The organism is Brevundimonas sp. NPDC007368, assembly GCF_042869015.1.
Lineage (GTDB): Bacteria > Pseudomonadota > Alphaproteobacteria > Caulobacterales > Caulobacteraceae > Brevundimonas.
The window spans coordinates 111549-163064 of sequence record NZ_JBIAFA010000007.1 but is presented as its reverse complement, the minus strand read 5'-3'; the positions used below and the strand labels follow the sequence as shown (position 1 = coordinate 163064).

At 67.7% G+C, this 51516-nt stretch carries 40 protein-coding genes and 1 tRNA gene (1 of these 41 cut by a window edge); 20 read left to right on the top strand and 21 right to left on the bottom strand.

Features of this window, described 5'->3' with window-relative positions; genetic code table 11:
• The first annotated feature begins 18 nt into the window (after positions 1-18).
• Positions 19-95, top strand: a tRNA-Met gene (locus ACFYLW_RS15745).
• Here the strand turns inward: ACFYLW_RS15745 and ACFYLW_RS15740 are convergent.
• The 3 genes from ACFYLW_RS15740 to ACFYLW_RS15730 form a co-directional block, all read right to left on the bottom strand.
• The gene (locus ACFYLW_RS15740) at positions 74-517 is read right to left on the bottom strand and encodes a hypothetical protein (protein ID WP_312063542.1); all 444 of its coding nucleotides are present in this window, start codon (positions 515-517) and stop codon (positions 74-76) included. The two genes, ACFYLW_RS15745 and ACFYLW_RS15740, sit on opposite strands and share 22 nt — an antisense overlap.
• A gap of 595 nt (positions 518-1112) precedes the next feature.
• A complete protein-coding gene (locus ACFYLW_RS15735; RefSeq protein WP_390183218.1) occupies positions 1113-1976 on the bottom strand; it encodes an ABC transporter ATP-binding protein in 864 nt (287 codons plus the stop codon).
• A 2-nt stretch (positions 1977-1978) separates the two neighbouring features.
• Positions 1979-2359 carry a GntR family transcriptional regulator gene (locus ACFYLW_RS15730; RefSeq protein WP_312063538.1) on the bottom strand — a complete coding sequence of 127 codons (381 nt, stop codon included), beginning with the start codon at positions 2357-2359 and terminating at the stop codon, positions 1979-1981.
• A 639-nt stretch (positions 2360-2998) separates the two neighbouring features.
• Between ACFYLW_RS15730 and ACFYLW_RS15725 the strand changes: the two genes are divergently transcribed.
• The 4 genes from ACFYLW_RS15725 (at position 2999) to ACFYLW_RS15710 (ending at position 10083) form a co-directional block, all read left to right on the top strand.
• On the top strand, positions 2999-4222 hold the full coding sequence (locus ACFYLW_RS15725) for a hypothetical protein (protein ID WP_312063536.1): 1224 nt from the start codon (positions 2999-3001) through the stop codon (positions 4220-4222).
• Between the two features lie 101 nt (positions 4223-4323).
• Entirely contained in the window at positions 4324-7377 is a 3054-nt protein-coding gene (locus tag ACFYLW_RS15720; protein WP_312063534.1) for a TonB-dependent receptor, read from the top strand.
• A gap of 110 nt (positions 7378-7487) precedes the next feature.
• Positions 7488-9122 (top strand): alkaline phosphatase D family protein, encoded by a 1635-nt coding sequence (locus ACFYLW_RS15715; protein WP_312063532.1) that lies wholly within the window; start codon positions 7488-7490, stop codon positions 9120-9122.
• Between the two features lie 349 nt (positions 9123-9471).
• Entirely contained in the window at positions 9472-10083 is a 612-nt protein-coding gene (locus ACFYLW_RS15710; protein WP_312063530.1) for a GntR family transcriptional regulator, read from the top strand.
• Here ACFYLW_RS15710 and ACFYLW_RS15705 read toward each other — a convergent pair.
• The 7 genes from ACFYLW_RS15705 to ACFYLW_RS15675 form a co-directional block, all read right to left on the bottom strand.
• Positions 10080-10823, bottom strand: a complete 744-nt coding sequence (locus tag ACFYLW_RS15705; protein ID WP_312063528.1) for a methyltransferase domain-containing protein — start codon at positions 10821-10823, stop codon at positions 10080-10082. The genes ACFYLW_RS15710 and ACFYLW_RS15705 overlap by 4 nt on opposite strands.
• A complete protein-coding gene (locus ACFYLW_RS15700) occupies positions 10820-11437 on the bottom strand; it encodes a pimeloyl-ACP methyl esterase BioG family protein (RefSeq protein ID WP_312063526.1) in 618 nt (205 codons plus the stop codon). Before ACFYLW_RS15700 ends, ACFYLW_RS15705 begins: the two co-directional genes overlap by 4 nt.
• Complete coding sequence (gene bioA, locus ACFYLW_RS15695; protein WP_312063524.1) at positions 11434-12723, bottom strand: adenosylmethionine--8-amino-7-oxononanoate transaminase; 1290 nt, start codon at positions 12721-12723, stop codon at positions 11434-11436. The genes ACFYLW_RS15700 and bioA overlap by 4 nt, the downstream gene beginning before the upstream one ends.
• Positions 12723-13343, bottom strand: coding sequence for a dethiobiotin synthase (gene bioD / locus ACFYLW_RS15690; protein WP_312063522.1), 621 nt, complete (start codon positions 13341-13343; stop codon positions 12723-12725). The genes bioA and bioD overlap by 1 nt, the downstream gene beginning before the upstream one ends.
• The gene (locus ACFYLW_RS15685; protein ID WP_312063520.1) at positions 13340-14476 is read right to left on the bottom strand and encodes an 8-amino-7-oxononanoate synthase; all 1137 of its coding nucleotides are present in this window, start codon (positions 14474-14476) and stop codon (positions 13340-13342) included. The genes bioD and ACFYLW_RS15685 overlap by 4 nt, the downstream gene beginning before the upstream one ends.
• Positions 14473-15468: a biotin synthase BioB gene (bioB, locus tag ACFYLW_RS15680; protein ID WP_312063518.1), complete on the bottom strand. Its 996-nt coding sequence runs from the start codon at positions 15466-15468 to the stop codon at positions 14473-14475. Before bioB ends, ACFYLW_RS15685 begins: the two co-directional genes overlap by 4 nt.
• 219 nt (positions 15469-15687) lie before the next feature.
• On the bottom strand, positions 15688-17289 hold the full coding sequence (locus tag ACFYLW_RS15675; RefSeq protein WP_312063516.1) for a M20/M25/M40 family metallo-hydrolase: 1602 nt from the start codon (positions 17287-17289) through the stop codon (positions 15688-15690).
• Positions 17290-17435: 146 nt separating this feature from the next.
• Between ACFYLW_RS15675 and ACFYLW_RS15670 the strand changes: the two genes are divergently transcribed.
• Positions 17436-18911 (top strand): cobyric acid synthase, encoded by a 1476-nt coding sequence (locus ACFYLW_RS15670; RefSeq protein WP_312063514.1) that lies wholly within the window; start codon positions 17436-17438, stop codon positions 18909-18911.
• Positions 18912-18917: 6 nt separating this feature from the next.
• On the opposite strand, the gene ACFYLW_RS15665 is transcribed toward ACFYLW_RS15670, so the two are convergent.
• The 3 genes from ACFYLW_RS15665 to ACFYLW_RS15655 form a co-directional block, all read right to left on the bottom strand.
• A complete protein-coding gene (locus tag ACFYLW_RS15665) occupies positions 18918-19316 on the bottom strand; it encodes an OsmC family protein (protein ID WP_312063512.1) in 399 nt (132 codons plus the stop codon).
• 14 nt (positions 19317-19330) lie between these two features.
• Positions 19331-20227 carry a pirin family protein gene (locus ACFYLW_RS15660; protein WP_312063511.1) on the bottom strand — a complete coding sequence of 299 codons (897 nt, stop codon included), beginning with the start codon at positions 20225-20227 and terminating at the stop codon, positions 19331-19333.
• Positions 20228-20290: 63 nt separating this feature from the next.
• Positions 20291-21163, bottom strand: coding sequence for a pirin family protein (locus ACFYLW_RS15655; protein ID WP_312063509.1), 873 nt, complete (start codon positions 21161-21163; stop codon positions 20291-20293).
• A gap of 115 nt (positions 21164-21278) precedes the next feature.
• On the opposite strand from ACFYLW_RS15655, the gene ACFYLW_RS15650 reads away from it, so the two are divergent.
• Positions 21279-22241, top strand: coding sequence for a LysR substrate-binding domain-containing protein (locus ACFYLW_RS15650; protein WP_312063508.1), 963 nt, complete (start codon positions 21279-21281; stop codon positions 22239-22241).
• The gene (locus ACFYLW_RS15645) at positions 22241-22789 is read left to right on the top strand and encodes an NADPH-dependent FMN reductase (RefSeq protein ID WP_312063507.1); all 549 of its coding nucleotides are present in this window, start codon (positions 22241-22243) and stop codon (positions 22787-22789) included. The genes ACFYLW_RS15650 and ACFYLW_RS15645 overlap by 1 nt, the downstream gene beginning before the upstream one ends.
• Positions 22790-22857: 68 nt before the next feature.
• On the opposite strand, the gene ACFYLW_RS15640 is transcribed toward ACFYLW_RS15645, so the two are convergent.
• Positions 22858-25716 (bottom strand): TonB-dependent receptor, encoded by a 2859-nt coding sequence (locus ACFYLW_RS15640; protein ID WP_312063505.1) that lies wholly within the window; start codon positions 25714-25716, stop codon positions 22858-22860.
• Positions 25717-26062: 346 nt separating this feature from the next.
• Here ACFYLW_RS15640 and uxaC point away from each other — a divergent pair, with 346 nt between their 5' ends.
• The 3 genes from uxaC to ACFYLW_RS15625 are packed head-to-tail and all read left to right on the top strand — an operon-like array spanning position 26063 to position 30447.
• Positions 26063-27478 (top strand): glucuronate isomerase, encoded by a 1416-nt coding sequence (gene uxaC / locus ACFYLW_RS15635; protein ID WP_312063503.1) that lies wholly within the window; start codon positions 26063-26065, stop codon positions 27476-27478.
• The gene (locus ACFYLW_RS15630; protein ID WP_312063501.1) at positions 27475-28944 is read left to right on the top strand and encodes a mannitol dehydrogenase family protein; all 1470 of its coding nucleotides are present in this window, start codon (positions 27475-27477) and stop codon (positions 28942-28944) included. The genes uxaC and ACFYLW_RS15630 overlap by 4 nt, the downstream gene beginning before the upstream one ends.
• 3 nt (positions 28945-28947) lie before the next feature.
• Positions 28948-30447, top strand: coding sequence for an altronate dehydratase family protein (locus ACFYLW_RS15625; protein ID WP_312063500.1), 1500 nt, complete (start codon positions 28948-28950; stop codon positions 30445-30447).
• Between the two features lie 18 nt (positions 30448-30465).
• Here the strand turns inward: ACFYLW_RS15625 and ACFYLW_RS15620 are convergent, their stop codons facing one another.
• The 4 genes from ACFYLW_RS15620 to kduI all read right to left on the bottom strand — a co-directional run bounded on the left by ACFYLW_RS15620 (position 30466) and on the right by kduI (position 34928).
• A complete protein-coding gene (locus ACFYLW_RS15620) occupies positions 30466-32115 on the bottom strand; it encodes a pectate lyase (RefSeq protein ID WP_312063498.1) in 1650 nt (549 codons plus the stop codon).
• A gap of 128 nt (positions 32116-32243) precedes the next feature.
• Entirely contained in the window at positions 32244-33290 is a 1047-nt protein-coding gene (locus ACFYLW_RS15615; RefSeq protein WP_312063496.1) for a sugar kinase, read from the bottom strand.
• Between the two features lie 21 nt (positions 33291-33311).
• Complete coding sequence (gene kduD, locus ACFYLW_RS15610) at positions 33312-34070, bottom strand: 2-dehydro-3-deoxy-D-gluconate 5-dehydrogenase KduD (RefSeq protein WP_312063494.1); 759 nt, start codon at positions 34068-34070, stop codon at positions 33312-33314.
• A 12-nt stretch (positions 34071-34082) separates the two neighbouring features.
• The gene (kduI, locus tag ACFYLW_RS15605) at positions 34083-34928 is read right to left on the bottom strand and encodes a 5-dehydro-4-deoxy-D-glucuronate isomerase (RefSeq protein WP_312063546.1); all 846 of its coding nucleotides are present in this window, start codon (positions 34926-34928) and stop codon (positions 34083-34085) included.
• A 177-nt stretch (positions 34929-35105) separates the two neighbouring features.
• Here kduI and ACFYLW_RS15600 point away from each other — a divergent pair, with 177 nt between their 5' ends.
• Positions 35106-35747 carry an RpiB/LacA/LacB family sugar-phosphate isomerase gene (locus ACFYLW_RS15600; protein ID WP_312063493.1) on the top strand — a complete coding sequence of 214 codons (642 nt, stop codon included), beginning with the start codon at positions 35106-35108 and terminating at the stop codon, positions 35745-35747.
• A 69-nt stretch (positions 35748-35816) separates the two neighbouring features.
• On the opposite strand, the gene ACFYLW_RS15595 is transcribed toward ACFYLW_RS15600, so the two are convergent.
• Entirely contained in the window at positions 35817-36866 is a 1050-nt protein-coding gene (locus ACFYLW_RS15595; protein ID WP_312063492.1) for a LacI family DNA-binding transcriptional regulator, read from the bottom strand.
• Positions 36867-37037: 171 nt separating this feature from the next.
• Between ACFYLW_RS15595 and ACFYLW_RS15590 the strand changes: the two genes are divergently transcribed.
• The 3 genes from ACFYLW_RS15590 to ACFYLW_RS15580 all read left to right on the top strand — a co-directional run bounded on the left by ACFYLW_RS15590 (position 37038) and on the right by ACFYLW_RS15580 (position 40309).
• Positions 37038-37865 carry a fumarylacetoacetate hydrolase family protein gene (locus ACFYLW_RS15590; RefSeq protein WP_312063491.1) on the top strand — a complete coding sequence of 276 codons (828 nt, stop codon included), beginning with the start codon at positions 37038-37040 and terminating at the stop codon, positions 37863-37865.
• Between the two features lie 141 nt (positions 37866-38006).
• Positions 38007-39257 (top strand): MFS transporter, encoded by a 1251-nt coding sequence (locus ACFYLW_RS15585; RefSeq protein WP_312063544.1) that lies wholly within the window; start codon positions 38007-38009, stop codon positions 39255-39257.
• Between the two features lie 71 nt (positions 39258-39328).
• Positions 39329-40309, top strand: a complete 981-nt coding sequence (locus tag ACFYLW_RS15580; protein WP_312063490.1) for an alpha/beta hydrolase — start codon at positions 39329-39331, stop codon at positions 40307-40309.
• Here the strand turns inward: ACFYLW_RS15580 and ACFYLW_RS15575 are convergent.
• Positions 40306-41856 carry a carboxylesterase/lipase family protein gene (locus ACFYLW_RS15575; RefSeq protein ID WP_390183217.1) on the bottom strand — a complete coding sequence of 517 codons (1551 nt, stop codon included), beginning with the start codon at positions 41854-41856 and terminating at the stop codon, positions 40306-40308. The genes ACFYLW_RS15580 and ACFYLW_RS15575 overlap by 4 nt on opposite strands.
• A 175-nt stretch (positions 41857-42031) precedes the next feature.
• Here ACFYLW_RS15575 and ACFYLW_RS15570 point away from each other — a divergent pair, with 175 nt between their 5' ends.
• The 5 genes from ACFYLW_RS15570 (at position 42032) to ACFYLW_RS15550 (ending at position 49282) form a co-directional block, all read left to right on the top strand.
• Positions 42032-42925, top strand: coding sequence for an ABC transporter ATP-binding protein (locus ACFYLW_RS15570; protein ID WP_312063488.1), 894 nt, complete (start codon positions 42032-42034; stop codon positions 42923-42925).
• A gap of 10 nt (positions 42926-42935) precedes the next feature.
• Positions 42936-46511: a M1 family aminopeptidase gene (locus tag ACFYLW_RS15565; protein ID WP_312063487.1), complete on the top strand. Its 3576-nt coding sequence runs from the start codon at positions 42936-42938 to the stop codon at positions 46509-46511.
• 135 nt (positions 46512-46646) lie between these two features.
• Positions 46647-47021 (top strand): BlaI/MecI/CopY family transcriptional regulator, encoded by a 375-nt coding sequence (locus tag ACFYLW_RS15560; protein WP_312063485.1) that lies wholly within the window; start codon positions 46647-46649, stop codon positions 47019-47021.
• The gene (locus ACFYLW_RS15555; protein ID WP_390183216.1) at positions 47018-48685 is read left to right on the top strand and encodes a M56 family metallopeptidase; all 1668 of its coding nucleotides are present in this window, start codon (positions 47018-47020) and stop codon (positions 48683-48685) included. Before ACFYLW_RS15560 ends, ACFYLW_RS15555 begins: the two co-directional genes overlap by 4 nt.
• A 99-nt stretch (positions 48686-48784) precedes the next feature.
• The gene (locus ACFYLW_RS15550) at positions 48785-49282 is read left to right on the top strand and encodes a hypothetical protein (protein WP_312065327.1); all 498 of its coding nucleotides are present in this window, start codon (positions 48785-48787) and stop codon (positions 49280-49282) included.
• Here the strand turns inward: ACFYLW_RS15550 and ACFYLW_RS15545 are convergent.
• Positions 49279-51516 carry the 3' portion of a CHASE2 domain-containing protein gene (locus ACFYLW_RS15545; protein ID WP_312065326.1) on the bottom strand. 36 nt of this gene lie beyond the right edge of the window, so the window shows 2238 of its 2274 coding nt (coding positions 37-2274); its start codon lies off the right edge, out of view; it ends in the stop codon at positions 49279-49281. The genes ACFYLW_RS15550 and ACFYLW_RS15545 overlap by 4 nt on opposite strands.

Below are 51516 nucleotides of genomic sequence, written 5' to 3'. Positions count from 1 at the left end.
CCTCACACACCGCCTTGCCGCGGGATGGAGCAGCCCGGTAGCTCGTCAGGCTCATAACCTGAAGGTCGCAGGTTCAAATCCTGCTCCCGCACCCAGTGATACCCCACAGGCGCCCCCTGTGGGGTTTTCTGCTTTCTGGGCCTGGACTCAGCGCCGACAGCGCCCCCAGGCTGCCGTGCACCTCCAGTTGGAACTTGCCCAGGCCTTCCTGCGGGATGAAGTCCATGCGCTCGATCAGTTTGCGCAATTCCGTCCGCACCTCCTCGCCGTCCTCTCCGTCGATCGCCTGGTGCAGGTTTTCCGCCAGCCGGCGGTAGGCCTCGGCGGCGCCGGGGTGCAGCTGGATCACCGACGGGGCGGCGTCGGCCGCCAGTCGGGCTTGGATCTCGCTCCGGCTGGTCTTCAGCGGGGCGCTGATCGTCTTCAGTTCTGCCGTCTCGATCGCGCCGTATAGGCACATGGCCTGCGCACGATTCAGTTTGCGCTCAATCTCCGTCAGTTCGCGTTCCAGCGGCACTCGTTCGAGGTGCCGTATGGAGTGTATCCTGAGAAGGGGGTGTCGATCGTGGGAGGTGGCTAGGTATCTCGGCATCGAAGTGGCTGACGCGCTGTAGATCTCGGAGCAGATAGACATCTAGGCTGGCTTGGACGGTCCGCCAGCAAGCGGACTGTCCCAATTTCTCGAAGGGGTGGTTTGCGGACGTTGCCTAGAACCCGTCGCAGTGCGACGGTCGTGGCATGTTTGAGGAAGCTCCCAAAGCACGCGCCGACATGACAAGCGGCACAGTCTACGCGGTGACCGGGGAAGGCGGCTGGACCTACTACGGCCAGGTTACGCCCGATAAGAGGATCGGCTTTTTTCGCTTTCGGAGCCGGGAGACTGCGGAAGTCGCAGAGGTGCTGGCTGCTCCGGCGATGACGGTAATAACCGTGGGTGTGCAGAGCATCACAGCCGCATTGCGCTCCGGGCTATGGAAAAAGCTGGGCCGCTTCGCCATTGCGCCCGCTGTTGCCGAACCTCGCCCATCTGTTCAATGGCCAGTCGGCACGCTCACGGTGACTGTTTGGACGGCCAAAGGCACTTGGGACACAAGGGTAGAAGACCCAGCTATTCAGGACATGGAGATCATGGCCGGTTGGGATGCCGAGCACCATGTGGCACCTCGCCTGACGGCGGATTTTGGCGAGGAAAAAGCGCCATGGCATGTCGGGGGGCCGATATGGCGGCAGCGACTGATTAAACAAGAAATGGCTTCCCGTTTTCCGGACCAGCCATGGCTCTTCACGGATTCCCGCAGGGCGTCGCGCGGCGTCTGGGCCGTCAGGCGGCCGTGCGACAGGACGCCGACCTGATCGACCAGGGCGTCCAGCTCATAGATCAGGTGGGTGGAGACCAGGATGGTGCAGTCGGTCTGGGACAGATGATCCGAGACCAGCTCCAGCACCGTGTCGCGCGCCGCCGGGTCCAGGCCGTCGGTGGGCTCGTCCAGAAGGAGCAGGGGCGGGCGGTGCGCCATGGCGGCCACGATCTGCGCGCGGCGCGCCTGGCCCTTGGACAGATGGCCGATCCGTCGCGAGACGTCGATGTCCAGGCGACGAGACAGGGCGGCGGCGTAATCGGCGTCCCAGGCGGGATAATAGACGGCCCGTTCGGCGAACCAGCGCTCGACGGTCATCCAGCTGGGTCCCATGCCGAAGCCTTCCGGCACATAGCCGACACGGGCGCGAACGCGCGCGCCGTTTCGATCCGCCGCCAGGCCCGTGACCTCGATCTGACCTCCGGTCGGTCGCTCCAGGTTCAGCAGGAGGCGCAGCAGGGTGGACTTCCCCGCCCCGTTCTCTCCGGCCAGCATATAGACGGCGCCTACGGGAACCCGCAGGTCGACAGCCTGCAAGGCGGTCGACCGTCCATAGATTTTGGACAGGGCGTGGGTCGCGACGGCGAGGCCGGCGTCTCCGTCGGCGGAAGAGGGCATGATCATTTGAGCGGGGCTTTCGAGGAGTCGGCCGAGCGGATCGCCTGGATGAACTGTTCCGCGTTCAGCCCCAGGCGCGCGGCTTCGACCAGCGACCGCTGGGCCAGTTCATGGGCCAGGGCAGTGCGGTCGTCGTCGATCTGGCGCGCGGAGCCGACGAAGGTGCCCTGTCCGCGCTGGACATAGGCCAGGCCCTCGCGCTCCAGCTCGCGATAGGCCTGGGCCACGGTGTTGGGATTGACCTTCAGGCTGACGGCCAGCTGGCGGACGGAGGGCAGGGGGTCGCCGCTAGCGAGCGCGCCTGAGGCCATGCCGCGCCGGACCTCGTCCATGATCTGGACGTAGATGGGGCGGCTGTCCGTGGGGTTGATGGAGAAGTGCAAGGAGCGATGTCCGATTGGTGTATCGGTGAACTAATACACCAATCGCGCGCCGTCAACGTCGCCGTATGCATGTGCGGAAAACAAAGTCGCGGTCACAGAGGAGAGCGGGTTGGGCCGAGAGGCTGATCTCCGCGCAGACTGCTACGCCATGAAGCGGATCGCAGGTGTGCGGTAACGGCCAAATCTTGCTCCCGCACCCAGCCCACACCCGGACGTGAGGCTCTGATCGACATTAAGCCCCATGGCCTCCAACCGTGGGGCTTTCTGCATTTCGCGCCTGCCGCAGCGCCAGCAACGCCGCCAGGTTCGGCGGCTGGTTCTGGATGACCCGCTCCGTCCGACGGGCGTTTGGTGGGGCGCCGGTGGTCGGGGTTGAGGTGCAGGTGAGGCTATCGCCCTGGAAGGCTGCGACCTCGTCGTGGAATTCACCGTGGCTCTGCGCGGACCGATCGCCTGGATCGGCGGCGAATGCCGGATCAAGGCTGGCTGTGTTGGGGGCGGGGGACAAAGATGGTCCGCTTCAATCGCTTCTTTATGGAAACTGTTGCCCAAGCTTGCTGCGATTGTAGCTTGAACGTGAGCAATTGATCATGAACTCGCCCTAGGTGCCGTCCCCGTCGCAAGGGGAGGCGGGCGCCGATGAAGTTCAGTATTTCGCCACGTGCAGCCGTGCCGCTGGCCATGGCGAGCGCGGCGCTTGTGGCGACGGCCTTGATCGCCGTTCCTCCTCATCCGGCTCAAGCTTCCATGGTGGAGCCTAGCGCTCGAGAGACTCTGGCTCGCTTGCCGCTGAGCCAGAACGGCGGGACGTGGAACTCTGGCCATGTTCAGGGTGTCGCCGTCGATGTCGACGGCGGCTTCATATATTATTCCTTCACCAACCTGTTGGCCAAATACGACCTTGAAGGGCGACTGGTCGGAACCTTGGTCGGATGGACAGGCCATCTGGGCGACCTGGCCTTCAATCCGGTCGACGGCAAGCTTTACGGCTCGCTGGAGTACAAGGCGGACCAGGCCTTTTATATCGCCGTCATCGATGTCGCGGGCCTGAATGAGGTCGGGGTCGAGGCCAGCCGCAGCGACCTGTTCAAAACGGTCCATCTGGCCGAGGTCGCCAGGGACTACGCTGCCGATATGGACGGCGATGGGCGCTTTGACGGTGACGTGGCCGCGACGCGCGATCATCGCTACGGCGCCTCGGGCATCGACGGGGTGGCGTTCGGCCCGCGCTTCGGGCGCAGGGGCGGCCCCTCCTTGTTGACCGTGGCCTATGGCGTCTACGGCGATGTGACGCGGACCGACAATGATCATCAGGTCCTGCTGCAGTACGACATCGCCGACTGGGGCCGTTACGCCCGTCCGCTGTCCGAGGCCGAGCCGCATCGTGCCGGCCCCGCCGCTGTTGACGGCAAGTATTTCGTCCGCACCGGCAATACGACCTATGGGGTGCAGACCCTCGCCTACGACGCCGAGGTCGGGCGCTGGTTCATGGGCGTCTATCAAGGCCGCAAGCCCGGCCTCCCCAACTATCTTCTGTTCGCCGTCGAGGCCGAGGCCCGGCCGACGCGGGGGGATCTGATCGGCGTGCCCGCGTCGTCCAGCGAAGGTTGGGAGCAGGGCCTGATCCTGCCTCTGGCTCAGGACGGTCTGGAAGACCCCGCCACAGGTCTGCGCGGCTGGCGCTGGAAGGCGGACGTCGGCCTGGAGCCCCTGGGGCGCGGTCTCTTCTATCTGGCGGTGAATTCGGGCGGGAAGGGGAGCCAGACCGCCGACCTGACCCTGATGCGCTGGACCGGCGATCCCCGGGCCCCTTTCGCGCCGGTCGACGCCGATGAACGCCTGAGACGAACCCCCACGCCCTGAGCCGCGCCTGACGGCTGCGCCCGCTCTCTCGGCGCGCCGCTCGCGGCGACCTGCATCCCCTCGCTTTTTCTCTTCCCTCCCAGTTGTTCGAGTAAACTCCCATGAAGGCCCGTTCTCGCCACCTCGCCAGCGTCAGCCCGCGAGCCCTCTTGCTGTATCCGCTGATGGCGGCCGCCTTTGCGTCCGTGACGCCTCAGGCGGCCGAGGCGCAAACGACCAGCCAGGCCGCGGCCCAGGCGCCCGCCGCCGCCGGCGCCCTGCGCGGCCGGGTGCTCGACACCGTCAGTGGCGAGTACCTGCGCAACGCCGAGGTTCGCGTCGAAGGCACGAGCATCGTCGCCTATTCCGAGGACGGCGGCGCCTTCCGTCTCAGCGGCGTGCCGACTGGCGAGGTCACGCTTGTGGTCCGCTACGCCGGCCTGCAGGAGGCGCGGGCCACGGCCAGCGTCATCGCAGGCCAGACGACGGTTCTCGACATCGAGCTGAAGGCGCCGCTCTACGCCGGCTCCGACGAGGCCTCTGCCGTGGAGGACATCGTGGTCACGGCCGCGCGCGGGGGCCAGGCCAAGGCGCTGATGGAGCGCCGCGTGGCGATGAACGCCAAGAACGTGGTCCCGGCCGACAACTTCGGCGCCCTGACCATGGGCGACGTGGGCGAGTTCATGAAGTCCATGCCGGGCCTGTCGATCGACTACACCGAGGTGGACGCCACGGCGGTTCGCATCGGCGGCCTGCCGCCCAAGTACTCCACCTTCACCATGGACGGGGCCAGGATGGCCACGGCCACCTCGAACAACAACTCGGGCCGTCAGAACTCGTTCGAGCAGATGTCGATCACCGGCATCGAGACCATAGAACTGAACCATACCTTGCTGGCCAGCATGGACGCGGACTCGCCGGGCGGCAGCATCAACCTGCGCAGTAAATACGCATTCCAGCTGCCCGGGCGGCAGCTGCGCTTCCAGGTGGGCGGGGTGGCGACCTCGGACTCGCCCCTGTCGCGCCACTACATGCCCGACGACAAGAAGCACGCCAGCCTCTATCCCTCGGCCCAGTTCTCCTACGCCGACGTCTTCATGGACGGCCGCCTGGGCGTGGCGGTCAGCGCCAGCCATAACGCCAACTATGTGCAGCAGGATCGCATCCAGACGGACTGGTCCTATCTGGCCGACGGCCGGGTGCTGCCCTATCAGGTCATGTGGCGTCCGGGCCCCAAGCTGACCAGCCGCACGGCCGCCAACCTGGCGCTGGACTACAAGGTCACCGAAGACCTGATCTTCTCGCTGCGCAGCAACTACTCGTTCTACGATGTCGAGTATTTCAACCAGTACACCTATCTGACCTTCGGCACGACGACCCGGTCCTACGCCGCGCCGGGTTCGACGGGCACGCATATCGTGGTCAATCCGGACGGTCGGAACACGCGCCTGCACACCGGCTATTCGCACCGCTACGCCGGGACGCCGACCTATCTGATCGCCCCCAAGCTGGAGTATAAGGGCGAGACGTGGGAAGCGGCGCTGCGCGCCAGCTATTCGTCGGCGGAGTTCAACTTCCGCGACACCAGCAAGGGCTTCTTCCAGCGAACCGACAACCACCTGACGGGGATTGGCTTCGAGATGGAGCGCGATTCCACGGACTCCAACGCCTGGTATCTGCGCCAGACGGCGGGTCGTTCGTGGAGCGATCCGATGAACTTCAATCGCGACATCGACATCGGCAACAACGTCCGCACGGCGGAATCGGACGCCGTCAACGACATGTATTCGCTGAATCTGGACGTGAAGAAGCGGCTCAGCATGGGCGACGTCTACTTCACCCTGATGGGCGGAATGGGCGCGCGCAGCAATGACTGGCGCACGGACGAGGGCTCCTACCAGCAGTTCCAGTACGTCGGCTCGACCGGCGACCTGACCCAGACCGCCCCCGAAGCCGTGGTGCCGTGGACCCAGAAATACCGCTTCGAGATGATCGGCTTTGATGCGGGCAACATGAACGCCCAAGGTTGGCGCGCCGACAGCCACTACGGCATGTACGACATCTACCGCGAACACCCTGAGTACTTCGTGGCGGACGAGGTCGGCAACCTGAAGCGCCGTCTCGACAACGACAAGCGGGTCAAGGAGGACATCACCTCCGCCTACGTTGAGGCCCAGGCCGACGCTGGCCGCGCGCGCTTCGACCTGGGGCTGCGCTATGAGAAGACAGAGACGGCGGCCCGCATCGCCGTCATTCGCCCGGCCAAGGAGGTCACGGACGCCGGCCTGTCGGTCAACACGGTCGAGGGGCTGCTGTACCAGTACAACAACGGGACCTATCAGGATCGCAAGGGCGAGTACGACGACTGGTTCTGGAGCGGCGGCGTCAAATACGACTTCACCGACAAGCTGGTGGGCCAGCTGTCCTTCAGCCAGGCGGTCCTGCGTCCCGACTACGGCAACCTGGGCGGGGTGGTGTCGGTCAACGACGACACCATGATCGTCACCGTGCCCAACCCCGAGCTGAAGCCGGAGCATTCGACGAAGTATTACGCCAGCCTGCAGTATTATCTGGCGCCGGCGGGCATCATCGGTCTGTCGGCCTACCAGCTCGACATGCAGGACATGCAGGTCACCGGCATGACGGTGAACCCTGAGGATGTCGGCTTCGATCCGGCTGAGTATGCGGGCTACACCTTCCGCAGCGCCCAGAACTTGCCGGGGACCAGCACCAACCGGGGCTATGTCGCGGAATACAGCCAGCAGCTGACCTTCCTGCCCGGCGCCTGGCGCGGCCTGGGCCTGCATGGCTCGGTGACCTATCTGGATCCGGACGGCGAGCGTCAGGGCACGCCGAAACAGGCCGCCAACTGGGGCGTGCGCTACAACATCGGCCGCTTCGACTTCCAGCTGAACGGCAACTGGCAGTCGAAATATCGCGTCAGCGGGCTGAACAACACGCCGACCACGGCCAACAACGGCGTCCTCTACCACTCGCCGCGCGAGCTGTGGAACGTCAGCGTGAACTACAAGATCAACGACCGCTTCGACCTGATGCTGGCGGGGCGCAACATCTTCAATTCGCCGGACGTCATCTACTCCAACGAGCGTGATCGGGTGCAGCAGTACACCGTCTACGGCTCGATGTGGAACATCGGCGTCAAGGGTGTCTTCTGATCCGCCTGAACCTCTGAAGGCCCGGCGGCTGCGTCGTCTCGCGACGGCGCGGCCGTACTGGGTCTAAGCGGGCGGCCCTGTCGCTCGATTGCATTTCCAAAGGATATGGCATGCCTCTGCTGCTTGATCGACGCCGGCTGGTGCTGGGCGGCGGCCTGGGCCTGGCGGCGCTGGGCCTGCCGGGCGGCGCGGCCCTGGCGAAGGCGCTTCTCGGCGCCTCTGGCTTCACCCACGGCGTGGCCAGCGGCGAGCCGGGCCCGGACTCCCTGCTGCTGTGGAGCCGCTACGTCCCGGCGAGTGGAGCCGACGAGGTCCGGCTGGATGTCGAGATCGCCCTGGACCGCGACTTCCGCCAGATCGCGGCGCGCGGCGTGGCGCGCACCGGCGCCTATCGCGACTGGACGGTGAAGATCACTCTGGATGGTCTGCAACCGGGCACGACCTACTGGTATCGCTTTATCGGTCCAGACGGGAGCCGGTCGCAGGCGGGGCGAGCGCGCACCCTGCCGGTCGGCCGGGCCGAGCGGTTCCGCATCGGGCTGTTCTCCTGCTCCAACCTGCCGATGGGCTGGTTCAACGCCTATGCCCATGCGGCGGCGCGCGAGGACGTCGACCTGTGGCTGCACGTCGGCGACTATGTTTATGAGTACGGCTTGGGCTCCTACGCCGTGGATGATCGCATAGCCGAGCGCGCGGTCCTGCCGGCCCACGATCATGAGATGGTCGCCCTGGCCGACTATCGCCTGCGCTTCGCCTGTTATCGCGCCGACCCTGACCTGCAGGCTGTACACGCGGCGGCGCCCATGGTCTGCGTCTGGGACGATCATGAAACGACCAACGACAGTTGGGAAGGCGGAGCCCAGAACCATCAGGCGGCGACCGAGGGCGACTGGAGCACGCGCCGCGCCGCCGCCGCTCAGGCCTATCTGGAATGGATGCCGATCTCGGAAGAGCCCTGGAAGGCCTATCCGATCGGCGATCTGGCCACCCTCTACCGCACGGAATCGCGGCTGATCGGCCGGACGCGCCAGGCCGACATCGGCGCCGCCTATCGCGAGGGGACCGACGCGGCCCTGACCGTCTTCCGCGACGGCGTCTGGCAGGACGCCTCGGCCTCCATGCTGGGCTCGACTCAGGAGGCCTGGCTGGCCCGCGAAATGCGGATCAACGCCCGCAAGACAGCCTGGCAGGTGGTGGGCATGGGCACGATCATGGGGCGCACCGTCATGCCCCAGGACGCCGTCAGCTGGCTGCGCTCGGACCTGAGCGAAGGCGCCGTCCGCTCCTTCACCAACGCGGCACGAGCGGGCCGGGTCGGCCTGCCCATGTGGATGGATCGCTGGGACGGCTATCCGGCGGCGCGCTCGCGCTTCCTCAAGGCGGCGCAGGATGCTGACGCGGATCTGGTCATGTTGGCGGGCGACAGCCACAACGCCTGGGCCTATTCCCTGTTCGAGGACGGCCGCCCCGCCGGGGTCGAGTTCGCCGGCCAGGCCGTGACCTCCAACGGCATCGAGCGCCAGCTGGGCGTGGCCCCGTCGGTCGCCGCCCGGTCCTTCGTCGCCGCCAATCCTGAGATGGCCTGGGCCCAGACCAGCGGGCGCGGCTACATGATGATCGACATCACGCCAGAGCGCGTCGGCGGCGAGTGGATATTCATGGAGACGATCAAGGCCCGCAGCACGGCTGTCGTGAGCACGCACCGGATGGCGGTCGAGAAGGGAAGAAGACGCTTCATCGCCTGACGGCATAGGCGAGGCTGTTTCTAAAGCCGAGCGTGGAGGACGGCGTGCTTGCGACGCCGTCCCCGCGCCTATCGCGAGGCGCCGATAGACTTGAGCGGTCTCCGCCCCGACGCTTCCGGAGGTGCGAAGGTTGCGCGACGCTTCAAAAGCGCCTGGGATGGCGGCGTCCGGCAGAACGCTGGGTTCGAAGATCGCTTTCGTCGTCTTCGGCGCTTCTATCTGGGAGCCAGGCCGACGTGGTTCAGGTGGCCCCGCAATCTCTTCAACGGCGCCTGCTTGGTCGAGGTCGCCAATGTCGTTGACGGTCTATGAGTGCAATTGTAGATAATTGCGCGACGTCGGAGGTTGTGTGGCCGTTTCCAAACCTGGTGTTTCCGCGGACGGCATCGCTGATGCACTGACGGTTCGGATCGTGCGCGGAGAGCTCGCGCCGGACGCCAAGCTCCGCCAGGAACACGTCGCAGACGAGTTCAAGGTCAGCCATGTCCCGGTGCGCGAGGCCTTCCTGCGTCTGGTTGCCAAGGGACTGGCGGTCAGCAAACCGAATGTCGGGGTTCGGGTCGCGTCACTGGATCAGGCGGCCCAGCGCGAGGTCAAGCTGATGCGCGCGGCGCTGGAACCGGTGGCGCTGATGCATTCAGTGCCTAACCTTACCCAGGACGAGATCGGGCGGCTGGAGGAACTGCGTCTGGCCTGCGACGCGGCGACCGACATCCATAGCTGGGAGGCGGCCAATCGCGCCTTCCACCTGGGGACCATGGCGGCCTGCGGCATGCCGCGCCTGCTGGAAGAGGTGGGCAATCTGCAACTGCACGGCTCGCGGCATATGCTGGTGCAGTACAGGGAGCGGTGGAAGCCGCGGCCCGATCCCGACCACCACGCCTTGATGGCGGCGATCCGCGCCCGCGACGTGCAGGGGGCGCTGGCCACGGCCGAGCGCCATCTGGGACGGGCGGTCTAGGCCTTTCGCGCGATCAGCCAGACGGGCTGATAGGTCAGTGGGACGCGGCCTGACTGGCCAAACCGCGCATCATATTCGTGGCAGAAGGCGTCGAGATCGCGGCGGGTCCAGGGACGGCTGGCGCGGCCGTTGACGCCGGTGTCGCGCAGGTGGCGCAGTACTTCGCGCGGCGTGGCGAAGCATAGGGATCGGGCGCGCGACCCTGACTCCTGCACGGTCCAGCCGGACGGCAGCAGGCTGGCCGTGGCGGCGGCCGACAGCAGCGACGGGGCGGCGGCCTGACTGCCGAGGGCCTGAAGCTCGGGGAAGTGGTCGGGGCCGAAGCCGGACAGGGCCAGCCAGCCGCCGGGCCGCACCGCCTCACACAGGCGCTGGATCAGCCCCTGCGGATCGGCGATCCACTGGATCATGGAGGCCGAGATGACCAGATCGAGGTCCGGGGGCAGAGCCAGGGTTTCGATGTCTCCAGGGCGGTAGTCGGCCTGCGGCGCGAAGGGCAGGGGCGGCGCCGCCAGATCATTCAGGTGCAGGGTCTCGATCGGCAGGCGCTGCAGCACAAGCCGGGTCAGCTGGCCGGTGCCGTAACCGGCTTCGAAAACGCGGGTGAGGCGGGTGTCGGCGGCGTGGCGCAGCAGACGGCGGATCAGGCCCCGGGCGATGGCCTTCTGCACCAGGGCGCTGTCGTCATAGGTGGCGAAGCCCCGGCGAAAGCTGCGCTGAACGCGGGCGGTGGCGCTCATGCCAGGAGGTCGCGCCAGTCGGCGAAGGCGGGGAACGGGTTGTGGCCGGCGTCGAGCCAGCAGACGCGGTCGCTTTGATCGCGCCATGCCGCTTCCAGATTCTCGGGCGGAAAGATGCGGTCATTGCGTCCCAGCCAGATGCGGTCAAAGCCGGGGTGGGGAGCGGGGCCGCGCGCGATGACAGCGTGCAGTTCGTCTCTCAGGGCGGGGATGTCGCTGGCTTCGGGCAGGGGAGCGCGGGCGCGGCGGGCGAACTGGCGCAGGCTGGTCTCGGTTAACTGGTCGGCGGTCTGGCGGGCCCGCTCGGGCGGGATGCCGAGGCGCTCGTCGACGGGGTGCAGGGAGCCGCACACGGCGATCATGCGATCGAAGTCGAGTTCTTTCGAGGCTAGGGCGTGGCCTGTCCCCCCGACGCCGAAGGAATAGGCGATCAGGCTGCGCCGGGCGTAGGGGCGCAGCGGCTCGGGGTCGAAATCAAGCCTCCGATAGTCGGTGAGCAGCAAAACGTCGGCCTCGCCGCCCAGATGGGAGAAGGGCGCGGCGCCGAGGGCCCAGCCGCCGAACACGACGATCAGCTCATCAGCGCCGTCGCGTTGCAGCCACTGAGCCTTCATGCGCGCCACCCGGCGATGTCCAGCATGGCGGTGGTGATGCGCGTCAGCTCGTCCGGTCGGACGACATAGGGCGGCATGGCGTAGAGCAGCCGACCGAAGGGGCGCAGGAAGACGCCCGAGGTTTTTGCGAAGGCGTGGACGCGGGCGGTGTCCAGCGGAGCCTTCATCTCGATCACCCCGATGGCACCGAGGATTCGGACGTCCTGCACGCCGTCGAGCCACCGGGCCGGAGCCAGTTCGGCGCGGAGTTGGGCCTCGATCCGGGCGACCGCGTCGCGCCAGCCGCCGTCCTGCAAAAGATCAAGACTGGCCCCGGCGGCGGCGCAGGCCAGGGGATTGGCCATGAAGGTGGGGCCGTGCATCAGCACGCCGGGCGATCCGGCCGAGATGGCCTCGGCGACTGTTTCATGGGCGACCGTGGCGGCGAAGGTGATGTGGCCGCCGGTCAGGGCCTTGCCGAGGCAGAGGATGTCGGGGGCGGCGTCGACGAAATCCATGGCGAACATCCGCCCGGTGCGACCAAAGCCGGTGGCGATTTCGTCGAAGATCAGCAGGACGCCGTGCGCGTCGCACAGGGCGCGCAGCCCGGTCAGATAGGCGGGGTGATAGAAGCGCATCCCGCCCGCGCCCTGAACCACGGGCTCGAGGATGAAGGCGGCGATCCGCTCGCCGTGCGCCTCAAACAACTGCGCTACCTCGGACAGGCCGTTTCGGCTCGGGTCCTCGTCCCATTCGGCGTCGAAGGGGATTGGCGGGGCGGCGACGAAGTGTTCGATCTGAAGCGCGCGGCCGTATTGGCCATGCATGCCGGTGTCGGGGTCGCACAGGCTCATCGCCTTCCAGGTGTCGCCGTGATAGCCGCCGCGCACGGTGGCGAAGGCGGTGCGGGCGGAAAAGCCGCGCGCCACCTGGGCTTGCAACGCCATCTTTAGCGCCACCTCGACCGCGACCGAGCCGCTGTCGGAATAGAAGATGCGGTTCAACCCGTCGGGCAACATCGCGACCAGCCGCCGCCCCAGATCGATGGCGGGATCATGGGTCAGGCCGCCGAACATGACGTGCGGCATGCGGTTGAGCTGGGCCGTCATGGCGGCGACGATCTGCGGATGGCGATGGCCGTGGGCCGCGCACCACCAGGAGGACATGGCGTCGATCATGCGCGTGCCGTCGGCCAGGGTCAGCCAGACGCCCTCGGCTTCGACCACGTAATGGACCGGGCCGGGTTCGCGCATCCCGGCGTAGGGGCGCCAGAGGTGGCGACGGTCGAAGGCGATGGCGTCGTCCATCACAGGGTCTCGCGAATGGCGGCGACGTCGATGGCCTCGAAGGCGGCGGTCAAGGCGTCAGGGGTCAGGTCAGCGAGGAAGGGCAGTCGCCCCAGATCGCGCGCCTGGCCCATCTCGGCGATCGTGCGGCGGCTGTCGGCCATCTCCTCGCCGACGAAGGCGACGCCCGCCACCGTGCAGCCCATGGAGCGCAGGGCGGTCAGCGACAGCAGGCTGTGGTTGATGGTGCCCAAGCTGGTGCGCGCCACCAGAATGACAGGGGCTTTCCATCCGGCGACGACGTCGAGGAAGAGGTGCTGACGCGTCAGCGGCACCATCAGTCCGCCGGCGCCCTCGATCACCAGCGGCCCCTTAACCGCTGGCAAGGTCAGGCGGGCGAGGTCGATCTCGATCCCTTCCGACTCCGCCGACAGGTGGGGCGAGGCGGGCATCTGCAGGCAGTAGGCCTCGGGCAGGACGGGTCGGCCCGACAGGTGGGTCACGGTCTCGCTGTCGGTGACTTCTTCCAGCCCGGACTGGACCGGCTTCCAGTAGGTGGCGCCCAGCGCGCGGGTCAGTCCGGCGCTGAAGACGGTCTTGCCGATGCCGGTGTCGGTGCCGGTGACGATGACAGTGCTCATAGGTAGGTGGATCCGACGTCTGACAGGGTTTCAAACAGGCCCGTGACGGCGGCCTGATCTGCGGCGCCGGTCAGCGAGATGCGCAGGCGCGCCGTGCCCTTGGGCACGGTCGGCGGGCGCACGGCGCGCACGTCGTAGCCGCGCGATTGCAGCGTCCGGGCCAGGGCGACGGCCTCGCCGTCCGCGCCGACATGGATCGGCAGGATCTGGCTTTCGAAGCCGTCCAGCCCGCACAGGCGCCGGGCCTCGGCGTGGGCGTGGGCGATCCGGGCCCAGGCGCGCTCGCGGAGGTCGGGCCGGTCGTGCAAGGCTCTCAGGCTGGCGCGCACCACGGCGGCGTTCAGCGGCGAGGGGGCGGTGGCGAAGATGAAGGGGCGGGCCTTGTTGACCAGGGTCTCGATCAGCACCGCGTCGCCGCAGATCAGGGCCCCGACCGCCCCCAGCCCCTTGCCGCAGGTGTGCAGGGTCAGCAGGTTCGGGTCGTGCGGCTGGCTCAACGCGCGGCCCGCGCCCATGGGACCGAACAGGCCGGTGGCGTGGGCCTCGTCCACCACCAGGACGGCGTCGTGGCAACGAGCCAGTTCTAAGAGCTGGTCCAGCGGCGCGAGGTCGCCTTCCATGGAATAGAGGCTCTCGACCGCCAGCCAGACCCGGCCGGTTCCGCCCTCCGCCCGCCAGGACTGGATCTCGGCCTCGGCGGCGGCGACGTCATTGTGGGCGAAGGGGCGCGCATCGGCCCGGCCCAGCCGCATCCCGTCATGGACGCTGGCGTGGATCAGGGCGTCGTAGAGGACCAGATCGCCCTGCATGGGCAGGGCCGAAAAGAGGGCGTGGTTGGCCTGAAAGCCGCCGCCGACGAAGAGGGCGGCCTCGACGCCGAAGAAGGCGGCCGCCTCTTCCTCCAGCGCCTCGTGCTCCGGGTGGTTGCCGCGCAGCAGCCGCGACCCGGCGGCTCCGACCGGCACGCCTCGGTTCAGGGCGTCGAGGGCGGCTTGCTTCAGCAGGTCGGACCCGGCCAGCCCCAGATAGTCGTTGGAGGCGAAGTCGAGCCCGACCGCCGGTGCCCGCGCCCGCAGCCGATCACGCGCGGCCAGGGCGTCCAGGCCGGCGCGATGGCGCGGGTGGGAGCTCACGCGGCCTGCTCTTGGACGGGCTCCTCAGCGGGCTTGAGGCAGGCCGGGGCGACCTCGAGGGTCTCGGCGCGCAGGTTCAGCTTGTTGAACAGCAGGGCGTCCTTGTCCTCGCCGGGGTTGTCGGCGGTCAGCAGGGTGTCGCCGACAAAGATGGAGTTGGCGCCGGCGAAGAAGCACAGGGCCTGCAGTTCGTCGCTCATCTCCGAGCGTCCGGCCGACAGGCGGACATAGGCGCGCGGCATCAGGATGCGAGCCGTGGCGATGGTGCGGACCATCTCGATCGGGTCCAGCGGGGCCATGTCGGCCATCGGCGTGCCCTTCATCGGCATCAGCATGTTGATCGGCACGGATTCCGGAGGCTCGTCCATCTCGGCCAGGGTGCGCAGCATGTCGATGCGGTCGTCGGCGGTCTCGCCCATGCCGACGATGCCGCCGGAACAGACGTTGATCCCCGCCGCGCGGACGCGGTCCAGCGTGTCGAGCCGGTCGGCGAAGGCGCGGCTGGTGATGACTTCGGAATAGTAGCGTTCCGAGGTGTCGATGTTGTGGTTGTAGTAGTCGAGGCCCGCCGCGCGCAGCTGGGCCGCCTGGTCGTCGCTGAGCATGCCCAGGGTCATGCAGGTCTCCAGTCCCATGGCCTTGACGCCCCGGACCATGGCCAGGACGCCAGGCATGTCGCGTTCCTTGGGTGAGCGCCAGGCGGCGCCCATGCAGTAGCGCGTCGCGCCCGCCGCCTTGGCCTTGCGCGCCTCGTTCAGAACCTTCTGGACCTCCATCATCTTGGAGGCTGACAGCGCGCTGTCGTAGCGCGCCGACTGCGAGCAGTAGGAGCAGTCCTCGGGGCAGCCCCCGGTCTTGATGGACAGCAGCTTGGAGCACTGGATCGTGCTCGGCTCGAAGTGGGCCCGATGCACCGTCTGAGCCCGATAGAGCAGTTCCATGAATGGCGCGTTGTAGATCGCGGCTGCGTCGGGTTTGGAATTATCTATCATTCTGAGTGCTCAAACTGCAATGCCAGCGAGAGCTGATCTAAATGATAGATATCATCCTGTAAAAGTGGATATTCGAGCCAATATTATATATTATTCTGAATTAGGGCGGGTCGATCAGTCTTGGCAGCGGTCGTCGTATTCGAAAGAGGCGGCACTAAACGAAAACACCCCCGCACGAGGTGTGCGGGGGTGTCCGACCGTTTCGCTTGTCAGTGCGCCTTAGTCAGCCGGGTACGCGAACGGGTCGGTCGGCGTCGGTTCGGTCGGCAGCGGCATGCGCGGCAGGGGGGCGTCGCGGTTGGCCGCATTCAGCAGGAAGCTGGCCAGGATGATCGCCGCCTGACGCAGGTCCTCGGGCTTCAGGTGGTCATAGCTGTCGATGCTGGTGTGGTGGACGCGGCTGGAATAGTCGAGCGGGTCCTGGATGAACTGATAACCGGGCACGCCCACGGTCTGCATATAGACGTGGTCGGTGCCGCCCGAGGGACGCAACGAGACGGTGGTGGCGCCCATGCTGGCGAACGGGGCCAGCCATTCCTGGAAGATGGGGGCGGCGGCGACATTGCCCTCGGCGTTGATGCCGCGGATCTTGCCCGAGCCGTTGTCCAGGTTGAAGTAGGCGACCAGGTCGCGATAGCCGGGGCGCGGCTCGACCGGCCAGCGGTTGCGCCAGGTGCGGTTGTTGGGCAGGGCGGCCAGGGCCGGGTCCGTCGCGGGCGCGCGCGTGGCCAGATAGCGGTCGACATAGGCCAGCGAACCGAGGATGCCCTGCTCTTCGCCGTTCCACAGGGCGAAGCGGATGGTGCGCTTGGGCTTGACCTTCATCTGAGACAGGATGCGGGCGGCCTCCATGACCACGGCGCTGCCGGCGGCGTTGTCCTGGGCACCGTCCGAGGCGACCCAGCTGTCCAGGTGGGCGCCGGCCATGACGTACTCGCCCGAGCGGTCCGTGCCGGGAATGTCGGCCAGGATGTTGTAGGCGTTGACGTCTTCGTCGTGGAACTGGACCTCGCTGAGCAGCGACAGCATCGGCGGCGTGTCGGTCAGGGCCAGACGGGCGAGACGGCGATAGTCCTCGGCGGCGATCTCCATGCCCGGCAGCTTGGGCGTAGCGCCGACCTGATAGGTGTAGCCGGTGCCGTGCAGCAGGCCGCCGTCGCGCTGGGACATCCGCACCCAGGCCAGAGCGCCTTCCTCGGCCAGGAAGGCGTCGAGGCGGGCGGTGAACTCGGCCGTCTTCAGCTGGCGTTCGACGGGGACGTGGGCGTGCTGCGGCTGGATATAGGTGTTGCGGTCGCGCAGTTCGGCGTCGGTCCAGCGACGGAAGGCCGGTTCGGTCGGCTCGGAGCCGGTGTCGGGGCGGGACAGCATGACGATCTTGCCCGACAGCTTGCCGCGCCACTTGTCGAAGTCCTCGACCTTGGTGATCGGGGCGACGATGACGCCCGCGCTGATGGTCCCGTTGGTCGAGGGGGTCCAGGCGACCGGAATGGCGCGCAGTTCAATGCCGCGCGGCGCCGTCATGCGGGCGCTGGAGCGGACGATGGACCAGCCACGGCCGAACTCGAACCCTTCGGCGCGGACGTTGGACAGGCCCCAGTCGCGGAACTGCTGCTGGCTCCACTGTTCGGCCTGACGCATCTGCGGCGAGTTGGTCATCCGTCCGCCGATCCGGTCGGTCAGATAGGCGGCGGTCTGCATGACCTCGCTGTGGTTCAGGCCCTGATCGATGATGCCGTTGATGGCGACGCGGTCGACCGACTGCGCCAGGGCCGGCGTGGCGATGCAAAGGGCCGACAGGCCGACGAGCAGACGTTTCATGTGTGGAAGCCCCCGAGAATCACTATGCCTGGGATTTGACGCCATGCGCGAGCGCTCTGCAAATCACGGCGACGTCTGCGGCGTCTTCGGTTGACCCTGACAAGGGCGCGGTCCTACTGGCGTCACTGGACTTGAGGAGAGGGCCGATGGCGGCGCTGATGATTCAGGGCTGCGGCTCGGATGTGGGCAAGTCGGTGCTGGTCGCGGGCCTGTGCCGCCTGTTCGCCAATCGCGGCCTGACCGTGCGGCCGTTCAAGCCGCAGAACATGTCCAACAACGCCGCCGTCACCGGCCCCGACGCTGAGGGGCGCGCGGGCGAGATCGGGCGGGCGCAGGCGCTTCAGGCCCTGGCCTGCCGCACGGCGCCGACCGTGGACATGAACCCCGTCCTGTTGAAGCCGCAGAGCGACACGGGCGCCCAACTGGTGGTGCGCGGTCGGGTCGAGGGCGTCTGGCAGGCGGCGGGCTATCAGGACCGCAAGGCCGCTCTGCTGGATGTGGTGCTCGACAGTTTCCACCGCCTTCAGGCGGAAGCCGATCTGGTCATTGTTGAGGGGGCGGGCAGTCCGGCGGAGACCAATCTGCGCGCCGGCGACATCGCCAACATGGGCTTCGCTTGCGTCGCAGATGTGCCGGTGGTGCTGGTCGGCGACATCGACCGGGGCCATGTCATCGCCGCCCTTGTCGGCGCCCACGCCGTGCTGAATGAGGGCGACCGGGGGATGATCCAGGGCTTTCTGATCAACAAGTTCCGGGGCGATCCATCCCTTTTCAATGAAGGGCGGGCCGAGATCGAACGCCGCACCGGCTGGGCCGATCTGGGCATGGCGCCCTGGCTGGCCGATGCCCGGTCCCTGCCGGCGGAAGACGCCGTGGTGCTGGATCGGACCGCCGGGCGCGGGGCAGGGCGGCGCGTCCGCATCGCCGTGCCCATGCTGTCGCGCATCGCTAATTTCGACGACTTCGATCCGTTGCGGCATGAGCCCGGCGTGGACTTCGGCTTCGTCCCGCCGGGCACGGCTCTGCCGGGCGACGCCGACCTGATCATCCTGCCGGGAACCAAGGCGACCCTGGCGGATCTGGCCTTCCTGCGCGCTCAGGGTTGGGACGTCGACATCGCCGCACATGTGCGGCGCGGCGGGCGGGTCCTGGGCGTCTGCGGCGGCTATCAGATGCTGGGTCGCACGATCAGCGACCCTGACGGCGTCGAGGGCGTGGCGGGCTCGGCGCCCGGCCTGGGTCTGCTCGATGTTGAGACGGTGCTGGCCGGTGAGAAGACTCTGCGCCAGACCACAGGGGCGCTGGCGGCCTCTGACGCGGCCTTCGCGGGCTATGAGATCCACATCGGCCAGACCGATGGTCCGGATACGAGCCGCCCCTTTGCCCGCATCGAGGGGCGTGGGCATGGCGCGATGTCCGCCGATGGGCGGATCGCCGGCCTCTATGTCCATGGCCTGTTCGATCAGGCCGAGGCGCGGGCGGCGATCCTGGCCGATCTAGGGGCTTCGTCGGACGGCGTGGACCAGACGCAGCGCGTCGACCGTGCCCTGGACCGGATCGCCGAGGTGCTGGGAGCGCACTTCGACATTCAGGCCCTCAGCCGGATCGCCGGCCTGACCTGAGCGGCTCTAGGCCGCCAAGGTGGTGTGGACCGGCACGCCGTTCTTGATCGCCAGGGTGACGGGCGTGCGCTCGGCCACCTCGGCCAGACGGGCGCGCTGGGCGTCGTCCAGAGGCCCTTCGGGCGTCAGCGCGCGTTCGATGCGCGGCGGGGTTTCGCCGCCCCGGTATTCCAACTGGACGTCCAGGCCCTCCAGCGGCCAGCCCTTCTTCTCGGCGTACATGGTCAGGGTGATGGCGGTGCAGGCCCCCAGCGCCGAGATCAGCAGATCGAACGGGGCAGGGCCGCTGTCTGCGCCGCCCAGGCGTTCGGGTTCGTCGGCGGTCAGTTCGTGCTTCAGGTCGCCGCCCGTCCGGATCGAGGTCCGGTAGCGGGCGGTTCCGATATGGGCGTGGGCGATGGCCATGCTGAGGGCTCCGGTCAGGACATCGCGGGAGCGGAGTCGGGGCGATCGGGCGGCAGGGGAATGAACTCCTGATCGTCCATGTCGGGCAGCTTCATGCGCCCGGCGCGCCAGTCGGCCTTGGCCTGTTCGATGCGGTCCCGCGACGAGGAAACGAAGTTCCATTCGATGAAGCGTTCCCCCACCGGCTCGCCGCCCAGCACCATGACGGTGGTCGGTTGCAGGGCGTGGATCACCGACGGTGCGCCCCTGGACAACACCGCCATCTGGCCGTGACCCAGAGGCTTGCCGTCGTCGATCTCGACCAGACCCTGGACGACGTAGACCGCGCTTTCCGAATGGTCGGTCGGAGTCTGGAAGCGGGCGCCGGGCTCCAGTTCCAGATGCATGTAATGCAGGGGCGAGAAGGTGCTGACCCCCGCCTTCATGCCCATGGTTTCGCCGGCGACCAGACGCCCCTTCACGCCGTTCTCGATCCAGGTGGGCAGGTCGGCCGATCCGACGTGCTGGAAGGACGGATCGATCTCTTCCTGACCATTGGGCAGGGCCAACCAGGCCTGGATGCCCTCCAGCCGCAGACCCTCCATGCGGGCGCGCTCGAAGCGCTCGGAATGGGTCACGCCGCTGCCGGCGGTCATCCAGTTGACCTCGGCCGGGCGGATGTCCTGCTGCACGCCCAAGCTGTCGCGGTGCGTGATCTCGCCGTCGAACAGATAGGTCAGGGTCGAGATGCTGATGTGCGGGTGCGGGCGCACGTCGACGCTGCGCGGGATGCCGGCGGGCATGTCGACCGGCCCCATGTGGTCGAAGAAGACGAAGGGGCCGACCATGCGGCGCTTCGCATAGGGCAGGACGCGCCCCACCTCGAAGCCGCCGAGATCCTTGCGACGCTGGTCGATGACGAGTTCGATCATGGTGTTTCCTCGATTGGGGGCGGCGGTCCGGTGAACGCGCCGGACCGCCTGTTGTTCAGCTTGTCACACGGCGGCGGGAATGTCGCCGAAGCGGCCGCTGTTGAAGTCCGTGATCGCCGTGCGGATCTCGTCCTCGCTGTTCATGACGAAGGGGCCGTAGCCGACGATGGGCTCGTCGATCGGCTCTCCGGTCAGGAGCAGGATGGTCGAGTCCGCATCGGCGTGCAGGGTGACGCTGTCGCCTTGACGGTCCAGCAGCAGGGCCTCGGCGGACCCGGCGGGCTGATCGCCGTTGACGGTGACGTGGCCCGACAGAACGACCACGATGGCGGTGTGGCCTTCCGGCAGGTCCAGCGTCGTCTCGGCGTCCCGGTTCAACCGCACGTCCCACACATTGATGGGGGTGAAGGTGCTGGCCGGGCCTTTCGCGCCGTCCATCGCGCCGGCGATGATCCGGGCTGAGCCTGCTTTGTCGGGCAGGGATACGGTCGGGATGTCGGCGTTCAGGATCGACTGGTAGCCGGGGCGGGTCATCTTGTCCCTGGCGGGCAGGTTGACCCACAGCTGCACCATGCGGAACGGACCGCCGGTGCGCGAGAAGGTCGGAGAATGGAACTCCTCGTGCAGGATGCCGCCGCCCGCCGTCATCCACTGAACGTCGCCGGGGCCGATAATGCCGCCCTGACCGGTCGAGTCGCGGTGCTCGACCTCGCCGTCATAGACGATGGTCACGGTCTCGAAGCCGCGGTGCGGATGCTGGCCCACGCCGCGCCGCTCGGTCGTCGGCTCGAAGTTGTAGGGGCCGGCGTAGTCGAGCAGCAGGAAGGGGGTGACGTGCCTGCCTGCGGCGTCATAGGAAAACAGCGAGCGCACCGGGAAGCCGTCGCCGACCCAGTGGCCGCGATCATTGCCGTAACGTCCCAGAACCTTCTTCATCATGTGTCTCCTTCGGGGCGACCAGACCCTGCCGATCATGTTGAGGTCTTATGCCGCTGGAACGCCGACCGCAGAAGATTGCGAAATCGCCTCGCTGCGTCCTATCAATAGGACGATGAGAGACCTCAACGACCTCTACTACTTCGTCCAGGTGGTGGATCACGGCGGCTTCGCCCCCGCGGCGCGGGCCTTGGGGATGCAGAAGTCCAAGCTGAGCCGACGTATCGCCTTTCTGGAGGACCAGCTGGGCACGCGCCTGATTCAGCGGTCGTCGCGCCGTTTCTCGGTCACCGAGGTCGGTCAGGAATACTACCGGCACTGTCTGGCCATGCTGGTCGAGGCCGAGGCGGCGCAGGCCGTGATCGACGGGGCGCGATCCGAGCCCTGCGGGACGGTCCGCGTGGCCTGCGCGCCGGGGCTGCTGACCTATCAGATGGGCGGGCTGATCGCCCGCTTCATGGCCCGCTATCCCGAGGTCGATGTGCAACTGGACAGCACCAGCCGCCGGGTGGACGTCATCGGCGAGGGCTTCGACCTGGCCATTCGCGTGCGCGAGCCGCCGCTGGAGCAGACGGATCTGGTCATGCGCAAGCTGGACGAGAGCGTGCACCGTCTGGTCGCGGCGCCCGATCTGCTCGCGCGGTTCACGACGCCAGCCGGTCCGGCGGACCTGGCCGACTGGCCTAGTCTGGACTTCGGTCCGGCGCATCGCGACCACGTCTGGGCCCTGCACCACAGGGACGGGATGACCGCCTCGGTGCGCCACGCCCCGCGGCTGGTGACCGACGACCTGCATATGCTCCACGAGGGCGCGCGTCAGGGACTGGGCGTGGCCCTGCTGCCGACGGTGGCGGTGGCCGGCGACCTGGCGGCCGGGCGGCTGATCGACATCCTCCCGGACTGGCGGCCCAGGAAGTGGATCGTCCACGCGGTCTTCCCGTCGCGGCGCGGCCTGCTGCCCTCGGTGCGGCTGCTGCTCGACTTCCTCGCCGAAGGTTGCGCCGAGCAGCAGATTCACGGTGAAACGCCTGCGTCGCCGCGCGCGACTCCCCATGCCTTTGCGGAGACAAAAGACTGATGCGTCTGGTCGGAGTGTCGGGCAGCCTGCGGGCCGCCTCGTATAACAGCGCCATGCTGCGGGCGGCCCAGGCCATGACGCCGGACGGGGTGGACCTGATCGAGGGCTCGATCAGGGGGATTCCCCTCTATGACGGCGACGTCGAGCGGGATCAGGACCTTCCCGAGGCGGTGGTCGTGCTGAAGGATCTGATCGCCGACTGCGACGGCCTGCTGCTGTTCACGCCCGAGTACAACAATGGCGTTCCCGGCGTGTTCAAGAACGCCATCGACTGGCTCAGCCGTCCGGCCTCGGACATCGAGCGGGTGTTCGGCGGGCGGCCGGTGGCGGTCCTGGGCGCCTCGCCCGGTCCCTTCGGCACGGTAATGAGCCAGGCCGCGTGGCTGCCGGTCCTGCGGACCCTGGGAACCGCGCCCTGGTTCGGCGGGCGCATGATGCTGCCTCACGCGGGCTCGGCCTTCGACGCGGACGGTCAGCTGACGGACGAGGACGCCCGCCGCCGTCTGGCGCGCTTCATCAATGGTTTCGTCGAGCACTGCCGGACATAAAAAGAAGGCGCTGGCGGTCAGACCGCCAGCGCCGAAGTTCACCGCTCAGGAGTGCGATGTAAGTCGGATCAGAACTTGTAGCGGGCGCCCACGAAGATCTGGCGGCCCGTGTGGTGATAGACGTAGGTGCTGTCACGCACGCCATCGAGTTCGCTGTGGTTCTGACGGTTGAACTCGTCGGTCAGGTTGATGCCCTCGATTGACAGGGCCAGCTTGTCGTTGACGTCGAAGGAGGCTGAGGCGTCGATGCTGAGGGTCTCGGTCTTGCCGGTGACGGCGATGCCGCGCGTGCCGCCGTTGGCCGCCGGAACCTGCTGATAATAGGTGTCGCGATAGGCGGCCGAGACGCGGGCGTTGAAGCGGCCGTCGTCATAATACAGCGTGGCGTTCCAGGCGTCGGGCGACAGGTTCACCAGGTTGGCCGTCACATAGACGTTGCAGGCGGCGGTGGTGCAGTAGTCGATTTCCGACTCGACGTGCGTGAAGTTGGCTTGCACGCCCAGGTTCGAGAAGGCGCCCGGCAGGAAGGTGAAGGGCTGCTGGTAGCTGATCTCGAAGCCCGTCAGCGGTCCGCCCGGGGTGTTGGTCGGGGTGCTGAAGACATACTGGTCCGAGGGCGGACGATCGGCGCCAGCCGGGAAGGCCGCCGGGTTCATGGCCGTCAGCTCCGCATAGGTCAGCGTCTGCTGCGTGGTCTGCACATAGGTCGAGATGTCCTTGTAGAACAAGGCCAGCGACAGCAGGGATTCCGGCGCGAAATACCACTCCAGCGACAGATCGAAGGTGTCGGCGCGATAGGGGTCCAGGTTCACATTGCCCAGCGACGCCGTGCGGTTGGCGGCGTTCGGCGCGCTCAGTGCGAAGACCGGCACCAGGCTGGTGACCGGCGGGCGCGACATGACGCGGGCCGCGCCGAAGCGAACCATGACGTCTTCGATCGGCTCGATCGACAGGTTCAGCGACGGCAGGATGTCGTCATAGTTGTTGGCGCCGGTGACGCGGGTGGTCACGCCGCTGAGGGCGGAGTAGCCGGCTGCCTCGACCTCGGTGTTCACCCAACGAGCGCCGAAGTTGCCGCGAACGGGCATGCCGGCCCATTCGGTGTTCCAGTCCATCTGCGCCCACAGACCGGTGTCCTTCTCGGTCACGTCGCGCCAGTTGCCCAGGGCCGTGGACCCGTTCTCCAGTCCCAGAAGGCGGAAATCGCCGCCGGCCACGCCGGTGTTGCACAGGCAGTCGGCGCCATAGGCCTTCATGATGGCGTCGAGGTTGGGCGAGATCCAGGCCGTAGCCGAGCCCGAGGGCAGGTCCAGGTTCTTGCCGAAACCGTCGAGCAGATAGGTCAGGCTGCCGATCGTCGCCCCGGCCGGCATGGCGGGCGCGGCGTTGGTTTGACGGGCATAGCCAGAGCCTAGCGACTGGTATTCCTTGTAGCTGGCGCCGACCTTGAAGGTCATGCGGTCGTCGATGTCGAACTCGAAGCCGCCCTCGAAGGTCGTGTAGGTGTTGGATTGTTCGCTGGACAGAATGCGCAGTTCCGACAGCGGTTGGGCGCCGGCAGGACCCGTGATCTTCCACTGGTTCGGATCGGTGACGTCGAAGCCATAGACGATCTTGGGCAGGTTGCGGTTTTCGCGGAAGTCGATCGACCAGCCGTCGCCGTCCTGATGGTCGATGATGGCGTTGACCTGCAGCGGGTTGCCGAATTCCGACTTGGAGCGGCCGGCCACGCCGCGGAAGCGGACGGTGTCCGAGAAGTCATGTTCGACTTCCAGGGTGTATTGCGAGAACTCGCTCTTCAGGATGTCGAAGCGTTCCTCGGTGCGCATGTCCATGTCGTCGAGGCGCAGATAGACCAGCTCGCCCGTATTCGGGTCGGCGATGGCTTCGACGATGTCGACCTGCGGCTTGCCGCCCTGAGAGGCGTTGCGGCTCAGCGACCAGGCTTCGAGGAAGTTCTCCTTCCGGGTCGAATCGAGCTTGGAATAGAGGCCGTCCAGGCTGATGGTCGTCGCATCCGACGGGCGCCATTGCAGCGACAGGGTCGCGCCGATGCGCTCCTGCTCATGGCTCAGGCGGCCGTAGCGCGGGATGCGGGGGTGGAACAGGCCGCCCGCTGCGGCTGAACCACCGGGCAGGGCGCCCGGGTTCTGGAAGCCGTTGTCGCCGTTGGCGGGACCCCAGCGCACCGAGCTGAAGCCCTCTTCGATCGAGCTCTTGTCGCTGTAAGCCAGCGACAGCAGGGCGCCGAACTTGCCGTCCATCCAGGTGTCGGAGATCAGGCCGGCGAAGCGGGGGCTCCACTCTTCGGACAGGTCGTTGTAGCCGCCCTGCACCGAGGCGACGGCGGTGAAGCCCTGATAGTCGAACGGACGCGCGGTGCGCAGGTCGACGGTGGCGCCCAGCGAGCCTTCCTCGACCTCGGCCGAGGCGGTCTTGCGGACCGTGATGTTGTTGAAGAGTTCCGAGGCGAAGACGTTGAAGTCGAAGCCGCGGCCGCGGTTCACGCCGCCCGAGGAGTCGGTCGCGCCGGTCGTGGCCTGGGCCTCGATGCCGTTGATGCGGGTGCGGGTGAACTCCGAGCTCAGGCCGCGCACGGTGATCGAGCGGCCTTCGCCGGCGTCACGGTCGATCGACACGCCCGGAATGCGCTGGATGGATTCCGCCAGGTTGGTGTCGGGGAAGTCGGCGATGTCCTCGGCCGAGATGGCGTCGACCACGCCGGCTTCTCGGCGCTTGATGTTCAGGGCGTTCTGCAGGCTGGCGCGGAAGCCGGTGACGACGATCTCATCGACCGTGGTGGCGTCCTGTTCGTCGGCCGGGCTGGCGTACTGCGCATGAGCGGCGCCGGCCAGGGCCAGAGTCAGGGCGCCGAGCGAGGCGCCGAGGGTCAGCGCGTAGCGCGCACGGGTAGCGTGGTGGGTCATCTATGTCCTCCTCCCAGTTGGGCCTTTCGGAGATCGAGCGCCTCCGTTCCAGCCTCCGCGATCGCGGGAACCGGTGTCATTTGGCGTTTGTCAGCCTCTGCCACCGGTGTCATATAAAGCTACGCACAGTTTCCGGTGTGTGGCAAGATGATGACGAACGCTGATCGCATCGAAGCCGCACGTCGGTTCTGCGCCCGAAGAAAAGAACCAACGACCACCCCCGTCAGAGGGGCGGCGAAAGGGGAAGCGGCCCTGTCGGATTCGGATCAATGGGTCCGACGACAATGCGATTCGCTGAGCCTTGCGTCCTGCTCTGACTGTCCGAAATCCAGTCCCGAGTTGTCGCATGACCCAGCCGCTTCGCCTGAACCCCGACCGCCTGTTTCCGGCCGACGCCGAGACGCGGGCCGTCGCGCGTCGTCTCTACGCCGAGGTGAAGGGCCTGCCGATCATCAGCCCGCACGGCCACACGGACCCCAGCTGGTTCGCGGGCAATGAGAACTTCGCCAACCCGGCCGAACTTCTGATCACGCCCGACCACTACGTCTTCCGCATGCTGCACTCGCAGGGCATGGCGATGGAGGACCTGGGGGTGCCGCGCGCCGACGGCGGGCCGGTCGAGGCTGATCCGCGCAAGATCTGGCGCCGCTTCGCCGAGAACTACCACCTGTTCCGCGGAACGCCTTCGCGCATGTGGCACGACTGGGTCTACGCCGAGGCCTTCGGCATCGACGTGCGTCTGTCGGCCGAGACGGCGGATCACTATTACGACGTCATCGACGCCGCGCTGAAGACCGACGCCTTCAAGCCGCGCGCCCTGTTCGACCGCTACAACATCGAGGTCCTGACTACGACGGAAAGTCCCCTCGACACTCTGGAGCACCACAAGGTCATCAACGCCTCGGGCTGGAAGGGGCGGGTGCTGACCGCCTATCGCCCGGACCCGGTGCTGGACCCCGACTACGAGGGCTTCCGCGACAATCTGAAGGTTCTGGCCGAGCAGACCGGGCGCGATACGATGAACTGGGAGGGCTATCTGCAAGCCCTGCGCGACCGTCGCGCCTTCTTCATCGAAATGGGCGCGACCTCGACGGACCACGGTCACCCGACCGCCTTCACCGCCGACCTGTCGAAGGCGGACGCCGAGGCCCTGTTCAAGCGCGTCTCCACCGCCCCGGCCAGCGCGGCTGACGCCGAACTGTTCCGCGGCCAGATGCTGACCGAGATGGCCGCCATGTCGGTCGAGGACGGTCTGGTGATGCAGTTGCACCCCGGCAGCTTCCGCAACCACTCGGCCACGGTGTTCAACCGCTTCGGCCGCGACAAGGGCTGCGATATCCCGACCCAGACGGATTACGTGCGGGCGCTCAAGCCCCTGCTGGATCGCTTTGGTTCCGACACGCGCCTGACCCTGATCCTCTTCACCCTGGACGAGACCTCCTACAGCCGCGAGCTGGCGCCTCTGGCCGGTCACTATCCGGCGCTGAAGCTGGGCCCGAGCTGGTGGTTCCACGACAGCCCCGAGGGCATGCGTCGCTTCCGCGAACAGGTCACCGAGACGGCGGGCTTCTACAACACTGTCGGCTTCAACGACGACACCCGCGCCTTCCTGTCGATCCCGGCCCGCCACGACGTGGCCCGGCGCATGGACTGCGGCTTCCTGGCCAAGCTGGTGGTCGAGCACCGCATGGAAGAGGACGAGGCCCACGAACTGGCCCACGCCCTGACCTATGGGCTGGTCAAGGCGGCCTACAAGCTGTGACCCGCCTGAATGAAGCCGCCATGTCGGGCCTGCCCGCGGACGTCGCGCGCCCGGCTTATGACCGTGCTCAGGTGAAAACCGGGGTGGTTCATCTGGGCATCGGCGCCTTCCATCGCGCCCATCAGGCGGTGGTGTTCGACGACGCCCTGGCGAGCGGCGATCTGCGCTGGGGCGTGCTGGGCGCGTCGCTGCGGTCGCCGGGCGTGCGCGACCAATTGAACCCGCAAGACGGCCTCTACACCCTGGTCGTGCGCGACGGGGCGGAAGAGCATCTGCGTGTGATTGGCGCCGGTCGCGGCGTTCTGGTGGGGCCGGAAGACCCTGCGGCCCTGGTCGCCGCCATGGCTGACGCCGACGTCCACATCGTCACCCTGACGGTGACCGAGAAGGGCTATCGCCTCGACCCGGCGACAGGCGACCTGCTGCTGGATGATCCTGACGTGGCGGCCGATTTGGCTGATATTTCTGCGCCCCGAACTGCGCCGGGCTTCATCGTCGCGGCCCTGCAGGCGAGGAAGGCGGCGGGGCTCGCACCCTTCACCGTCATCAGCTGCGATAACATCCCCCATAACGGCAAGCGCATCCGAGCCGGCGTCATCGCCATCGCCCGGCGCATTGATTCGTCGCTGGCCGACTGGATCGAAACCGAGGGAGCCTTCCCCCAGACCATGATCGACCGGATCGTGCCGGCCACCATTCCTGACGACGTGGCCCGCCTGACCGCGCGTCTGGGCGTCGAGGATCAGGGCATGGTCAAGGCCGAGCCCTTCACCCAGTGGGTGATCGAGGACTGGTTCGCGGGAGAGCGGCCGGACTTCGCCGCCTTCGGCGTGCAACTGACCGACGGGGTTGAGCCATGGGAAGACGCCAAGCTGCGCCTGCTCAACGGCGCCCATTCCGCCGTCGCCTACCTCGGCGCCCTGTCGGGTTACGAACACGTGCATGAGGCTGTGGCGGTTCCGGCCTTCCGCGCCTTCATCGAGGCCCTGTGGGACGAGGCGCAGACCACGCTGAACCCGCCGCCGGGGCTGGACGTGGCCGCCTATCGCCAGGAACTGATGGCCCGCTTCTCCAACTCGGCCCTGATGCACCGGACGCGCCAGATCGCCATGGACGGCTCGCAGAAGCTGCCCCAGCGTCTCCTGGCGGGCGCGGCAGAACGGCTGGCGGCCGGGCAGGGGATCGAGGCTCTGGCCCTGGGCGTCGCCGCTTGGATGCGCTGGCAGGAGGGCGTGACGGAGAGCGGTGAGGCCGTTGTGGTCGACGATCCTCTGGCGGCGCGCACCGCCGAACTGATCGCGGCGTCCGAGAACGATGAGGCCCAGGTCCGCGCCCTGCTGACCCTGTCGGCCGTCTTCCCCGAGGCCTTGGCCAGTGATCGACGCTTCGTCGAGGCGGTCACCGGCGCCTTCCTGTCCCTGAAAGAGCACGGGGCGGTTGAGGCCGCGCGCCGCGTGACGGAGTAGAGCATGAGCCGCGTCCTGATCCTGAACCCCGCCGATGATGTGGCGATCGCCCTGGACGATATCGCTGTGGGCGAAACGCCCGAAGGTCTGGCTGCGCCCGCGCGCGCCGACATCGCCACCGGGCACAAGATCGCTCGCCATGCCGTGGAGGAGGGCGGTCTGGTCCGCCGCTATGGGCAGGTCATCGGCCGGGCCAAGGCGGCCATCGCGGTCGGGGACCACGTCCACGTCCACAACCTGGCCATGGCCGAGGACGGCCGCGAGGCGGAGGTGGGAGCGGATGTTCGTCCGCCGACGCTGCTGTTGGGCGCGACCTTTAACGGCATTGTTCGCGCCGATGGTCGGGTGGGGACGCGGAACTATATCGGGGTCCTGACCAGCGTGAACTGCTCGGCCACGGTGGCGCGGCGGATCGCCGACGCCTTCCCAGACGCCAGCCTGCCTGAGGGCGTGGACGGGGTGGTGGCCTTCACCCATCAGGGCGGCTGCGGCGGCTCGTCGCTGTCGAGCGACACGACCCTGCTGCAGCGGACACTGGCGGGATACGCCCGGCATCCGAACTTCCATTCCATCCTGATCGTCGGGTTGGGCTGCGAGGCCAATCAGATTCCGGCCTGGCTGGCCAATGAGGGCCTCGAGACGGGGCCTTCCTTGCGCGCCCTGACCATTCAGGAAGCCGGGGGCACGGCCCGCGCCATCGAGGCGGGCATTGAGATCGTACGCGAACTGGTGGCCGAGGCCGCCAGGGTGGAGCGCCAGCCGGTGCCGGCCTCGCACCTGACGGTCGGTCTGCAATGCGGCGGGTCGGACGGCTGGTCTGGCGTCACCGCCAATCCGGCTTTGGGTGCGGCGGTGGACCTTCTGGTCGCGCATGGCGGCTCGGCCATGCTGTCGGAGACGCCGGAGATCTGGGGCGCGGAGCACCTGCTGCTGCGCCGGGCGGCGTCGCAGGACGTGGCGGACAGGCTGAACGCGCGTCTGGAATGGTGGCGGGCCTATGCCGACAAGCACGGCATGGAGCTGAACAACAACCCGTCGCCCGGCAATCTGAAGGGCGGCCTGACGACGATTCTTGAGAAGTCGCTCGGCGCGGTGGCCAAGTCGGGTTCGACGCCGCTGAACGACGTGATCGGCTATGCCGAGCCGCTGACGACCCAGGGGCTCAGCTTTATGGACAGCCCCGGCTATGATCCCTGCTCGGCGACGGGGCAGATCGCCTCCGGGGCCAATCTGATCGTCTTCACCACGGGGCGGGGCTCGGTCTTCGGCGCCAAGCCCGCGCCGTCGATCAAGGTCGCTTCCAACGCCAGGCTGGCCAGCTGGATGGACGAGGACATGGACATCGACGCCTCTCCGGTCCTGACCGGCGTGGCGATGGAGGAGGTCGGCCGCGCCATCTTCGAGCGGATGCTGGCCGTGGCCTCGGGCGAGTCGTCCAAGTCCGAAGCCCTCGGTATCGGCGACAACGAGTTCGTGCCCTGGCAGGTCGGCGCCTATCTCTAGGCGCCGACGCCAGACTCATCAGTCCTCCAGCGCCTCGATCAGTTCGCCCATGTTGCGGATGAAGACCTGGGTCGAGACGCACTCGACCGGATAGTCGGTGTTGTAGGGCGAGGTGTCCCACAGGTCGCCGACGCGAGTGGTCTGGTACTCGCCGCCCGTGACCGCCGCCGGGGCCTCGCCGATATAGGGGTTGGAGGTCGTGGTCAGGGGCGAGGGCCAGTAGCCGCGCGCGTTCAGCCCGGCGACCAGTTCCCCGGCGCGGCCTGGCGCGGGCTTGGCCAGGCGGCGGGCGTCGGACGACATGTCCCAGACATCGACGTCCTGCAGGGTGAAGTATTTGGGCAGTTTCAGCGAACCGGCGCGAGCCTTCAGCGGCGAGTTGCGGCTGACCTCTTCGGGCGACTGGGCCGCCAGTTCCTCGTACTCGCGGCGCAGGGCGGCCGTGTCGACGTTGCGGAACGAGCCGTAGTGGATGATCAGGTTGTTGGGGTTGGTGTCGGCGTAATACTGGCCATTGGTGATGTTGGACCCGCGCCGGTGGATATAGACCGGGGTGTTCGAGCCCTCGAGGATGAAGGTCGGGTGGGTGCGGCCCGGCGCGATCAGGTTCTGCGGCGTTTTCACCTGATCCAGCCAGTCCAGGGCTTCTGGCAGGCGGGCGATGTATTTGCGGTCGCCGGTCAGACGGTAGAAGCCCAGCATCGACTTGATGTTGGTCCCCGTGGCGTGGGTGGCGAAGGCTTGCGGTTCGATGGTCCGCGCGCCTGCGGGCTTCAGCGTGTCGGGGAAGTGCTGCAGGCCCCAGGCCGGCTGCGGCTGCGGCTGCTGGGTCTTCACGAAGATATCCATGCCGCGATGGATGGCGTCCAGAACGCGCGCGTCGCCACGCCCGTTCACCGCAAGGCCATGATAGGCGTAAAGCAGGAACTCCAGGTTCTCGCCCGCCACGTCGTCGTTGAAGGTGATGTAGGGGGTGTAGTCCTCGTGCCCGTGGACGCCGCCGCCCTGGACGAAGGGGAAGCGTTGGGGCCAGCCGCCGTTGGCGTACTGGGCGTCGAGGACGAACTGGATCGCCTTGTCCAGCGGCGCGCGATACTTGCGCTCGCGCTTCTCCAGATAGACCCGCAGCAGCAGTTGCGAGGCCTCGGCCGTGCCTGCGTCGTCGAAGGTGGCGTTGCCGTAGTAGCGGTGGAATTCCTCCATGCGCCAGGCGTTCTTGCCGTAGGTGGCGTACCAGCGCTTCAGCGATTCCTCGCCGGCCGTGTCGATGACGTAGTTCCAGCCGCCCGCCGGATGCTGGCCGCGCACCAGGGCGTCTGCGGCGGACTTGGCGGCCTCGTAGAACTGCTCGTCGCCGGTGGCGTGGTAGGTGTCAAGGAAGGCGTGGCCGACCGTCGCCGTGCCGGGCGGTTGGACCCAGATCATGGTCGGCGAGGCTTCCAGCTCGCCCCAGCGGCGCGAGAAGTCGGGCAGGACGTTCCAGACATAGCCGCCCTCGACGGCGGCCTCCTCGGTCATGAAGCGGGTGGCGCGCTTCATCGCCGCCAAGACAGCCGCGCGGTCGGGCGCGGCCTGAAGGACGGTTTTAGCCAGGGCGGGAGCGGAGGCGGCCGTGAAGGTCGCGGCGGCGCCGGCGGCCAGCAGGGCGCGGCGGTTCATGAGCGTCATGGTGTCTTCCTCGGATGCGTCGCCTCGCAGCTCTGACGGCTGCTTGAGTTCAGCGAAGCTAAACACGATTGACACCGGTTTCCTAGTGGCGGAGCGCCCTTGAAAACGCCCCGGTTTTCACGAAACCGTCAGCGACGAATGTCGAAGCCGCCGTCGCCCATGGCCGCGCGCACCTCGGCGGCGGTGAACAGGTTGAAGTCGCCGGGCACCGAGTGTTTCAGACCGGCAGCCGCCAGGCCGAAGTCGAGCGCTTCTTGGTCGGACCAGCCGCTCCACAGGCCGAACAGCACCCCGGAGGCGAAGGCGTCGCCGCCGCCGACCCGGTCCACGACGCCGGTCATGTGGATGGCCTCGGCGCAGGTTTCGATCACTTCGCCGTTCGGGCCGCGCGTCAGCATGACCGCCGACAGGGCCTGATCGGCCACGCTTTCCTGCACGCGCAGGGTGCAGGCGATGCGTTGCAGGCGTGGGAAGGCCTTGAAGGCGGCGGCGGCGGCCAGACGGCGGCGCGCATTGGGATCGGCGTCCTCGAACTTCGTCTTCAGCACCAGGGCGAAGTCGCGGTCGTCGGCGAAGGCGATCTCGGCGCCCGCCAGCATCTGCCCGAGGGTTCCGGGCGGATCGCCGGCCCACTGCTCCCACAGCTTACCGCGGAAATTGCCGTCGTAGCTGACGCGCACGCCGTTGCGCACGGCGGCCTCGACCAGTTCGACGGCGGCGCGCGAGCCGTTGGGGCCGGCGGCGGGGGTCACGCCCGAGACGTGCAGCCACTCATAGCCGTCCAGCAGGGCGTCCCAGTCGAAGGCGTCGGCGACGCGCTCGACAAAGGCCGAACCGGCGCGGTCGTAGAGGACTTCGGACGGGCGGCGCACCGCCCCCGGCGTCAGGAAATAGAGGCCCATGCGGCCAGGCGCGAAGACGATGGGCGTGGTGTCCACGCCGTAGCGGCGGACCTCGTCGCGCGCGGCCTGACCCAGGGCGTTGTCGGGCAGAACCGTGGCCATCGCCGCCGGCGCGCCGAAGCGGGCCAGGGCGACGGCGACATTGGCCTCGGCCCCGCCCGGACGCGCGGTCAGGGCAGGGGATTGCAGCAGCAGCTCGTTCTGGTTCGGACTGAACCGCAGCAGCATCTCGCCAAAGCAAAGGATGCGGCCGCCCGATTTCGTCTGGGTCATGGTCGGAACGCTAGCGCGGGATCAGCGCGCCAGCCAGCCGCCGTCGACCGGCAGGGTGATGCCCTGCACATAGTCGCTGGCGCGGCTGGCCAGGAAGACGGCGGCGCCGCCGATGTCCGACGGGTCGCCCCAGCGTCCGGCCGGGATGCGGCCCAGGATCTCCTTGGAGCGCACCGGGTCGTCCTGCAGGGCCTGGGTGTTGTCCGTGGCGAAGTAGCCCGGCGCAATGGCGTTGGCGTTGATGCCGTGTTTGGCCCACTCGTTGGCCATCAGCTTGGTCAGGCCCGCCACGCCGGATTTCGACGCAGTGTAGGACGGCACGCGGATGCCGCCCTGATAGGACAGCATGGAGGCGGTGTTGATGATCTTGCCGCCACGGTTGTCGGCGATCATGCGCTTGGCCGTCGCCTGGCTGAGGAAGAAGAGGACCTTGAGGTTGACGTTCATGACGTCGTCCCAGTCCTGCTCCGAGAAGTCGACCGCGTCGGCGCGGCGGATGATGCCGGCGTTGTTCACCAGGATGTCGACGGGGCCGAGGGCGGCGGTCGCCTCGTCCAGAACGCGCTCGACCGGTTCGATCGAGGTCAGGTCGGCCTGGATGGAGACGGCCTTGCGACCCTTGGCCAGCACCTTGCCGACCGTGTCGTCAGAGGCGCGGCGTGCGACCGAGGCGATGTCGGCGCCCGCTGCGGCCAGAGCCAGGGCGATGCCCTGACCGATCCCCGTATTGCCGCCGGTGACCAGTGCGACCTTGCCGGTCAGATCAAAAGGATTGGCCATGCCCATAGGTCCTTATTTCAGCTGACAGATGTCGAGCTTGTCCATGTCAGTGTAGTCGAGGTTCTCGCCGCCCATGCCCCAGATGAAGGTGTAGTTCGACGTGCCCGCGCCCATGTGGATCGACCACGGCGGGCAGATCACGGCCTCGCCGTCGGCGACGACGATATTGCGGGACTTGTCCGGCTCCCCCATGAAATGGAAGACGCGGTCGTCCTGGCCCAAGCCGAAGTAGAGATAGGCTTCCGAGCGGCGGTCGTGAATGTGCGGCGGCATGGTGTTCCACACCGAGCCGGGCTTCAGCACCGTGACGCCCAGCAGCAGTTGGCAGGACTTCACCTTGGCCGGAACGATGTACTGATAGATCGTCCGCTCGTTGGACGTCTCCAGCGCGCCCATTTCCAGCGGCACGGCGTCGGCGATCGAGATCTTGGTCAGATCGTAGCGGGCGTGGGCCAGGGTGGCGACCAGATAGAACTTGGCGGGCTCGGCAGCGTCCTTCGAGGTGAAGGAGACATCGATAGAGCCCATGGGCACATAGGCGCCGTCGCGGAAACCCAGTTCGAGCACCTCGCCGTCGACGGTGACCGTTCCGGCACCGCCGATATTGACGATGCCCAGTTCACGGCCTTGCAGGAGGGGCGCGCCGGTCAGCGAGGCCGGTACGGAATGGGTCGGCAGGGTCAGGGGGCTCGTCGTCGGGGTCGCGCCGCCCATGATCATCCGCTCGTGGTGCGAATAGTTCAGGCTGACCTTGCCCGGCACAAACAGGCCCTGGATCAGGTAGCGATCCCGCAGCTGCTGGTTCGAGGCGCCGTCCATCATGTCGGGATGGGTGGCCTGATAGACCTTATCGTACATGGGGTCGTAGTACATGCCGGGCTCCCTGGGGTCTCGCTGGGCGAGCCGCCGTGACGGATCTTGCGTCCGTCATTCAATGGACTAGGTAACCGGTGTCATATTATGATGCAATCGGTTAGACCATAATCGCCGGCATCAGATCGGCATCGCTTCGCCACCGTCTTGAGGATCGCCCCCATGAAAATCGCTCTCATCATTGAAAACAGCCAGGCCGCGAAGAGCGAGACGGTGCATTCCGCCCTGACCGCCGTCGCCGAGCCCCTGGGCCATCAGGTTTTCCACTACGGCATGTACACGCCCGAGGATAAGGCCTCGCTGACCTACGTGATGAACGGCCTTCTGGCGGGCATCCTGCTGAACTCGGGCGCCGCCGACTTCGTCGTCACGGGCTGCGGCACCGGCATGGGCTCCATGCTGGCCGCCAACTCCATGCCGGGTGTCTTCTGCGGCCTGGTCATCGATCCGACCGACGCCTTCCTGTTCGGTCAGATCAACGACGGCAACGCCATCTCCATGCCCTACGCCAAGGGCTTCGGCTGGGCGGCCGAGCTCAACCTGCAGGACGTCTATCGCAAGCTGTTCGATGGCGAGCGCGGTCTGGGTTATCCCAAGGAGCGCGCCGAGATCATGGCCAAGAACCGCGGCATCCTGAAGACCCTGAAGACCGTCACCTGCAACGACATGCTGACCGTCCTGAAGTCCATCGACCAGGACCTGCTCAAGGCGACCGTGGCCGGTGAAAAGTTCCAGGAATACTTCTTCGCCAACGCCACTGACGAAGGCATCCGCGAGTATCTGAAGGGCGTCATCAGCGCCTGATCGGCGCTCGAAACGGCGTTAAAAAAGGCGGTCGGCGCGCAGGCGCCGGCCGCCTTTGTCGTTGAGGGGCTAGGCCAGGGGCGCGGCCGATTGGCGCACGACCAGGGCCGGGCGGACCTCGGGCTGCTGCAATTTGGCGGGATCGACGCCGCGCGTGGGGGCCAGCAGCTTCTCTGCGGCCATCCTCCCCATGTCGCGGATCGGCAACCGCACCGAGGTCAGGTTCGGCCAGACCCTCGCCGCCATCGGCAGATCGTCGAAGCCGACCACCGACAGGTCGCGCGGCAGCTCCATCCCGCGCTCGCGCGCCGCCTGCATGACGCCGAGCGCCATGTCGTCGTTCAGGGTGAAGATGGCGGTCGGCGGCTGGGGCAGGGACAGCAGGGCATGGCCCGCCTCGACGCCCGATTCGTAGGTATAGGCACCCTGCAGGTCATACTCCGGCGGCAGGGCGATGCCGCGTTCCGCCAGGGCGTCGATGAAGCCCTGACCGCGCACGACGGACGAACGGAAGGAGGCCAGGCCGCGCACCAGGGCGATGCGGCGGTGGCCCAGGTCGGCCAGATGGCGAGCGGCCTCGGCGGCGCCAATCCAGTCGTTGGTGACGACCATGTTCTGCGGTTCGTCCAGCGTCAGCGAGGCGATGCGCACATAGGGGCAGTCCAGCTCACGCAGCAGCTCGATCACCGAATCGTCCTCGGACACCGAGGGCGGCATGATGACGCCGAACAGGCGCTGGCGTTCGATGAAGCCGCGGATGTCCTTGAGCAGGGTGGGGGAGTTGCGGCTGCACGGATGGACCACCAGCTCGAAGCCCGAGCCCTTCAGAGCGTCCAGGATTCCCTGCTGCATGTTGACGACATAGGTGGGGCTGGGCTGGTCGTAGATCATGCCCACCAGGAAGGACCGACGGAAAGCCAGACCGCGCGCCTGCGGGTCGGGGACGAAGCCCAGTTCGTCGATGGCGGCCTGGACGCGCTCGCGCGTGTCCTCGCGCACGAAGGGCGACTGGTTGATGACGCGCGACACCGTCTTCTTGGAGACCTCGGCCACGCGGGCGACGTCGTTGATGGTGGCGCGCTTGCCCGGTTTTGCTGTGCGCGAATCGTCTTCCGACAACAGCGTTCCCCTTCGTGTTCTTGTTGACGCTAGGCATAGCTCCGCTCGGCGTCGGGCGCCATGGGCTGTTTTCAAGGCGGATTGACACCGGTTTCCTAAGCCGCCCATTATCCGGCGTTTTCCAATGGGGCGTCATTTGACCGACCAGATCATTCATTCGGAGCGCTGCGCATGACGGCCGCTCCCGTGCAGGCGCCGATCTCGGATCAGGCTGTCGCCGAGACCTTTGTCAGCGCGCGTCTCGCCGCGCGCGCCGTGCCGGGCTATCCGGGCGACGTCCCCGAACACATGGCCCGTTCCTACGCCATTCAGGACGCCGCCATCGCCCTCTATCCGGACCGTGTCGTGGGCTGGAAGGTCGGCGGCGTGCCCCCGGCGCAGCAGCCGGCCCTGGGCATCCATCGCCTGGCCGGCGCCATCTTCGCCGGCAATGTCTGGACGGTCGGCGAGGCCCCGACGCCTCTGCCCGCCATCGAGGGCGGATTCGCCGCCGTCGAGGCCGAGTTCATCGCCCGCATCGGCGCTGACCCGGACCCGGCCAAGACCGACTGGACCGTCGAGGAGGCCGCCGACCAGATCGACGCCGTCTTCATCGGCGTGGAACTGGCGGGCAGCCCGCTGTCGGCCATCAACGACCTGGGTTCGGCCGTGGTCGCCTCGGATTTCGGGAACAACGGCGGTCTGGTGATCGGCCCGGAACTGACCGACTGGCGCGACCGCATGGATGCGATCAAGGTCGAGACCATCATCGACGGCGTCAGCGTCGGCACGGGCGGCTCGCCCTCGCTGGCCGGCGGCGCTCTGGAATCGGTGCGCTTCCTGCTGGAGCACTGCGCGCGCTGGGGCCGCCCGCTGACGGCAGGGACGCTGGTTTCGACCGGCGCCGTCACCGGCGTGCATCGCATCTACGCCGGCAGTGAATCGACGTGCGTGTTCGAAGGCGTGGGAGAAGTCCGCTGCACGGTCGTGAAGGCCGCGCCGCATCCGACGTCAGACTAGTATCTAATCACTGCGTGAACCTGTCCGCCGTTCAGGGTGGTCAAGAAGACGGGGCGCGCCGAGGAAATCAAAGGGAATGGGTCTCGTACCATGAGTGACGCTTCGAAAGCCGCACCCGCCGGGGAGGGGCCGATCCGCGTGATGGCGCCGCCGGCGGGCAAGTACCGCTGGATCGTGATGTGGCTGCTGTTCGCGGCCATGGTCATCAACTACGTCGATCGTCAGATGATCGGCTTCCTCAAGCCGACGCTGTCGGCTGAGTTCGGCTGGTCCGAGACGGACTATGCGGACATCGTCTTCTGGTTCCAGGCCTCCTACGCCGTCTTCTACCTGATCTTCGGTCGGGTGATGGACAAGGTCGGCGCGCGCTGGGGCCTGGGGGTCGCCTTCTTCATCTGGCAGATCGGCCACATGATGCACGGCGCGGCTCGCGACCTGTCGCACTTCATCATGGCCCGCATGGTCCTGGGCGTCGGCGAGGCCGGCGGCTTCCCCGGCGGCATCAAGGCCGTGGCCGAATGGTTCCCCAAGAAGGAACGCGCCTTCGCCACCGGCCTGTTCAACGCCGGCACCAATATCGGCGCCATCGTCACCCCCTTGCTGGTTCCGGTTCTGGTGCTCAGCTTCGGCTGGCAGATGGCCTTCGTCGTCACCGGTCTGATGGGTCTGATCTGGTTGCCGATCTGGCTGCTGGTCTATCGTCGTCCGCGTGAAGTGAAGAAGCTGTCCACGGCCGAGCTGGAATGGATCGAGCAGGACCCGGCGGACACCGTCGAGAAGATCGGCTGGAAGAAGCTGCTGACGGTCAAGGAAACCTGGGCCTATGCCGCGGGCAAGTTCCTGATCGACCCGATCTGGTGGATGTTCCTGTTCTGGCTGCCCGACTTCCTGGGCAAGAGCTACGGCCTGGACCTGAAGACTTTCGGCCCGCCGATCGTGGCCATCTATCTGCTGTCCGACGTCGGATCGGTCGGCGGCGGCTGGATGTCGGGACGCTTCATGAAAATGGGCATGAACCTGAACAAGGCGCGCAAGCTGACCATGCTGATCTGCGCCCTGTGCGCCGTGCCGGTCGCCTTCGCCGCCTTCGCGTCCAACCTGTGGGTGGCGGTGCTGATCATTGGTCTGGCCACGGCGGCTCACCAGGGCTTCTCGGCCAACCTCTACGCCTTCCCCGGCGACGTCTTCCCGCGTTCGGCGGTGGGCTCGGTCGTCGGCATCGGCGGCATGCTGGGCGGCATCGGCGGCATGATCATGGCCAAGTACGCAGGCTTCGTGCTGGACAAGATCGGCACCTACACCCCGATCTTCGTGGTGGCGGCTTCAGCCTATCTGGTGGCGTTGCTGGTGGTTCACATCATCTCGCCACGATACGAACCGGCCAAGGTTTGATGACCTGACGCCGAGAGGGGCGCTCGTCTGAGGGGGCGAGCGCCCTTCTTCAATTCTGGAGGGAGACGGACGTGGATCTGCATCGACGTGGTTTGCTGATCATGGGGGCCGCAGCCCCCGCACTGGCGACAGCCCTGCCCGTCAGCGCAGGGATGCAGACCGTCGCGCCCCCTGATCCGACCGAGGTCGTCCATCTGTGGCCCAACGGCGCGCCGGGCGGGGCGGGGGTGACGGTCGTCCCCGTCGTCCCCGAGCGCTCGACCGACCCGGCCTATCGCGACCGCTACGCCCAATACACCACCGATCCGATCATGACGGTGATGCGGCCCGAAAAGCCCAACGGCTCGGCCATGCTGCTGATCCCCGGCGGCGGCTACCGTTGGTCGGTGCTGGACAAGGAGGGCTTCGACGTCGCTCGCGTCTTCGTCGCCAGCGGCACGACCTGTTTCGTCCTGCGCTATCGCCTGCCCGCCGACGGCTGGGCGGCGGGGGCGGATGCGCCGCTTCAGGACGCCCAACGCGCCATCCGCCTGATCCGCAGCCGCGCCGTCGAGTTCGGTGTTCGCCCGGACCGGATCGCGGTGCTGGGCGCCTCGGCGGGCGGGCATCTGGCCGGGCTGGCCAGCGTGCGCACCGACGCGGCCTATGCCCCGGTCGACGTGGCGGACGAGGTCTCGTTGCGCCCCGACCTGACGATGTTGATGTATCCGGTGGCGACCATGAGCGACCCGCACGTCCACGCGGGGTCGCGCACGCATCTGCTGGGCGAGACGCCGACGGCGGAGCGCATCGCCGCCTATTCCCTGGAGCAGATGTCCTGGGCCGGTGCGGCGCCGGTCTTCCTGCTGCACGCCATGGACGACGTCTCGGTGCCGGTCGAGAACAGCCTGATGCTGCTGACCAAGCTGAAGGCCGCCTCGGTGAAGGTCGAGGCCCATCTGTTCCAGGAAGGCGGCCACGGCTTCGGCATCCGCCTGATCCAGGGAAGACCGGCAGCGGTCTGGCCTGAGCTGGCGCGCGCCTGGGCCGCCCGTCTGGACTTCGCTCTCTAGGTTCCCGGCTGGATGTAGGGGATGGCCGAGAAGAAGGCCCGTTCATTGCCGCGCGGGTCGTTGGCCATCCGGGGCTCCACGTCGAACAACAGGGTCTGGCGCGTCGGCAGCTCATAGCGCTCCCAGCGCGGCAGGCCTGCGTGGTTGGGATCGCCGGTGCGCGCCAGTGCGATGAAGGCGTCGCTCATCCGGTCCGCCACCGTCTGCGCGCCCGGTCCATTCGTGCGCGATCCGGGCGCGTTCACGTTGTCGAACACCAGCGGAATGTCGGCGGTGTGGAAGGCGCCCTTGCGGCCCGAGGCCGTCTCGCCGGGGAAGTCCAGTTGATAGACCCAGGCGGGGGCTCCGGCCTTGGCCCGCTCCTCGGCCTCGATCACCGCGCCGCGCCAGGAGCGCCCGGCGGTGGTGGCGGCGATCAGGACCTGATCGGGCGACCAGTCGGGGTGCATCCGGCGATAGGCGGCGATGACGGCTTCGGGGGTGATATCGATGCGCATGACGCCGGGCGACATCCGCGCGGGCAGGGTCTCCCAGGTCAGGCCGACATTCCTGGGGTCATTGCCCATGAAGCCCAGGGTTTCCTCGCGCGTATTGCCGATGATCATGGGGATGGTCAGGCCCTGCGGGGCGGCGTCGGGATAGAAGGGGTGGCGCGGCAGGCTGCGGAAATCCAGCACAGGGCCGAAATAGAGCCCGCCGTAGCCGAGGATGGGATCCTCGACCGATTGCGCTTCCAGCAGTCGTTCGACGGGAAGCGTCGCGGCCTCGTGCGCGCGATGCGGCGTCAGGTTCAGGGCCTTGAGCCAGGCGGTCGCGCGGGTCGTGGCGTTGATGGGGCCTGACGCCGTGACCTGCTGGCCGCTCATGGTCGCGGCGCGGTGGAACAGGCCCCTGGCGACGGGCGTGGCCATCAGCGTGGCGATCTTGGCCCCGCCGCCGGACTGACCGAAGACCATGACCCGGTCGGGATCGCCGCCGAAGGCCGCTACGTTGTCGCGCACCCAGCGCAGGGCCAGGATCAGGTCCAGCTGGCCGACATTGCCCGAGTCCTCGAACCCCGGCGCCAGCCGCGCCAGATAGGCATAGCCGAGGGCGTTCAGCCGGTGGTTCAGCGTCACCACGACCACATCGCCGCGCGCCGCCAGCCGTGTCCCGTTATAGAGGGGATCGGACCCCGATCCGCTCGAATAGGCGCCGCCGTGGATATAGACCATGACCGGCCGACGCCCCGCGTCGAGACCCGGGGTCCAGACGTTGAGGAATAGGCAGTCCTCGCTCTGGTTCGGCTCGTCGCCGCGTTGAGGGCTGGCGGCGCCATAGTCGAAGGCGGGGGCCGCATCGCGCCAGGGTGTCGGCGGCTCGGGCGGCTGGAAACGCCGCGTCGGCGCGCCGTAACGCACGCCCTTGAAGACGTTGATCCCATCCTGACGGCGGCCCACGACCGGACCCGCCGTCGTGACGGCGCGGGGATCTCGCGGCGCGGCGTGAACAGCGGTCGCCGTCGCCGTGGCGGCCATCCCCGCCAGAACCGCGGCGCGTCGCGTCATTCCCATGGTCACCCTCCCAAGAAACCGGTGTCATTGACTGTAGCAGGCAATGGCTTGCGGGCTCCAGAGGCCCGCTGAAACGGTCGCCCGGCGCCAAACCTGTCCAATCTGTAACTTGTCGTGGGGGCGACGAAGCCTTCAGTGTGAAGTCTCTTTTACATCGCGGGGGCGCTTCATGCTGACGATCAACAATCTGGTTCATGTTTACGGCAACGGGACACGGGCTCTGGACGACGTCAGCCTGACGATCCCGACCGGCATGTTCGGCCTGCTGGGCCCGAACGGGGCGGGCAAGTCGACGCTGATGCGCACCATCGCCACCCTGCAGAGCCCGACCTCGGGCGAGATCCGCTTCGGCGACATCGACGTGATCCGCCAGCCTGAGCTGCTGCGCCGCACCCTGGGCTATCTGCCCCAGGACTTCGGCGTGTATCCGCGCGTCTCGGCCTACGACATGCTGGATCACATGGCGGTGCTGAAGGGCATCGCCGACGGCAAGGAGCGCAAGCAGACGGTCGAGGCCCTGCTGAACCAGGTCAACCTGTGGAGCGTCCGCAAGAAGGCTTTGGCCGGGTTCTCAGGTGGGATGCGCCAGCGTTTCGGCATCGCCCAGGCCCTGATCGGCAACCCGCGCCTGATCATCGTCGATGAGCCGACCGCCGGTCTGGACCCGGAAGAGCGCAACCGCTTCCTCAACCTGCTGGCCGAGATCGGCGAGAACGTGGTGGTCATCCTGTCGACCCACATCGTCGAGGACGTGGCCGACCTGTGCCCGCGCATGGCGGTGCTGGCGGGCGGCAAGATCCAGCTGGAAGGCGCACCGCTGGAGCTGATGAAGCAGATGTCCGGTCGCGTCTGGAAAAAGGCCATCGCCAAGGAGGCCCTGCCGGAACACCGCGCCCGTTTCGAGGTCATCTCGACGCGCCTGTTCGCCGGTCAGACCGTGATCCACGTCCTGGCCGACGCCAAGCCGGGCGAGGGCTTCGAGCCGGCCTCGGGCGGTCTGGAGGACGTCTATTTCTCGACCCTGGCCGCTTCGCGCCGCCCGGCCGTCGCTCAAGCCGCCTGAGGCCTGGATCATGTTCGGGAAAGTCGCGGCCTTCGAGTTCCGCTATCAGCTTCGCCAGCCCGCCTTCTGGGTCATATCCATCCTCTTCTTCCTGCTGAGCTTCGGCACGGTCGCCAGCCCCAACATCAGCCTCGGTTCGGGCGGCAACGTCTTGAAGAACGCGCCCTTCGCGATCGCGCAGGCGATGCTGGCCTTCAATCTCTTCTTCATGCTGGCGACCACGGCCATTGTCGCCAACGTCGTGGTGCGTGACGCCTCGACGGGCTTCGGTCCGATGATCCAGGCCAGTCGTCTGTCGAAGTTCGACTACCTCTACGGACGCTTCCTCGGCGCCTTCGCCGTGGTGGCCCTGGCCTTCCTGTCGGTCGCCCTGGGCATCCTGATCGGCACGCTGATGCCCTGGGTGGACAAGGAGACGGTCGGGCCGTTCCGCCCGCTGGACTACCTCTACAGCTTTGTGGTCATGGGTCTGCCGGGGCTGCTGTTCAGCTCGGCGGTCTTCTTCACCCTGGCGACCGTCACGCGCTCGATGATGGCGACCTATGTCGGCGTCGTCGGCGTCTTCATCCTCTATATGACGACGACCACGGTGTTCGGCTCCAAGCCGGAGCTGGAGACCCTGGTGGCCTGGCTGGAGCCCTTCGGCGCCGGCGCCTATGGTCTGGCGACCCGCTACTGGACCTCGGCCGAGCGCAACACGATCAATGCGCCGCTGACCGGCCTGCTGCTGGGCAACAAGCTGCTGTGGCTGGGCGTCAGCCTGGCCTTCCTGGCCGCCGCCTTCCCGCTGTATCGCCCGTCGCCGCGCGGCTCGAAGCTGCGCAAGCAGGAGAAGCTGAAGGCGATGGCCGAGGCCTCGCCGGACGCCGGCGCGCCTGTCGCGCCGCTGGCCGCGCCGTCCTATGGCTTCAAGGCCGGCTGGATCCAGCTGATCTCGCGCACCCTTTTCGAGATGAAGGCGGTGTTCAAGAGCCCGGCCTACTTCGTCATGCTGGCCCTGGGCTTCGCCTTCGGCATCGCCGTCCTGCTGTTCGCGGGCGAGATGTACGGGGCGCCCGTCCTGCCGGTCACGCGCGTGGTGATCGAGACCCTAGGCAGCTCCTTCGGTCTGATCGTCATGATCATCTCGATCTACTATTCGGGCGAACTGGTCTGGCGTGATCGTGAGCGGCGCACGCACGAGATCATCGATTCCACCTCGACGCCCGACTGGACCTTCCTGCTGCCCAAGACCCTGGCCCTGGTTCTGGTTCTGGTGTCGACGCTGCTCGCCGCATCGCTGGCCGGTATGATCGTGCAGACGATCAAGGGCTACACCAATTTCGAGATCGGCAAATACCTGTTCTGGTACGTCGTGCCGCAGTCGATCAGCTTCGCGCTGATGGCCGTGCTGGCCATCTTCGTGCAGGCCCTGTCGCCGAACAAGTTCGTCGGCTGGGCCGTCATGGTGGTCTATCTGATCTCGACCATCGTCCTGTCCAATATGGGCTTCGACCATGTCCTGTACCGTTATGGTTCGGGGACGGGTATGCCGCTGTCGGACATGAACGGTCTGGGCAAGTTCGCCGGCTACGCCGCCTGGATGCAGGCCTACTGGACGTCCTTCGCCATCGTCCTGCTGGTTATCGCCTACGGCCTGTGGCGTCGGGGGGCGGAGACGCGCTTCCTGCCGCGCCTGAAGCGTCTGCCGCGTCGCCTGATGGGGCCTGCAGGCGTGATCGGCGGCTTCGCCCTGACCGCCTTCGTGGCCCTGGGCGTCTTCAGCTTCATCAACACCAATGTGTGGAACGAGTACCGCAGCCGCGATCAGCGCGAACAACTGATGGCGGACTATGAGAAGACCCTGCTCAAGTACGAGAAGACGCCTCAGCCCGCGATCACCGACGTCAAGCTGGACCTGGACCTCTATCCGCACCAGCCGCGTCTGACGACCAAGGGAACTTACGTCATCGAGAACCGCACGGGCGCGCCCCTGGGCGAGGTCCATCTGCGCTGGAGCCAGGACCTGAAGATCGCCAGGCTGAACGTCCAGGGTGCGACGGTCGCGAAGGAATGGCCGCAGTTCGAGTACCGCATCTATCGCTTCGCCACACCGATGCAGCCGGGCGAGAAGCGCACCATCGCCTTTGAGACGGTGCTGGAACAGCGCGGCTTCAAGAACAGCGGCGACACCACGCGGATCGTCGACAACGGCACCTTCGTCAACAACGGCGAGTTCGGCCTGACCATCGGCATGGGCCGCGACGGCCTGCTGTCCGATCGGGCCAAGCGCCGCAAACACGGCCTGACGCCCGAGCTGCGTATGGCCAAGCTGGAGGACGAAAGCGCGCGGGCTCACAACTATATCGGCGCCGACTGGGTCAACGCCGACATCACCGTGACCACGGTCGCCGATCAGACGCCGATCGCGCCGGGCTACAAGGTGTCGGACGTGACGAAGAACGGCCGCCGCACGGCCCGCTTCGTCACCGAGGCGCCGGTGCTGAACTTCTTCTCGGTCCAGTCCGCCGACTATCAGGTGGCCCGGGAGCAGCACGGTCCGATCGAACTGGCCGTCTATTACCACAAGGGCCATGAGCGGAACGTCGAGCGCATGCTGAACGGCATGAAGTCGGCGCTGGACTACTACGGCACGGCCTTCAGCCCGTACCAGTTCCGTCAGGCCCGGATCATCGAGTTCCCGGCCTACGCCAGCTTCGCCCAGGCCTTCGCCAACACCATGCCCTACTCGGAAGGCCTCGGTTTCATCGCCGACCTGACCGACGAGGAGAAGATCGACTACGTCACCTACGTCACCGCGCACGAAGTCGGTCACCAGTGGTGGGCGCACCAGGTGGTCGGCTCGGACCAGCAGGGCTCGACCCTGCTGTCGGAATCCCTGGCGCAGTACTCGGCGCTGATGGTCATGGAGAAGCTGTACGGGCCCGACAAGATCCGTCGCTTCCTGAAATACGAGCTGGATCGCTATCTGCGCTCGCGCGGCATGGAGCGGCTGGAGGAGATGCCGCTGATGCGCATCGAGAACCAGCAGTACATCCACTATCAGAAGGGCGGTCTGGTCATGTACCTGCTGCGCGATCAGATCGGCGAGGAGGCGGTCAACCGCGCCCTGCGTCGGGTGCTGGCGCAGTACGCCTTCAAGTCCGCGCCCTATCCGCGCTCGCTGGATCTTATCAACGCGATCCGCGCCGAGGCGCCGGCCGACAAGCAGGCCCTGATCACCGACCTGTTCGAAAAGATCACCCTGTATGACGTGAAGTCGAAGTCGGTCACGGCGACCAAGCGCGCCGACGGCAAGTGGGACGTCGCCCTGATGGTCGAGGCTCGCAAGCTGTACGCCGACGGCAAGGGCGAGGAGACCGAGGCCCCGCTGAACGAGACCTTTGACGTCGGCCTGTTCTCTGCCGAGCCGGGCAAGGGGGCGTTCGACCAGAAGTCGGTCATCCTGATGGAGCGCCGTCCCCTGCGCAGCGGGACCCAGGTCTTCCGCTTCGTCACGGACAAGAAGCCAGCCTTTGCGGGGATCGACCCCTACAACCGCTGGATCGACCGCAACTCGGACGACAACGTCAAGCCGGTCGGCTGACGCCTGCGCCTTCTCCTCCCGCCGACCGGCGGGAGGAGGGGCCTACGGCGAGTTAATCTCGTCGCCTCATTTTAGACTCGATCCGCTACAAACGTAGCGCTACAAAAGTAGCGTCAGCCGATGCGGAGAGTCCCCATGATCGAGTCCTTGCCCCGGCGCGAACGCGAGGTCTTCGAGACCCTGTGCCGGCTGGAGACGGGCACCGCCGCGGGGGTACGCAACGCCCTGACCGACACGCTTAGCGATTCAGCGATCCGCACCCTGCTGGCCCGGCTGGAGGCTAAGGGCCTGGTCGAGCGTTCGGCGGGCGCCGAGGGCTTCGTCTATCGCCCGGTGCCGCGCACCGAGGCCGTCGCCGCCGGCGCCCTGCAGCGGATGATCGACACCTTCTTCGCCGGCTCCGCCGCCAGCGCCGCCACGGCCCTGCTGGGTCTGGGGCAGCGTCTGACGGCTGACGAGGCCGCCGCTCTCGAACGCGCCATCGACGAAGCCGTGGAGCGCAAGCCGTGAGCCTGGCCCTGTTTCTGTCCCTGCTGGTCAAGTCCAGCCTGATCGCGGCGGCGGGGCTGATCGTCGCCCGCTTCGTGGCGCGTCGCGCCGTCGATCGCGTCGATATTCTGCGCGCGACCGTCTGCCTGCTTCTGGCCCTGCCGGTTCTGGCGGCGGTCCTACCCGCCCTGGAGCTGGCGCTGCTTCCAGCCTCGTCCGTCGCGGACAGCGCCCCGCTGACGCCGCTCTGGTCGGGCGAGGTCGGGTCGGTTGCGGGCGTCGCGGTCAAGGCCAACCTGCCGTGGCCGTCCTGGGCGACCGTGGCCGCCGGCCTGTGGCTGACCGGCGTGGCGGCGGTCGTGGGTCGGCTGCTGCTGGGCCTGAACACGCTCAGCCGCTGGACCGAGCAGGGTCGAGCGGTTCAATGCCCCGCCTGGCGTTCGCCGCTGGAGCCGCTGGCCCCCGCCGCGCGCCCGCGTCTGGTCAGCAGCGAGCGGGTGTCCAGCCCGCTGAGCTGGGGCGTGGCCCCCGGCGTCATCGTCCTCGACCCCGCCAGCCTGGCCGAGCCCAAAACCGCCTCCGCCGTTCTGGCGCACGAACTGGCCCATCTGCGGCGCAGGGACTGGGTTTTCCTGATCCTGTCGCGGCTGGCGCTGGCGCTGTTCTGGTTCAGCCCTCTGGTCTGGCGGCTGTCCGTCGTCTTGACCGAGGCTTCTGAAGAGGCGGCCGACGCCGAGGCCGTGCGCACCGTGGACCGCAGGGACTACGCTCGCGTCCTGGTCCGTCTGGCCGCCAATCCCGCCGTCTGTCCCGCGACCGCCATGGCCGCCGACACCCACACGCTCGAAAAAAGGATCGCCTGCATCATGACGAACACCTCTGCTCGCCGTCGCCCGCTGGCGGTCGCCCTGACCGTCGCCGCGCTCGCCGCCGTCGCTACGCCGCTGGCGGCGCTGGATCTGCGCGAGCAGGCGTCCGCCTATGCCCCGGCGCCGCCTGCGCCCCCCGCGCCTCCGGCCCCGCCCGCTCCGCCGCCGCCCCCGCCTGCCGCGCCGCCTGCGCCGCCCGCGCCCCCGGCCCCGCCTGCGCCTCCGCCCGGCCGCGTGACGACCTACTATTCCTCGAACGGCTACTACTTCGAGAACGGCACGCCGGAGCAGCGCGCCGAGGCTGAGGCGGCGCGCGAGGTGGCCCGTCAGGCCCGGGCTCTGGCCGCCGACGCCCGCCGGCAGGGCGAAGAGGCGCGCCAACAGGCGGCCCAGGCTCGCGCCCAGGCGGCCGTCGCTCGTCAACAAGGCGAGGAGGCCCGGCGTCAGGCGGTGCAGGTCCGCGCCCAGGCCGCCGTCGCCCGCCAACAGGCCGAACAGGCGCGGGCACAGGCTCTCGTCGCGCGGCGGCAGGGCGATGAAGCCCGCGTCATCGCGGCTCGGGCTCGTGTCCAGGCGCGCGAACAGATGGGGCGCGGCGCTGAAAACATGCATCGCGGCGCGGACAACATGCGCGAGGAGGCGGTTCGCCTGCGCGACCCGGCCTATCGCGCCGAGCAGATCACCCGCAATCGCGATCAGGGCAACATCGTCACCGACGCGGATCTGATCGCCCTGAGCCCCAAGCTGGTTGAACGGGCCGCCGAGCTGGACCGTCGCGCGGAAGAGCTGGCGGCGCGCGCCAAGAGCCCGATCTAGTCTGGATACACAAGGGCGAAGCGTCGTCGTGCAGCACACGGGCTGTGCGGCGGCGCTTTCGTCTATGGCTCAGCTCGCGGCGGGGCTGTAGGTTGAGGCATGGCCCGTCTCTTGCTGATCCTGTCCGCTGCCGCCGTTGCCCTGTCGGCTTGCGCCTCCGGCCCTGACATCGTGACCACGGCGCCTGCGGCCTTCCCGGCAGCGGCGACGACCTATCACCTGATCGAACCCGAACCGGCGTCGGCGACGGATCAGGCCCTGCTCGCGGCGGTGCGCGATCAGCTGACGGCCAAGGGGTGGCGCGAAACGCGCGACGGTCCGGCGTGGCGGATCGAGGCGGCCTATGCCGTTCGGCCACAGGCGACGGGCGCCTATTCCGACGCCTCGGCTCGTGACGGCGACTGGCTGGATGCGCCGATCGTGCCGCAGTGGTGGGGACGCAAGCGGCTGGCGCACAGCCTCACCCTGACGCTGCATGGACCCGAGGCCGCGGCCGGCGCCTATCAGGCGAGCGCGGCCACGACGGTGGCGCCGCGACAGGCCGACGCCGCCTTGCCGGCCCTGGCCGCCGCCGTCGTTTCCGAACTGACGCCCTAGTCGGCCTCGATCAGGCGGGGCAGGGTCAGGACGAAGGTCGCGCCGACCTCGCCGGCCTCGTAGCGGATCCGGCCGCCGTGACGTTCGGCGACGGTGCGGACGAAGGCCAGGCCCAGGCCGGCGCCCCGGTGGTCGGCGTCGCCGTGACCGAAGGGCTGGAACAGCCGCCGCGCCGCCTCCGCTGACAGGCCCGGCCCCTGATCGCTGATGCGCAGGATGCAGACAGGGCCGTCGTCGGTCTCATCCGTGTCGAGCGTGCAGCTTATGACGCCCCTTGGCGGGCCGTACTTCAACGCATTGTCGAGCAGATTGGTCATCAGCCGGCGAAGCAGGGCGGGATCGCCCTCGACCAGATATTCCTCTTCGCCCACCGGCGTCTGGATGGTCGCGCCCTTGGCGGAGGCCTGGGGCCACAGGGTGTCGGCGGCGTCCATCAGCACCTGACCGAGGTCCAGGACGACGGCGCGATAGGGTTGGGATTCGGCGCGGGCCAGCTGGACGTAGCCTTCGGCCAGATCCAGCGTCTGGCGCGCATAGTCGCCGATGCGGCGCTCAAAGGCGGGGTCGGCGCGGTTCTGGCCGCCTTCCAGCAGGGTCAGGATCGAGACCTGGGGCGCGCGCATGTCGTGGCTGAGCAGTTGCAGCGCCTGTTCACGCTGCCGTTCGGCGGCGCGGAACCGGGTCATGTCGGCGAAGCGGACAATGTGGCCGACAGGTTCGCCCGTGGCGTTGGTCAGGGCGGCGGCGGCGACCTTCAGCACGCGTCCGCCGGGTCCTTGGATGTCGCCCGGATCGCCCCCTTCTGAAACCAGGAAGCGCCGCCACGACGGTTCGCCGAGCGACTGGAACAGTTCGGTCAGGTTCGCCTCGTCCTTCAGCGCGGCGCCGAACAGGGCTTGCGCCCGGTCGTTCGACAGCAGCACCCGGCCCGCAGGATCGGCCACCACGGTGGCGTCGGGCAGGCTGCGCAGGGTGTCGGAGATGAACCGGTCCAGATCGCGAAGCTGCTTCAGCGCGGCGCGCAGGGTGTCCACCTGCTTGGCCACCACGTCGCCCTGCGGCCGGAACGACGACCGCGCCGCGCCGGGCAGGGCGGGGGCGTCGCGTTCGAAGGTCTCGACCTCGCTCTGCATATAGGCCGAGGCGGCGGCCAGGCGTCGCCAGCTCCAGAAGGGATAGGCCAGGGCCAGTCCCGCGACGGCGGCTGCGGGCGGGAACCACAGGCCGGCGCCCAGGAAGGCGATCAGGCTGCCCGCCAGCGTCAGGACGATCAGTCCCGCGCCCAGCACCATGTTGACGACCGGGCGCAGGAACAGGAACCCGCCCACCAGCAGGGCCAACGGCAGCAAGGACAAGGCCAGAACCCAGGGCGGCGCCAAGGGGCGCGGGCCGCCGCCTTCCAGCAGGGTCTGCAGCAGGGCGGCCTGGATCTCGACGCCGGGGCTCAGTTCGCCGTGGGGTGCGGCGGGCGTGGCGTAGCGGTCGCCCAGGCCGGGGGCGGTCGCGCCGACCAGCACCAGCCTGTCCTTCAGAAAGCCGGGGGGGACCTCGCCGTTCAGTACGTCGACGAAGGCCAGGGTGCGGAACCGTCCCGGCGGACCGCGATAGGCGATGGCCTCGGGCCGTGCGGCGATCAGGGCGTCGGGCGTGGCGGCGTCCGGATCAGGCGCGGGCGTGGCGACACGCTTCCGGGCCAGCGGCAGGATCAGTTGTGGCCAGACCTGATCGCCACCCTGCATATAGAGGGGCAGGCGGCGGATCACGCCATCGCCGTCCACCGTCAGGTTGACATGGCCCAGTCCCGCGGCGGCCCCGACCAGGGCGTCGGGTTCGCTGACCCGCCAAGGGGCGCCGTTTTCGCCGGGGGCATCGACCAGAAGCGGCAGATGGACATTGCCGGCACGCGCCATCGCGGCGGCCAGAGACGGATCGTCGGCCTCGGGCTCGGTGAACAGAACGTCGTAGGCGACGGCCCGAGGACCAGCCTCGGACAGGCGGTCGATCAGGGCTGCGTGGGTCGCGCGCGGCCATGGCCAGCGGCCCAGGCTCTGCAGGCTGCGGTCGTCGATGGCGACGATGACGATTGCGTCGTCCGCCGGGCCGCCCTGCAGCCGGATCAGGGCGTCATAGACCAGATTATCGGCGCGGTCGGCGGTCGGGCTGAGCGCCAGCCAGCATACGACCAGACCGGTCAGGCTCGCCACCAGCGCCCATTCGATCAGGGCGCGCCGCCC

Bases quoted from the DNA above. Each gene is read 5' to 3' on its own strand.
- ACFYLW_RS15735 (WP_390183218.1), bottom strand. From the start codon at position 1,976: ATGCCCTCTTCCGCCGACGGAGACGCCGGCCTCGCCGTCGCGACCCAC.
- ACFYLW_RS15725 (WP_312063536.1), top strand. From the start codon at position 2,999: ATGAAGTTCAGTATTTCGCCACGTGCAGCCGTGCCGCTGGCCATGGCG.
- ACFYLW_RS15720 (WP_312063534.1), top strand. From the start codon at position 4,324: ATGAAGGCCCGTTCTCGCCACCTCGCCAGCGTCAGCCCGCGAGCCCTC.
- ACFYLW_RS15715 (WP_312063532.1), top strand. From the start codon at position 7,488: ATGCCTCTGCTGCTTGATCGACGCCGGCTGGTGCTGGGCGGCGGCCTG.
- ACFYLW_RS15705 (WP_312063528.1), bottom strand. From the start codon at position 10,823: ATGAGCGCCACCGCCCGCGTTCAGCGCAGCTTTCGCCGGGGCTTCGCC.
- ACFYLW_RS15700 (WP_312063526.1), bottom strand. From the start codon at position 11,437: ATGAAGGCTCAGTGGCTGCAACGCGACGGCGCTGATGAGCTGATCGTC.
- bioA (WP_312063524.1), bottom strand. From the start codon at position 12,723: ATGGACGACGCCATCGCCTTCGACCGTCGCCACCTCTGGCGCCCCTAC.
- bioD (WP_312063522.1), bottom strand. From the start codon at position 13,343: ATGAGCACTGTCATCGTCACCGGCACCGACACCGGCATCGGCAAGACC.
- bioB (WP_312063518.1), bottom strand. From the start codon at position 15,468: ATGATAGATAATTCCAAACCCGACGCAGCCGCGATCTACAACGCGCCA.
- ACFYLW_RS15675 (WP_312063516.1), bottom strand. From the start codon at position 17,289: ATGAAACGTCTGCTCGTCGGCCTGTCGGCCCTTTGCATCGCCACGCCG.
- ACFYLW_RS15670 (WP_312063514.1), top strand. From the start codon at position 17,436: ATGGCGGCGCTGATGATTCAGGGCTGCGGCTCGGATGTGGGCAAGTCG.
- ACFYLW_RS15665 (WP_312063512.1), bottom strand. From the start codon at position 19,316: ATGGCCATCGCCCACGCCCATATCGGAACCGCCCGCTACCGGACCTCG.
- ACFYLW_RS15660 (WP_312063511.1), bottom strand. From the start codon at position 20,227: ATGATCGAACTCGTCATCGACCAGCGTCGCAAGGATCTCGGCGGCTTC.
- ACFYLW_RS15655 (WP_312063509.1), bottom strand. From the start codon at position 21,163: ATGAAGAAGGTTCTGGGACGTTACGGCAATGATCGCGGCCACTGGGTC.
- ACFYLW_RS15650 (WP_312063508.1), top strand. From the start codon at position 21,279: ATGAGAGACCTCAACGACCTCTACTACTTCGTCCAGGTGGTGGATCAC.
- ACFYLW_RS15645 (WP_312063507.1), top strand. From the start codon at position 22,241: ATGCGTCTGGTCGGAGTGTCGGGCAGCCTGCGGGCCGCCTCGTATAAC.
- ACFYLW_RS15640 (WP_312063505.1), bottom strand. From the start codon at position 25,716: ATGACCCACCACGCTACCCGTGCGCGCTACGCGCTGACCCTCGGCGCC.
- uxaC (WP_312063503.1), top strand. From the start codon at position 26,063: ATGACCCAGCCGCTTCGCCTGAACCCCGACCGCCTGTTTCCGGCCGAC.
- ACFYLW_RS15625 (WP_312063500.1), top strand. From the start codon at position 28,948: ATGAGCCGCGTCCTGATCCTGAACCCCGCCGATGATGTGGCGATCGCC.
- ACFYLW_RS15620 (WP_312063498.1), bottom strand. From the start codon at position 32,115: ATGACGCTCATGAACCGCCGCGCCCTGCTGGCCGCCGGCGCCGCCGCG.
- ACFYLW_RS15615 (WP_312063496.1), bottom strand. From the start codon at position 33,290: ATGACCCAGACGAAATCGGGCGGCCGCATCCTTTGCTTTGGCGAGATG.
- kduD (WP_312063494.1), bottom strand. From the start codon at position 34,070: ATGGCCAATCCTTTTGATCTGACCGGCAAGGTCGCACTGGTCACCGGC.
- kduI (WP_312063546.1), bottom strand. From the start codon at position 34,928: ATGTACGATAAGGTCTATCAGGCCACCCATCCCGACATGATGGACGGC.
- ACFYLW_RS15600 (WP_312063493.1), top strand. From the start codon at position 35,106: ATGAAAATCGCTCTCATCATTGAAAACAGCCAGGCCGCGAAGAGCGAG.
- ACFYLW_RS15590 (WP_312063491.1), top strand. From the start codon at position 37,038: ATGACGGCCGCTCCCGTGCAGGCGCCGATCTCGGATCAGGCTGTCGCC.
- ACFYLW_RS15585 (WP_312063544.1), top strand. From the start codon at position 38,007: ATGGCGCCGCCGGCGGGCAAGTACCGCTGGATCGTGATGTGGCTGCTG.
- ACFYLW_RS15575 (WP_390183217.1), bottom strand. From the start codon at position 41,856: ATGACGCGACGCGCCGCGGTTCTGGCGGGGATGGCCGCCACGGCGACG.
- ACFYLW_RS15570 (WP_312063488.1), top strand. From the start codon at position 42,032: ATGCTGACGATCAACAATCTGGTTCATGTTTACGGCAACGGGACACGG.
- ACFYLW_RS15565 (WP_312063487.1), top strand. From the start codon at position 42,936: ATGTTCGGGAAAGTCGCGGCCTTCGAGTTCCGCTATCAGCTTCGCCAG.
- ACFYLW_RS15560 (WP_312063485.1), top strand. From the start codon at position 46,647: ATGATCGAGTCCTTGCCCCGGCGCGAACGCGAGGTCTTCGAGACCCTG.
- ACFYLW_RS15550 (WP_312065327.1), top strand. From the start codon at position 48,785: ATGGCCCGTCTCTTGCTGATCCTGTCCGCTGCCGCCGTTGCCCTGTCG.